This is a genomic window from Gordonia malaquae NBRC 108250, from assembly GCF_000344135.1.
Taxonomy (GTDB): Bacteria; Actinomycetota; Actinomycetes; order Mycobacteriales; family Mycobacteriaceae; genus Gordonia; species Gordonia malaquae.
The window spans coordinates 1-56,527 of sequence record NZ_BAOP01000032.1; the positions used below are offsets into that span (position 1 = coordinate 1).

58 protein-coding genes and 1 pseudogene (1 of these 59 cut by a window edge) are annotated in these 56,527 nt (G+C 66.3%); 26 read left to right on the forward strand and 33 right to left on the reverse strand.

Features of this window, described 5'->3' with window-relative positions; translation table 11 throughout:
- Window positions 1-228, reverse strand: a pseudogene (locus tag GM1_RS17225) (hypothetical protein); the annotation flags it as partial.
- Window positions 229-640: 412 nt separating this feature from the next.
- Here GM1_RS17225 and GM1_RS17230 point away from each other — a divergent pair.
- Window positions 641-1,975: an HNH endonuclease signature motif containing protein gene (locus GM1_RS17230; RefSeq protein ID WP_008380959.1), complete on the forward strand. Its 1,335-nt coding sequence runs from the start codon at window positions 641-643 to the stop codon at window positions 1,973-1,975.
- A gap of 48 nt (window positions 1,976-2,023) precedes the next feature.
- On the opposite strand, the gene efeB is transcribed toward GM1_RS17230, so the two are convergent.
- From efeB to GM1_RS17260, 6 genes are all read right to left on the reverse strand, one after another.
- Window positions 2,024-3,319 (reverse strand): iron uptake transporter deferrochelatase/peroxidase subunit, encoded by a 1,296-nt coding sequence (efeB, locus tag GM1_RS17235; protein WP_008380960.1) that lies wholly within the window; start codon window positions 3,317-3,319, stop codon window positions 2,024-2,026.
- Entirely contained in the window at window positions 3,319-4,545 is a 1,227-nt protein-coding gene (efeO, locus tag GM1_RS17240; protein ID WP_008380961.1) for an iron uptake system protein EfeO, read from the reverse strand. Before efeO ends, efeB begins: the two co-directional genes overlap by 1 nt.
- A gap of 41 nt (window positions 4,546-4,586) precedes the next feature.
- Complete coding sequence (gene efeU, locus GM1_RS17245) at window positions 4,587-5,507, reverse strand: iron uptake transporter permease EfeU (RefSeq protein WP_008380962.1); 921 nt, start codon at window positions 5,505-5,507, stop codon at window positions 4,587-4,589.
- Between the two features lie 94 nt (window positions 5,508-5,601).
- Window positions 5,602-6,711, reverse strand: coding sequence for a DUF5995 family protein (locus GM1_RS17250; RefSeq protein WP_040520567.1), 1,110 nt, complete (start codon window positions 6,709-6,711; stop codon window positions 5,602-5,604).
- Window positions 6,708-7,931 (reverse strand): oxygenase MpaB family protein, encoded by a 1,224-nt coding sequence (locus tag GM1_RS17255; RefSeq protein ID WP_008380964.1) that lies wholly within the window; start codon window positions 7,929-7,931, stop codon window positions 6,708-6,710. Before GM1_RS17255 ends, GM1_RS17250 begins: the two co-directional genes overlap by 4 nt.
- Window positions 7,932-7,995: 64 nt before the next feature.
- On the reverse strand, window positions 7,996-8,589 hold the full coding sequence (locus tag GM1_RS17260; RefSeq protein ID WP_040520569.1) for a TetR/AcrR family transcriptional regulator: 594 nt from the start codon (window positions 8,587-8,589) through the stop codon (window positions 7,996-7,998).
- Between the two features lie 113 nt (window positions 8,590-8,702).
- Between GM1_RS17260 and GM1_RS17265 the strand changes: the two genes are divergently transcribed.
- From GM1_RS17265 to GM1_RS17285, 5 genes are all read left to right on the forward strand, one after another.
- Window positions 8,703-9,452, forward strand: coding sequence for a lytic transglycosylase domain-containing protein (locus GM1_RS17265; RefSeq protein ID WP_008380966.1), 750 nt, complete (start codon window positions 8,703-8,705; stop codon window positions 9,450-9,452).
- Window positions 9,453-9,551: 99 nt separating this feature from the next.
- Window positions 9,552-10,829 (forward strand): phosphopyruvate hydratase, encoded by a 1,278-nt coding sequence (gene eno / locus GM1_RS17270; RefSeq protein WP_040520570.1) that lies wholly within the window; start codon window positions 9,552-9,554, stop codon window positions 10,827-10,829.
- A 238-nt stretch (window positions 10,830-11,067) separates the two neighbouring features.
- Window positions 11,068-11,436: an FtsB family cell division protein gene (locus GM1_RS23010; protein ID WP_008380968.1), complete on the forward strand. Its 369-nt coding sequence runs from the start codon at window positions 11,068-11,070 to the stop codon at window positions 11,434-11,436.
- On the forward strand, window positions 11,433-11,963 hold the full coding sequence (locus GM1_RS17280; protein ID WP_008380969.1) for a DUF501 domain-containing protein: 531 nt from the start codon (window positions 11,433-11,435) through the stop codon (window positions 11,961-11,963). Before GM1_RS23010 ends, GM1_RS17280 begins: the two co-directional genes overlap by 4 nt.
- Window positions 11,960-12,910, forward strand: a complete 951-nt coding sequence (locus GM1_RS17285) for a Ppx/GppA phosphatase family protein (RefSeq protein ID WP_008380970.1) — start codon at window positions 11,960-11,962, stop codon at window positions 12,908-12,910. The genes GM1_RS17280 and GM1_RS17285 overlap by 4 nt, the downstream gene beginning before the upstream one ends.
- A gap of 8 nt (window positions 12,911-12,918) precedes the next feature.
- Here GM1_RS17285 and GM1_RS17290 read toward each other — a convergent pair whose 3' ends face one another.
- Window positions 12,919-13,356 (reverse strand): MarR family winged helix-turn-helix transcriptional regulator, encoded by a 438-nt coding sequence (locus GM1_RS17290; RefSeq protein ID WP_008380971.1) that lies wholly within the window; start codon window positions 13,354-13,356, stop codon window positions 12,919-12,921.
- A gap of 186 nt (window positions 13,357-13,542) precedes the next feature.
- Here GM1_RS17290 and GM1_RS17295 point away from each other — a divergent pair, with 186 nt between their 5' ends.
- Complete coding sequence (locus GM1_RS17295; RefSeq protein ID WP_008380972.1) at window positions 13,543-14,298, forward strand: alpha/beta fold hydrolase; 756 nt, start codon at window positions 13,543-13,545, stop codon at window positions 14,296-14,298.
- A 14-nt stretch (window positions 14,299-14,312) separates the two neighbouring features.
- On the opposite strand, the gene GM1_RS17300 is transcribed toward GM1_RS17295, so the two are convergent.
- Complete coding sequence (locus tag GM1_RS17300) at window positions 14,313-14,882, reverse strand: TetR/AcrR family transcriptional regulator (protein WP_008380973.1); 570 nt, start codon at window positions 14,880-14,882, stop codon at window positions 14,313-14,315.
- Window positions 14,883-14,940: 58 nt separating this feature from the next.
- On the opposite strand from GM1_RS17300, the gene GM1_RS17305 reads away from it, so the two are divergent.
- Both GM1_RS17305 and GM1_RS17310 read left to right on the forward strand, forming a co-directional pair.
- On the forward strand, window positions 14,941-15,375 hold the full coding sequence (locus tag GM1_RS17305) for a PaaI family thioesterase (protein WP_008380975.1): 435 nt from the start codon (window positions 14,941-14,943) through the stop codon (window positions 15,373-15,375).
- Window positions 15,372-15,851, forward strand: a complete 480-nt coding sequence (locus GM1_RS17310) for a hypothetical protein (RefSeq protein WP_008380977.1) — start codon at window positions 15,372-15,374, stop codon at window positions 15,849-15,851. Before GM1_RS17305 ends, GM1_RS17310 begins: the two co-directional genes overlap by 4 nt.
- 21 nt (window positions 15,852-15,872) lie before the next feature.
- Here GM1_RS17310 and GM1_RS17315 read toward each other — a convergent pair whose 3' ends face one another.
- The 4 genes from GM1_RS17315 to GM1_RS23015 form a co-directional block, all read right to left on the reverse strand.
- Window positions 15,873-16,409 (reverse strand): DUF4395 domain-containing protein, encoded by a 537-nt coding sequence (locus GM1_RS17315; RefSeq protein WP_081604322.1) that lies wholly within the window; start codon window positions 16,407-16,409, stop codon window positions 15,873-15,875.
- Window positions 16,410-16,515: 106 nt separating this feature from the next.
- On the reverse strand, window positions 16,516-18,348 hold the full coding sequence (recQ, locus tag GM1_RS17320; RefSeq protein WP_008380981.1) for a DNA helicase RecQ: 1,833 nt from the start codon (window positions 18,346-18,348) through the stop codon (window positions 16,516-16,518).
- Window positions 18,349-18,351: 3 nt separating this feature from the next.
- Window positions 18,352-18,609: a hypothetical protein gene (locus GM1_RS17325; protein ID WP_008380983.1), complete on the reverse strand. Its 258-nt coding sequence runs from the start codon at window positions 18,607-18,609 to the stop codon at window positions 18,352-18,354.
- Between the two features lie 49 nt (window positions 18,610-18,658).
- Window positions 18,659-19,102: a nuclear transport factor 2 family protein gene (locus tag GM1_RS23015; RefSeq protein ID WP_223291326.1), complete on the reverse strand. Its 444-nt coding sequence runs from the start codon at window positions 19,100-19,102 to the stop codon at window positions 18,659-18,661.
- Between the two features lie 102 nt (window positions 19,103-19,204).
- Between GM1_RS23015 and GM1_RS22460 the strand changes: the two genes are divergently transcribed.
- Window positions 19,205-20,068 carry a helix-turn-helix domain-containing protein gene (locus GM1_RS22460; RefSeq protein ID WP_008380986.1) on the forward strand — a complete coding sequence of 288 codons (864 nt, stop codon included), beginning with the start codon at window positions 19,205-19,207 and terminating at the stop codon, window positions 20,066-20,068.
- Between the two features lie 7 nt (window positions 20,069-20,075).
- On the opposite strand, the gene GM1_RS17340 is transcribed toward GM1_RS22460, so the two are convergent.
- Genes GM1_RS17340 through GM1_RS17350 form a run of 3 tightly spaced genes read right to left on the reverse strand, consistent with a single transcriptional unit; the run spans window position 20,076 to window position 23,314 of the window.
- The gene (locus GM1_RS17340) at window positions 20,076-21,008 is read right to left on the reverse strand and encodes an alpha/beta fold hydrolase (protein WP_008380987.1); all 933 of its coding nucleotides are present in this window, start codon (window positions 21,006-21,008) and stop codon (window positions 20,076-20,078) included.
- A gap of 31 nt (window positions 21,009-21,039) precedes the next feature.
- On the reverse strand, window positions 21,040-22,194 hold the full coding sequence (locus GM1_RS17345) for a fatty acid desaturase family protein (protein ID WP_008380989.1): 1,155 nt from the start codon (window positions 22,192-22,194) through the stop codon (window positions 21,040-21,042).
- Window positions 22,195-22,240: 46 nt separating this feature from the next.
- Complete coding sequence (locus tag GM1_RS17350; protein WP_008380991.1) at window positions 22,241-23,314, reverse strand: ferredoxin reductase; 1,074 nt, start codon at window positions 23,312-23,314, stop codon at window positions 22,241-22,243.
- Between the two features lie 172 nt (window positions 23,315-23,486).
- On the opposite strand from GM1_RS17350, the gene GM1_RS17355 reads away from it, so the two are divergent.
- From GM1_RS17355 to GM1_RS17380, 6 genes are all read left to right on the forward strand, one after another.
- Complete coding sequence (locus GM1_RS17355; protein ID WP_008380993.1) at window positions 23,487-24,110, forward strand: TetR family transcriptional regulator; 624 nt, start codon at window positions 23,487-23,489, stop codon at window positions 24,108-24,110.
- A gap of 54 nt (window positions 24,111-24,164) precedes the next feature.
- Complete coding sequence (locus GM1_RS17360; RefSeq protein ID WP_040520579.1) at window positions 24,165-25,595, forward strand: serine/threonine-protein kinase; 1,431 nt, start codon at window positions 24,165-24,167, stop codon at window positions 25,593-25,595.
- Between the two features lie 66 nt (window positions 25,596-25,661).
- A complete protein-coding gene (locus GM1_RS17365; RefSeq protein WP_052005461.1) occupies window positions 25,662-26,510 on the forward strand; it encodes a serine hydrolase in 849 nt (282 codons plus the stop codon).
- A 103-nt stretch (window positions 26,511-26,613) separates the two neighbouring features.
- Complete coding sequence (locus GM1_RS17370) at window positions 26,614-27,465, forward strand: serine hydrolase (RefSeq protein ID WP_008380996.1); 852 nt, start codon at window positions 26,614-26,616, stop codon at window positions 27,463-27,465.
- Window positions 27,466-27,576: 111 nt separating this feature from the next.
- Window positions 27,577-29,133, forward strand: a complete 1,557-nt coding sequence (locus GM1_RS17375; RefSeq protein ID WP_008380998.1) for a serine/threonine-protein kinase — start codon at window positions 27,577-27,579, stop codon at window positions 29,131-29,133.
- 10 nt (window positions 29,134-29,143) lie between these two features.
- The gene (locus tag GM1_RS17380; protein ID WP_223291327.1) at window positions 29,144-30,037 is read left to right on the forward strand and encodes a serine hydrolase; all 894 of its coding nucleotides are present in this window, start codon (window positions 29,144-29,146) and stop codon (window positions 30,035-30,037) included.
- A gap of 18 nt (window positions 30,038-30,055) precedes the next feature.
- Here the strand turns inward: GM1_RS17380 and GM1_RS17385 are convergent, their stop codons facing one another.
- From GM1_RS17385 to GM1_RS17400, 4 genes are read right to left on the reverse strand one after another with little or no spacing between them, the layout of a single operon-like run.
- Entirely contained in the window at window positions 30,056-31,408 is a 1,353-nt protein-coding gene (locus tag GM1_RS17385; RefSeq protein WP_008381001.1) for a dipeptidase, read from the reverse strand.
- 5 nt (window positions 31,409-31,413) lie between these two features.
- Window positions 31,414-32,172 (reverse strand): pirin family protein, encoded by a 759-nt coding sequence (locus GM1_RS17390; protein WP_008381003.1) that lies wholly within the window; start codon window positions 32,170-32,172, stop codon window positions 31,414-31,416.
- Window positions 32,169-32,606 carry a MarR family winged helix-turn-helix transcriptional regulator gene (locus tag GM1_RS17395; RefSeq protein WP_008381004.1) on the reverse strand — a complete coding sequence of 146 codons (438 nt, stop codon included), beginning with the start codon at window positions 32,604-32,606 and terminating at the stop codon, window positions 32,169-32,171. Before GM1_RS17395 ends, GM1_RS17390 begins: the two co-directional genes overlap by 4 nt.
- Window positions 32,603-33,574 carry a pirin family protein gene (locus GM1_RS17400; protein WP_008381006.1) on the reverse strand — a complete coding sequence of 324 codons (972 nt, stop codon included), beginning with the start codon at window positions 33,572-33,574 and terminating at the stop codon, window positions 32,603-32,605. Before GM1_RS17400 ends, GM1_RS17395 begins: the two co-directional genes overlap by 4 nt.
- A 135-nt stretch (window positions 33,575-33,709) precedes the next feature.
- On the opposite strand from GM1_RS17400, the gene GM1_RS17405 reads away from it, so the two are divergent.
- Genes GM1_RS17405 through GM1_RS17415 form a run of 3 tightly spaced genes read left to right on the forward strand, consistent with a single transcriptional unit; the run spans window position 33,710 to window position 35,788 of the window.
- Window positions 33,710-34,111: a hypothetical protein gene (locus tag GM1_RS17405; protein ID WP_008381008.1), complete on the forward strand. Its 402-nt coding sequence runs from the start codon at window positions 33,710-33,712 to the stop codon at window positions 34,109-34,111.
- A 39-nt stretch (window positions 34,112-34,150) separates the two neighbouring features.
- Complete coding sequence (aqpZ, locus tag GM1_RS17410) at window positions 34,151-34,918, forward strand: aquaporin Z (RefSeq protein ID WP_008381009.1); 768 nt, start codon at window positions 34,151-34,153, stop codon at window positions 34,916-34,918.
- A gap of 42 nt (window positions 34,919-34,960) precedes the next feature.
- Window positions 34,961-35,788 carry an alpha/beta hydrolase gene (locus GM1_RS17415; RefSeq protein WP_008381010.1) on the forward strand — a complete coding sequence of 276 codons (828 nt, stop codon included), beginning with the start codon at window positions 34,961-34,963 and terminating at the stop codon, window positions 35,786-35,788.
- Between the two features lie 7 nt (window positions 35,789-35,795).
- On the opposite strand, the gene GM1_RS17420 is transcribed toward GM1_RS17415, so the two are convergent.
- From GM1_RS17420 to GM1_RS17425, 3 genes are all read right to left on the reverse strand, one after another.
- Entirely contained in the window at window positions 35,796-36,668 is an 873-nt protein-coding gene (locus GM1_RS17420; protein ID WP_008381012.1) for an SDR family NAD(P)-dependent oxidoreductase, read from the reverse strand.
- A 1-nt stretch (window position 36,669) separates the two neighbouring features.
- Window positions 36,670-36,831 carry a hypothetical protein gene (locus tag GM1_RS22650; RefSeq protein WP_169332796.1) on the reverse strand — a complete coding sequence of 54 codons (162 nt, stop codon included), beginning with the start codon at window positions 36,829-36,831 and terminating at the stop codon, window positions 36,670-36,672.
- Between the two features lie 82 nt (window positions 36,832-36,913).
- On the reverse strand, window positions 36,914-38,320 hold the full coding sequence (locus tag GM1_RS17425) for an endoglycoceramidase I (protein ID WP_008381015.1): 1,407 nt from the start codon (window positions 38,318-38,320) through the stop codon (window positions 36,914-36,916).
- A gap of 85 nt (window positions 38,321-38,405) precedes the next feature.
- Here GM1_RS17425 and GM1_RS17430 point away from each other — a divergent pair, with 85 nt between their 5' ends.
- Window positions 38,406-39,557 (forward strand): DUF3089 domain-containing protein, encoded by a 1,152-nt coding sequence (locus tag GM1_RS17430; protein WP_008381017.1) that lies wholly within the window; start codon window positions 38,406-38,408, stop codon window positions 39,555-39,557.
- A gap of 17 nt (window positions 39,558-39,574) precedes the next feature.
- On the opposite strand, the gene GM1_RS17435 is transcribed toward GM1_RS17430, so the two are convergent.
- Genes GM1_RS17435 through GM1_RS17465 form a run of 7 tightly spaced genes read right to left on the reverse strand, consistent with a single transcriptional unit; the run spans window position 39,575 to window position 47,917 of the window.
- Window positions 39,575-40,273 (reverse strand): hypothetical protein, encoded by a 699-nt coding sequence (locus tag GM1_RS17435; RefSeq protein WP_040520573.1) that lies wholly within the window; start codon window positions 40,271-40,273, stop codon window positions 39,575-39,577.
- Window positions 40,274-40,284: 11 nt separating this feature from the next.
- Complete coding sequence (locus GM1_RS17440; protein ID WP_008381019.1) at window positions 40,285-41,748, reverse strand: serine/threonine-protein kinase; 1,464 nt, start codon at window positions 41,746-41,748, stop codon at window positions 40,285-40,287.
- A gap of 19 nt (window positions 41,749-41,767) precedes the next feature.
- Entirely contained in the window at window positions 41,768-42,400 is a 633-nt protein-coding gene (locus tag GM1_RS17445; protein WP_008381021.1) for a TetR family transcriptional regulator, read from the reverse strand.
- Window positions 42,401-42,402: 2 nt separating this feature from the next.
- Window positions 42,403-44,646 (reverse strand): MMPL family transporter, encoded by a 2,244-nt coding sequence (locus GM1_RS17450; RefSeq protein ID WP_008381023.1) that lies wholly within the window; start codon window positions 44,644-44,646, stop codon window positions 42,403-42,405.
- A gap of 38 nt (window positions 44,647-44,684) precedes the next feature.
- Window positions 44,685-46,079, reverse strand: a complete 1,395-nt coding sequence (locus GM1_RS17455; protein ID WP_008381025.1) for a YibE/F family protein — start codon at window positions 46,077-46,079, stop codon at window positions 44,685-44,687.
- 58 nt (window positions 46,080-46,137) lie between these two features.
- Entirely contained in the window at window positions 46,138-47,295 is a 1,158-nt protein-coding gene (locus tag GM1_RS17460; RefSeq protein WP_008381027.1) for an acyl-CoA dehydrogenase family protein, read from the reverse strand.
- A 40-nt stretch (window positions 47,296-47,335) separates the two neighbouring features.
- Entirely contained in the window at window positions 47,336-47,917 is a 582-nt protein-coding gene (locus GM1_RS17465) for a TetR/AcrR family transcriptional regulator (protein WP_008381029.1), read from the reverse strand.
- Between the two features lie 93 nt (window positions 47,918-48,010).
- Between GM1_RS17465 and GM1_RS17470 the strand changes: the two genes are divergently transcribed.
- Window positions 48,011-48,547, forward strand: coding sequence for an SDR family oxidoreductase (locus GM1_RS17470; protein ID WP_157436156.1), 537 nt, complete (start codon window positions 48,011-48,013; stop codon window positions 48,545-48,547).
- A 23-nt stretch (window positions 48,548-48,570) separates the two neighbouring features.
- On the opposite strand, the gene GM1_RS17475 is transcribed toward GM1_RS17470, so the two are convergent.
- Together GM1_RS17475 and nagE are read right to left on the reverse strand one after the other, a co-directional pair.
- On the reverse strand, window positions 48,571-49,176 hold the full coding sequence (locus GM1_RS17475; RefSeq protein WP_008381032.1) for a phosphoribosylanthranilate isomerase: 606 nt from the start codon (window positions 49,174-49,176) through the stop codon (window positions 48,571-48,573).
- 18 nt (window positions 49,177-49,194) lie between these two features.
- A complete protein-coding gene (gene nagE / locus GM1_RS17480; protein WP_008381034.1) occupies window positions 49,195-51,225 on the reverse strand; it encodes an N-acetylglucosamine-specific PTS transporter subunit IIBC in 2,031 nt (676 codons plus the stop codon).
- Window positions 51,226-51,404: 179 nt separating this feature from the next.
- Here nagE and GM1_RS17485 point away from each other — a divergent pair, with 179 nt between their 5' ends.
- The 5 genes from GM1_RS17485 to GM1_RS17505 are packed head-to-tail and all read left to right on the forward strand — an operon-like array spanning window position 51,405 to window position 56,172.
- On the forward strand, window positions 51,405-52,412 hold the full coding sequence (locus GM1_RS17485; protein ID WP_008381036.1) for an iron-siderophore ABC transporter substrate-binding protein: 1,008 nt from the start codon (window positions 51,405-51,407) through the stop codon (window positions 52,410-52,412).
- Window positions 52,409-53,413, forward strand: coding sequence for a FecCD family ABC transporter permease (locus GM1_RS17490; protein WP_008381037.1), 1,005 nt, complete (start codon window positions 52,409-52,411; stop codon window positions 53,411-53,413). The genes GM1_RS17485 and GM1_RS17490 overlap by 4 nt, the downstream gene beginning before the upstream one ends.
- Window positions 53,410-54,444, forward strand: coding sequence for a FecCD family ABC transporter permease (locus tag GM1_RS22785; RefSeq protein ID WP_008381038.1), 1,035 nt, complete (start codon window positions 53,410-53,412; stop codon window positions 54,442-54,444). The genes GM1_RS17490 and GM1_RS22785 overlap by 4 nt, the downstream gene beginning before the upstream one ends.
- Complete coding sequence (locus GM1_RS22790) at window positions 54,441-55,241, forward strand: ABC transporter ATP-binding protein (RefSeq protein WP_008381040.1); 801 nt, start codon at window positions 54,441-54,443, stop codon at window positions 55,239-55,241. Before GM1_RS22785 ends, GM1_RS22790 begins: the two co-directional genes overlap by 4 nt.
- Window positions 55,231-56,172: a siderophore-interacting protein gene (locus GM1_RS17505; protein ID WP_008381041.1), complete on the forward strand. Its 942-nt coding sequence runs from the start codon at window positions 55,231-55,233 to the stop codon at window positions 56,170-56,172. The genes GM1_RS22790 and GM1_RS17505 overlap by 11 nt, the downstream gene beginning before the upstream one ends.
- 63 nt (window positions 56,173-56,235) lie before the next feature.
- On the opposite strand, the gene GM1_RS17510 is transcribed toward GM1_RS17505, so the two are convergent.
- Window positions 56,236-56,527, reverse strand: partial view of a Uma2 family endonuclease gene (locus GM1_RS17510; RefSeq protein ID WP_008381042.1) — the 3' portion only. It continues 245 nt past the right edge of the window; 292 of the gene's 537 nt are visible here — the last part of the coding sequence; its start codon lies beyond the right edge, outside the window — the gene reads right to left on this strand; the stop codon is at window positions 56,236-56,238.

Genomic DNA, 56,527 nt, shown 5'->3' on the forward strand with positions numbered 1-56,527 from the left:
ACTCTCCACTTGGGCGACTATCTGGTCCGCCACGAAGTCTTGGACCGCGACGTCGTCGGCCAGCGGGGCGAAAGTCGACACAAAATGATCCGTGTCGACCAGATGTGAGTGCGCCCAGGACCCGATCGTCGCGACCGGAGCCAGGATCAGCCCGGCGGCGATCAATACGAACGCCAGAGCGGCACGGATGCGGGACGGGCTGGGCCGTGCCTCGGTGGGAGTCGTCACCGAGTAATCATCGAGTAGCGCGGGTGGAAAGACTACTGGGATCGTCGAAATAGATTCCAGTGCAACGTGTTTGGTCATCCAATCGAGGATGGGAAAATCGAACGTACGTTTTTGTCAGAGGTGATCTATATCATTTAGCTAGTTTCCGGTTGATGCTGGCGACAGAGGTTCTTTGACAAGTCGATAGCGCGCTGCAGTCAGGCGAACCCGTTACAGGCTGCTCGTTCCTCGGGTGAGAGTGCGGGCCGCGGGAGACTCGCAGCGGCATTGGCCGGGCTGGTGACCCGGCACTTCGTGACAGCCGACGGGCACCACCCGCTTGTGGGTGGGTGGTGCTGTCGGAGGTCGCTGCCGAACCGCTGGTCGGTTCACGTTTGTTGCCACGCACCTTTGGTTTAGAAGGGGGTTTGTCATGTTCACGTCTATTGTGCGCGAGCTCACCGACAGAATCGTCGACGAACTCGCACCACCCACCGCCACCGAGACCGACTCGGGCGAGTTGACCAGGTTGGCGTGCCGTCTGGCGTCGGCGAGCAAGGTCGGCGCCGATGACACCGAGATTCTGTCGGCGATTGTCGAAGTCGCGCGGGCCCGCAATGTTCTCGACGCGGCCCAAGTGCAACTGGTTCGTGCCGCTGAGCGGGCGGGGATCCCGTTCCGCAAACACCTCCGGTCGGCGAAGATGCTGCTGACCGAGATCGGTGTCCCACCCGCGGTGGCGGATCGAACTGTTCGCAATGGTCATCACGCCGAGCGGTTCGCCAACGTCGGGCGCGGGATGCGCGACGGGTCGATGTCGGCGGAAATCGCCGATGCGATCGGAGTCGGTGTTGCGACCGTTGCGAAGCGGGTTCCGCTCGATCCCGACGAGCGGCAGCGGTTGGCCCGCAAGTTGGCGTTGAACACCACGCCGGCCGAGGTGAAGGCCGCGGCGAAGCGGGAGGCGATCGCGTTGGCTGCGGAGTCCGATGATCCGGATCTGGTTCCGGCGTCGGAGAATCCGGAACTCAATGAGATGTCCCTGTACGTCAACGACGAAGGACGTGTCGAGGCCACTGTTGATCTCGACGTCGTGACCGGTGAAGAGTTGAACGCGGCTCTAGATCCGCTGTGCAGGCCGGTGCCGTTGCCGGACGGCACGGCTGATCCGCGGTCCGCGAGGCAGCGCAGGGCTGATGCGCTCGGGCAGATCATCCGGACGTACCTGTCCGGATCGGACAGGCCTACCAGCGGCGGTGTCCTACCGCACGCGTCGATCGTCATACCTACAGTCGGTTCACCTGGTGATGGGGTCGCCAGGCTCGGGTTCACCGGGCCCGTGTCACCGACCACGGTCGCGTTGAGCTTGTGCACCTCGGCCGTCACCAGGATCACCGTCGACGGTGAAGGCGTCCCACTCGATGTCGGACGCGAGCAGCGATTGATGACACCCGGCATCCGTAAGGCCCTCGCGGCGAGGGACTGCGGATGTGCCTTCCCCGGCTGCGGACGACCAGTCACGTGGACTGACGCGCATCACTGCACGCCGTGGTCAGAAGGCGGGGCGACGAGCCTGGGCAACGGGGTGCTGTTGTGCCGGATGCACCACACCCTGATTCATCAGAGCGGGTGGGAGGTGTTCATCGGCCACGACGGCCATCCTTGGTTCCTCGAACCGGCCGACCCGGCACGGCCGGATCGGCCTCGGGTGCCGATCAGATCGCATGCCAGGCGGTCGATGACGAGTCACGCTGACGCTGCGGCGTGACTCGTCGACGCCTCGACTTCGTTCGACCGGCAGAAGCGGCGGTTCAGGTCAGGAGAACAGGTGCTGACCCCACCACTCGCCGTCCTTGAGACCCGGCGGGATCGCGAACAACGCGGAGCCGTTCGGGATCAAGTACTCGGTCATCGCGTCCTTGCGTGACAGCTGGTGCTGCATGGGAACGAACTGCTTGAACGAGTCACGGTTGAACGCGATGAAGAACAAGCCTGCATCCAAGTGGCCGAAGCCGTCCGAGCCGTCGGTGAAGTTGTAGCCGCGGCGGAGGATCTCCACGCCGTTGTTCGCAGTCGGGTGTGCGAGCCGGACGTGGGCGGTCTTCGCGATCAGCGGAGCACCGGACGAGGTGATCTGGAAGTCGGGTTCGTCGAACTCGCCGTCCTGACCGATCGGAGCGCCCTCGCCCTTGGTACGGCCGATGATCGTCTCCTGCTCCTGCAGGTTCGCCCGGTCCCACGGCTCGATGTCCATGCGGATTCGCCGCGCGACGAGATACGTCCCGCCGGTCATCCACTGCGCGGCAGGCGGATTGTCACTGTCGCCGACCCACACCCACTTGTCGAGGGTGGCGGTGTCTTCAGCGCGGATGTTCGCCGTGCCGTCCTTGAACCCGAACATGTTGCGGGGCGTGTCCTGCGAACGGGTCGTCGCCGAGGTGCGGCCGAACCCGAGCTGCGACCAGCGGACGGAGACCACGCCCACGCCGATGCGGGCGAGGTTGCGGATCGCATGCACCGCCACCTGCGGGTCGTCGGCACAGGCTTGGATGCAGATGTCGCCGTACGAGCGCGACGGTTCGATCTTCTCCGTCGCGAACGCGGGGAGATCGGCCAGAGCGGCGGGTTTGCGCCCGGCGATGCCGAAGCGGTCCTTACGGTTCGGATCCGATGCGCTAGGTCCGAACAGGCCGGGGCCGAAGCCGATCGTGAGAGTGAGATGGGCAGGGGAGAGCCCAAGAGCCTCGCCGGTGTCCGCGGGCGGCGTGTACTCGCCGAGCCCGAGAGCCCCGTCTTCGACAGTCTCTTGTCCGCGCGTCATCCGCTCGGCGGCTGATGTCCACTTCTTCAGCATGTCGATCAGATCGTCACGCGAATCGGTGATGACGTCGAACGCGGCGAAATGCAGACGGTCCTGAGCGGCGGTGACGATGCCGGCCTGGCGGTCGCCGCGGAACGGCACCGTACGGTCGACTTCGCCCTCGGCGGCGTCCGACGACGCCGAGTATCCGCCGAACGCACCGACTGCACCGCCCACGACGATGCCGGCACCGGCCGCGCCGAGAACCGCGCGTCGCGAGAATTGGCTCTGTGAGCCCTCCCTGTCAGCCATTACTTCTGCAGAACGATGCCGGGGACCTGCGACAGGCTCGCCGACAGCGCGTCGATCTTGTCCGACAGGTCGCGACGCGTTGCGGCGTCGACCTTGTCGTACGAGCGGTAGCCGTCGCCCTCGCGGAGCGCGTTGATCGCCGAGCGGATGGCCTCGAACTGCTGGGTGATCTTGTCCATCAGCTCGGGGCTCGACTTGGAGATCATCGGCTGCATCTCGGCGATGAGGGTCTCAGCGCCGTCGATGTTGGCGGCGAAGTCCCACAGGTCGGTGTGGCTGTAGCGGTCCTCTTCGCCGCCGACCTTGGTGGCGGCGATCTCGTCGACCAGCGCCTGCGGTCCCTTGACGAAGCTCTGCGTCTCGAAGACGAAGTCGGACTTGTTGATCTCGGTCTGCAGCACCTTCACGTTGGCGAGCAGGCCGTCGGCGATCTTCGCGATCTGGTCCTTGGTGTCCTTGACCTTCGCGTCTGCGGCATCTGCGGGCGAGATCTGTCCCTCGGCCTCACCGATCTGGGAGGCCTGCGGCGGGAACAGGAAACGTTCGATGCGGTGGAAGCCGGTGAACTCGACCTTGCCGTCCTCGGTGTCGTCCCAGCGCATGTCGATCAGCGGATCGAGGTCGGGGAAGCTCTCAGCGACCGGCTCCACGCGCTCCCACGAGGTGCGGACCTGACCGAAGGTGTTGCGTGCGGTGTCGAGGTCGCCCGACTTCACCGCGTCGACGAAGGTCGCTGTCTGGGCTACGAGGGCGTCGACCTGGCCACGGACGTACTCGAGGTAGCGCGCCTTGGCGGCCTCGACGTCGGCGGGAGCCTCACTCTTCGTCTTCTTCTCGCCGGTGACCTTCAGATCCTGACGGATGCCGCTGCCGACCATGCCGGGCTTGCACGCGACGGTGTACGTGCCGGGCTCGACGATCTCCACGCCGAGCTTGCCGGTGAGGCCGGGGCCGATGTTCTCCACTTCGCCCAGCACACGATTGTTCTGCGCGTAGATGTAGAACTCGGTGACCTTGGCGCCGGAGTTCTTGACCTCGAAGTTCACCTGGCCGGTCTGGGCCTCACTGGTCGACAGGGTGCAGCCGTCGTCCGTCGAGGTGACGGTGATGGCGCCTTCGCTGCCCGACTTCGCCTCACAGGCGGCCAGTGCGATCGGTGTCGCGGCGGCGAGCCCGACGATCGTCGCGGTGCGGAGACCGCGAGAGAACGTTGACGAGATAACCATGGGGTGTTTCCTTTCGGGGGTCGAACTCGGGGAGCGGAACGTCAGGAGGAGGCGACGGTCTCGTCGTCAGCCTCGGATGGCGCATCCGACGGCGGAGCTGCCGTCTTCGCGGGGGCGGGTGTGCGGCCACGCAGGACGAACGCGGTGCCGACGATGACGATGTAGCCGACCCACACGATCACCTGCAGCCAGGACGGCTCGGGCCGGAAGTTGAAGATGCCCTGCAGCACTTCGCCGTACCACGAGCTCTGGTCGTACACGGAGGTGATGTCGAAGGCAGTGTGGTGCAGGCCCGGCAGCCAGCCGTACACCTGCAATGCGTGGACGCCGTACGACGCGATGCCCGCGGCGACGATGATCAGGAACAGTCCCGTGTAGAAGAAGAATCGGTTGAAGTCGATCCGGATCGCGCCGCGGTAGAGCAGGAACGTCAGACCGACCGCGACCAGAACACCGAGGAGCAGGCCGATCAGCGGCCACGGCCCGCTGTCGCCGCTCTCCGCGTAACCGACCATGAGCAACGCCGTCTCGAACCCTTCGCGCCCGACAGCGAGGAACGCCAGGCCGGTGACGGCTGCGCCGCCCGCGCCCATCGCGTTCTCCAGTCCCGACTTGAGTTCACCGGAGATGCTCGCCGAGGCCTTGCGCATCCACAGGACCATGAATGTCACGATCACCACGGCGACCAGCGAGGCGAGGCCCGCGATCAGCTCGGCCGCCAATGACGACATCGTCGATGTGCCGAACTGGATGATGAGGAAGGTGCCGATCATCAGGGCGAGCGCGCCTGCGACACCGAGCCAGATCCACTTGAGGGCGTCCCGCCGGTCGGACTTCACAGCGAACGCGACGAGGATCATCACGACGATGCCCGCCTCCAGGCCCTCGCGGACGCCGATCAGCCCACTGCCGAACATCTGCGTGGCGACGGACGGTCCAGTGGAGTCGGCGAGCGTGATCATCGGTGTTCGGCTTTCCTGAGGCTAGGCGTGCCTTATGGCAGCGACTCAGAATAGCGCAGCCTCAGCTATGTGAAAACAGTCGACAGGACGAAAGTCAGGACGCAGTTTTCAAGGCCCTGGCGAATGCCTCGAAACGGTGTCGTCCGACGTCATAGCCTTTTCGGGCGAGAAGTGAGTCCCTCAACTGCGGATGAACTCTCGTGGCCAACCCCGTCCACCACGGCTTGTGGGAACGGGGGAGATCGGCGAGTAGCAGATCGGATGCCGCCGTGAAGACGGGCGATAGTCGGAGATAGTCGGGACGAAATGCCCGTAGGTCGGTGTCTGCATATTGCGTCTGGTGAACGTCGGCGAGAGCCCTGGGCAGGTCGGCGTCGATGTGCGCGGCAACGCCGGCGAGCAACCCCGACATCACGGGAATGTGCGGCCGACGCTCATCCCTCCGCTCGCACGTCGACCACGCCCGCTGCCACATCGGCTCGCACGCCCGTCCGGCCTCGAAGTCGGAGAGGTTCTTCGTGTAGTACTCGTCAAACACTGGAATGAGGTCGAGAACCCAGTCCGGATTGTCGACGTCGCCGCGGTCGCAGGCATTGATCATCTCCTCGGTGACGTAGGAGTAGACCCGTGCGAACCACTGTTTGGGGTCGTCGTCGGCGGCCAGACGTTGCGCCGTGGCCCGCTGGGTACCGAGAACGTCGAGCGCCCGCGCACGGAGTCGAGTCACGTCGTGCCGGGTCCTCGCCACAGGGGCCGGGGCGCCGACGGCTTCGGGTGGATCGAGCAGAGCGAGGTGGTCGAGGGACTCGCCGAGCTGTCGCCTGATCGTTCGTGCGACTGCAGCTGTGGCGACTGCCGACACCAGCCGCATCTGAACTGTCCACACGACATGGCATCCGTCAGCGGTGGCGACGAATGATAGGTCGCCGCGGTGGTCGAGTAGCGCCGGTCCACCGTCATGCACTCGATACGCGAAGCGTGATGGGAACTCGGACCTCTCGACGACCTCCTTGAGTCGGGCACGACCGCCGGGAAGCGTCACGGTGCGCAGTGTCCCGACTCCGTCCGGTCGATCCCCGACTCCGTCCTCAAAGAGGTCGATGCGAGCCGTGGACCAGCGGTTCATCTGCTCCGGGACGGTCAGCATCGTCCACGCCTGTTCGCGTGAACACCGCAACGCCCGCGTGACGGTGAACGTCGTCATGCGACGCCCCGGTACCGATCGGCGTCGGGCGAGGTGAGGTCCAGGCCCAACTGTGAGGTGACGATCCTCAGTTCGCGTTGCGCGACGGCCACGTCGGACCCGAGCACTCCCAGTGTTCGGAGGACCTCACGGGACCGGACGAACGGCCGGGCGAGGACGACGACGTTGCGAAGCGGCGTCGCCCGCAATCCCATCGCGGTCGCGATCTCCGGTTCCACCCAACGGGTCGAGACGCCGGCGAAGAGGGGCCGGAGGATCGGCCGCGTCACCGCGTGGACCGCGCCGTTGATCGTGGCGGACATCGGACGGAGGAGCCGCGGGAGCGGGACCTCGGTGCGGTAGCCGTCGGCCAGCAGCGCGGTGACCAGGGTCTGTGCGTGTTCGTCCGGCTCCATCCGGAACTCACGGGCGACGACATCGATCTCACGAGCGTCGGCGAAGCTTCTCGGCAGCAACTCGTCGTCGACGCCCATCGTCCATCCGATCCACCGCCAGAGATGGGTGATCGCTTCCTTGTCCGCCTGCGAATAGTGGAGTCCGAAGTCGCCGGCGATTCGAAGCGGCAATGCGAGGAAACCTGCGGTGATCGTGAACTGGCAGTACGTCTGATTGATGGGCACACCCCACCGCTCGACGTCCCAGCCCTGCCGTGCGATGAGATGGTGGCGCACCAACGCGTGGACGAGGCGGATCCGCAACGTCTGGATCCACCCGGGGCCGCCGACGTCCATGAGTCCGGGCGCGGTGGCCAGGGCCACCCAGCGGGCGGTGCTCTGCACACGGTCCCAGGTTCCCTCGGTGAGACGGCCGGTCTCCGTGAGCGGTCGGGTGAAACCTCGTGCCTGGTAGCCGTAGATCAGCGACTGGTAGAGCGTCGACGACTGCAGTGAACCGAATCGCCACCACGCGGTGGCCCCCGCATGTGCGAGTGCGGGGTCGAACCAGGACGGAGGCCGGGATGTGTGCTCGATGAACTGGGTGAGGGCGGCCGGCATCGGAGACGTCGGTTCATCGAGGGCACCGACGACGTCGCTCCAGGTCAGAGCGCCCGGCTTTCCCTGTGCGGCGACGTACTCTGCGACCACTGCGTCGGCGAGGGGGTCGCCGCGCATCAGCCCGTCGGCCATCGCCGACGCTCGTTCGGGATGAGCCTCGGCGACGGCGTGCCAGTTCTGTGCGCCGGTGATCTCCGCTGCCTGGTCGGATGTGATCGTCCCCATAAAAGACAGTGTGTCCTTTAGTGAGACGGACGTCAAGAAGTGACTCTGTTCGGCGTCGTGCCGGTCACGGATTGGCGGCGGACAGTCCTGACCACAAGAGTTCTGTCACGTGGTCCACGAGCTCGTCTCGGGAGATGTCGCGGGTGATCGACCACCATTCGACACTCGCCGACACCGCGCCGACCATCGCCCGTGCCCACACCGGCGCGGGTGTGGGATCGAGGGATCTCGCCACGAATCCCGCGGCCAAGACGTCGGCGAGCATGGACTCTACGAACGAGCGCCCGTCGGTCCGCCACCGAGCGGCGAGTGCACCCGCGAGGTCGGGAGACGATTCGAACCAGGCGGCGAGCAGGTCGACCGACGCCCGCGTCTGATCCCGCGGGGTGGCGGAGCTGTCCGCGACGTCGCGCATCGATTCGACAAGCCGTGCCGCGTGGCGAGATGCGAGAGCGTCCAGAAGTGCGTCCCGGTCGGCGAACGCCGCGTACACGGCTGAACGGGTCAGCCCCGCCCGGCGTGCCACCTCGGCGAGCGACACATCCGGTCCCGACGACGCGATCGCATCTTCTGCCGCGTCGAGGAGCGCTTCACGCCTGGCGTCGCGGTCCAGGGGAGGGCCAGGCGGTCTGCCGCGCCTGCGATTGATGTCGCTCACAACTGAGACGGTACGGGGAACCTCGGCGGGTCGGCTGGCGTTGTCTGACTGATGTGGCACGCTTGTGCCCGGCCCGGTAGTGGCTCGATATCCCTCGGAAGGACTGATCAGCTGTGTCGACGGCTCGACTCGTGCGACGCCTCGCGCTCCCGGCGGTTGCCGCTGCAGTCGCGGTGACGGTGAGTGCGTGCAACGTCGAGATGCCGTGGGACGGACCGGAGATCCCCGACGGCGTACCCCCCGGTCCCGGGGTGCAGCAGCCGTTCATCAACATCCACTCGCCGGGTCGGACCGCCGATCTGATGCGGGACTGGGCGTCGCCGATCTCAGAGGAGACGCACATCCCGTTGACGTCACTGGAGGCGTACGGCAATGCGGCCGAGATCCAACGGCAGCAGTACCCCGAATGCGGCATCACGTGGACGACGATCGCCGGAATCGGCGGCGTCGAGAGCAAACACGGAACGCACAAGGGGGCGGATGTCGAGCCCAACGGTGACGTCACTCCTCACATCCGAGGACCTCAGCTCGATGGGACCAACGGAAACTGGGAGATCCTCGACACCGACAACGGGGTGATCGACGGCGACAAGAAGTACGACCGCGCGGTCGGCCCGTTCCAGTTCATCCCCGAGACGTGGAAGCGGTTCGGCGTCGACGCCAACGGCGACGGCAAGGCCGATCCCGACAACATCGACGACGCCGCGCTGTCTGCGGCTCGCTACCTCTGCGTCTCGTCCGGAGGCGACATGACCACGCCGGAGGGCTGGGAGAAAGCCGTCCTGACGTACAACAACTCGATGGACTACGTGCTGCGCGTGCGCAATCACGCCAACGCGTACTCGGTCAACGTCAGGTACTGAGTGTTGCCCGTCGCGGCAGCCATTACGCTAGAGCCTGTACCCGCCGACAATGCTCCCAGCAGCGGAGCCGGCACGACCATCTGAATGGGGTTGGAACAAGTGGCAATTATCGAGCAGGTCGGCGCGCGCGAGATCCTCGACTCCCGAGGCAATCCGACGGTCGAGGTGGAAGTGGTCCTCGACGACGGCACGTTCGCACGTGCCGCAGTTCCGTCGGGTGCGTCCACCGGTGAGCACGAGGCAGTGGAACTTCGTGACGGCGGCGATCGCTACCTGGGCAAGGGCGTCACCAAGGCTGTCGAGGCAGTCCTCGGCGACATCGCTCCCGAGGTGATCGGCATCGAGGCAGACGACCAGCGTGTCCTCGACCAGACCCTGGTCGACCTGGACGGCACTCCCGGCAAGTCTCGTCTCGGAGCCAACGCGCTGCTCGGCGTCTCGCTGGCGGTCGCTCGCGCCGCAGCCGAGTCGGCAGGCCTGCCGCTGTTCCGTTACGTCGGCGGCCCGAACGCCCACATCCTGCCCGTTCCGATGATGAACATCATCAACGGCGGCGCACACGCCGACAACGGCATCGACTTCCAGGAGTTCATGATCGCGCCGATCGGCGCTCCGACCTTCAAGGAGTCGCTGCGCTGGGGCGCCGAGGTGTACCATGCGCTCAAGTCGGTGCTGCACAAGCAGGGCATGAGCACGGCGCTCGGCGACGAGGGCGGCTTCGCCCCCGACCTGCCCAACACCGAGGCCGCCCTGAACGTGATCGCCGAGGCCGTCGGCAACGCCGGTCTGAAGTTCGGCAGCGACGTCGTCGTCGCCCTCGACTCGGCGTCCACCGAGTTCTACCGTGACGGCGCCTACCAGTTCGGCGGCAAGGCTCTGGACGCGCAGCAGATGATCGACTTCTACGGCAAGCTGATCACCGACTACCCGATCGTGTCGATCGAGGACGGCCTCGCCGAGGACGACTGGGCCGGCTGGGCAGCACTCACCGAAGCCGTCGGCGACAAGGTTCAGCTCGTCGGCGACGACCTGTTCGTGACCAACCCGGAGCGCCTCGAGCGCGGCATCAACGAGGGCATCGCCAACGCCCTCCTGGTGAAGGTCAATCAGATCGGCACCCTGACCGAGACTCTCGACGCCGTCGCCCTCGCGCACAACAACGGCTACAAGTCGATGATGAGCCACCGCAGCGGCGAGACCGAGGACACCACGATCGCCGACCTCGCCGTCGCATGCGGTTCGGGACAGATCAAGACCGGTGCACCCGCTCGTTCGGAGCGCGTCGCGAAGTACAACCAGCTCCTCCGCATCGAAGAGGGCCTGGGCGACGCCGCTCGCTACGCCGGTGACCTGGCGTTCCCGCGTTTCACCGTCTGATCGTGCTTAGCTGAAACACATGGGAGGATCGTCGTCCGGGCGCAGCAGTCGGGACCGGAGTGACCGTCGGACACCAGAGTCCGCACGGTCACGTCCGCGCACCCGACGCGCCCGGACACGATCCGACGACGACCTCGATGTCCTGGTCGAGGCCGTCGCGGAGAAGAAACCGTCGACCTCACGAGGGTGGGCGTCGCGTGAGACCTCGCGGCCGTCGCGCGTGACAAGGTGGGCCCGCGTGGACCCGAAGCGGGCCGCGATTATCGGGCTCGTCGTCGTCTTCCTCGCGTTGACGCTGGCTGTGCCGCTGCGGACCTACCTCGCTCAGCGGTCTGAGTTCAATCGACTGCAGGAGTCGAACGCGGCACTGTCCGCGGAGGTGGCCGACCTGCAGAAGAAGGTCACCGAGCAGAACGACCCGGCGTACATCGAGGCGCAGGCGCGCGCCCGACTGCAGTACGTCAAGCGCGGTGAGAAGCAGGTCGTCGTCATCGCGCCGAACAGAGAACAACAAGAAGCCGCGGACGAGGCGGAGCGTGTACGCGCCGCCAACCCGTGGTACCAGAACATGTGGGATGCGGTGTCTACACCGCCGGAGGGCAAGTGAGCGTTTCGGACAACGACCTGGCAGCCGTCGAGAAGCAACTCGGCCGGACTCCGCGAGGCGTGCTCGACATCAGTTATCGAACACCGGACGGGCAGCCCGCGGTGGTGAAGACCGCGCCGCGACTGCCGGACGGCACACCGTTCCCGACCCTCTACTACTTGACCGACCAACGGCTCACTGCGGCTTGCAGCCGACTCGAATCGGGCGGCGTGATGCGAGGGATGCAGGCGAGGCTCGCCGACGACGCCGACCTCGCCGCAGCGTACAAAGCGGCGGGGGAGTGCTACCTCGCTGAACGCGACGCCATCGAGTCGCTCGGCACGGACTTCACCGGCGGCGGCATGCCGGACCGGGTGAAGTGTCTGCACGTTCTTGTCGCTCATGCGCTGGCGAAGGGTCCGGGCGTCAATCCGTTCGGCGACGAGGCCGTCGCGATGATCGCCGACGAGGACAAGCTGCGCGGCATCGCGGTCCCTGCCGACTGGCCGACGTTCAGCGACGATTCATCGGCAGTCGAGACGCCGTGACTCGAGTCGCCGCCGTCGACTGCGGAACCAACTCGCTGCGTCTGTTGATCGCCGAGCCTGCGTCGGACGGGTCGCTTGTCGACGTCGCTCGCGACATGAAGGTGGTTCGTCTCGGGCAGGGCGTCGACGCGACCGGAGAGTTCGCGCCGGAGGCCATCGAACGTGTCCGCGTGGAACTCGACGGCTACGTGCAGCGGATGCTGGACGCCGGAGTCGAGCGGGTCCGGATGGTCGCGACATCGGCGACGCGTGACGCGGGGAATCGTGATGAGTTCTTCGCGATGACCGCCGACCTGCTGGGCCGTGTTCAGCCCGGTGCCGTCGCCGAAGTGATCTCCGGCGACGAGGAGGCCAGACTGTCGTTCCGAGGCGCCGTCGGAGGGCTCGACGCGGCCGACGGTCCGTTCGTCGTCACCGACCTCGGCGGCGGCAGCACGGAAGTGGTCGTCGGCGACCTGTCGACCGGTGTGCACGGTGCGTACTCGTCGAACATCGGTTGCGTCCGCCTCACTGAGCGGACTCTGAAGTCTGATCCGCCGACGCTCGACGAGCGCAATGCCGCGGTCGGCTACGCGCATGACGAGCTCGCCAAGGCGTTCGACGCGGTCGACGTCTCCTATGCGCGGACGTGGGTGGGCGTCGCGGGCACGTTGACGACGTTCGCGGCGGTGCACGCGGGCTTGGACCACTACGATCCCGAGGTGATCCACCATTCGCGGATCGGTCTCGCCGACCTGCACGCATTGTGTTCACGAATCGTCGCGATGACCCGCGACGAGCGGATGGGCCTCGGCCCGATGCATCCCGGGCGCGCCGACGTGATCGGCGGCGGTGCACTCGTCACGCAGGAGTTGGCCCGCAATTTCGCCGATCGTGCGGGCATCAGCGAGATGGTGGTCTCCGAGCACGACATCCTCGACGGCATCGCACTCGGTCTCCTGGACTGACTCGGAGTTCAGCGCAGGGCCGAGGCGACGTCAACGAGAAAGCGGTCGACGATGTCCATCTCATCAGCGCTGTAGGCGTTGGCAGCGTCACTGATCCGGTTGAAGACAGGCTCGAAGAATGATTCGCCTAGATCACGAGCTGCCGGCGTGACAACTAGTACGACCCTACGTCGATCGACGTGGTCTCGGCTGCGTGTGACGAGTCCGCGACGGACGAGCCGGTCGACCAACGCTGTCGTTGATGCAGAGTTGACGGCGAGGTGCTCTGCGAGCCAACCGGGGGTGGCTTGAAGACCGGATCGTTCGCGGTCGAGGAGCCCGATCAGGGCGTGCACATCTGTGGTGTTCAGCGCGTTCGCTCGTGCGAAATCGGCCGCCAGCATGTTCGTCTGCAATGTCACTGCCCGCAGGAGGTGGATGGTTCTCATCGCGGTGTCTGACGTCATGTCTCGATGCTAGACAATATTCACTCGACAAACTAGTCTCTCGATTATCGAGAGAAATTGGAGTCTGCGGTGAGAGTTTCCCGATCGACTGGCGTCGAGTTTCGGCGGCGGTACGAGGCGGTTCTGGCGAAGTGGCCGTCAGGCGTCTCAAGTCTTGTTGTGTCCAGCCGCTTCGGAAGCACTCGGGTGAACGTCTGTGGCGCCGCGGACGGACGCCCGACGGTTCTGCTGTCGGGTGCCGGTGCGACGTCGACGGTGTGGTTTGCCAACGTTTCGGCCCTCGTTGACGATGGGCATCGTGTGTATGTGATCGACATGATCGGTGACGTCGGCGCCAGTGTCGCCACGAATGCGCCGTCGACGACGGGTGAACTGGTCGACTGGCTGTCGAACACGCTCGACGGACTGGGGGTCAGGGCTGCATCGTTCGTAGGCCATTCGTACGGCGCGATGGTCGGGCTCGCCTTTGCCCTGGCCTCACCGGGGAGGGTGCGCAACCTCGTACTACTCGACCCGACCTCGTGTTTTGCAGGGATGGCGATTCGGTACCTGCTGCATGCGCTGCCGGTGTTGATCCGGCCCTCCGCCGAACGCCAATCCGCGCTCCTGGCCTGGGAGTCGGGCGTGGGCCTCGACCCGGAATGGATCGCGCTGACTTCCTATGGCACGGAGCACTGCCCGACCGCGAAGAAGGTGGTCCCCAGACGGCCGTCGCGCGAAGCGCTCGCGGCGCTGTCCATGCCGACAACGGTTGTTCTGGCACCGGACAGTCGTGTGCACGATGTCCGAGCCGTGGAACAAGGAGTGCGCCGCAGTCTGCCGGAGGCATCTGTGACAATCCTGCCGTCGGGGAGCCACCACGGCTTGCCGATCGATCCGGCGGACGACGTGAACGCCGCGATCATTGCAGGCCTGAGTGTCGGGCCCGGCCTCGTTGACTGACGGTGCTCATCCGGTCACCTGCCGACGAGGACGGCCGTTGCAAGACCGCGGACGAGGTCGATTTCACGGTCGCCGGGTGGCGTGCCCGCCTGAAGACGTCGCCGGACGACCGCCAGCGGCAGCTCGATCATCACAAATGCGATCTCGTCCGCCGTGGCGGCGGTCTTGCCGGTCAGTGATGTGACGATGGTCCGCAGCTCGGCCTCGGTCGCGGTTTCGTCGGACCGCTGAGCGGGTTCGCCGTCGGCGTCGAAGGTTCGTGGCCCGGACTGGAGGATCTGAGCCTTCTCCAGATTGTCGCGACACCACTCGACCACCCACGCGGAAGCGTCGACGGCGGCGTGGACTGTCGGGTGTTCACCGACGACCTCCAGATAGTTCCGGCGGAACTCTGCTGTGGTGCGCAGCCAGACGGCCTGCAGCAGGCTCGTCCGGTCGGGGAAGCGGTAGTAGATCGAGCCGTTCGTCGCCCCGAGTCGATCTGCCACGGCCGCGAGCGTCACTGCCCGGACGCCGCGTGCGGCGAACACTGCGACGGCTGCGTCGATGAAGTCGTCGGCATCGTGCTTGGCAGGCCTTCCCATAGTTGTGGAGTATATGCTCTACTAATTCTAGAGTGTTCACTCTATTAGGAGGTTCGGCATGTCATCAACGAACATCGGTCTCACATCGGCGGCGCAGGTCCTCGCATCGCAACCGTTCAACAACCTGGTCGGCGCCACGATCGAGCGATTCGAGGGAGGCGAGGCGATCCTCGAACTGGAGATCCGAGACTGTCACCGCCAGCAGTACGGCGTCGTCCACGGCGGTGTGCTCGCCTACCTGGTCGACAACGCCCTCACCTTTGCATGCGGCACAGTTCTGGGTGCCGACATCATCACCGAGGGCATGTCCGTCACCTACTCGACGACGGCCAGGGTCGGCCGCCTTCGAGCGACGGCCACCGTCGTGGAGCAAGGACGCTCGGGGGCGTCGGCGACTGTCGTGATCCACAACGTGATGCCGGACGGCACCGAGCGGCAGTGCGCCGTCGGACAGGGGAGCGCTGTGGTGACCCGTGGCGGTCGGTCGTCATGATCAACGAACGCGAGTGGACGCAGGCGCGACTCGTGACGCGTCGCGCCGTGCGGTCTTGCCTGCACTGCAGCATCGCGAGCGTCAACGCCGACGGCTCGGCGCATGTCACGCCGATCGGTTCCCTTCTGCTCGGTTCGCTCGGCCGAGGGATCTACTTCGACGTGTTCAACGCCCGTCTCTCCGCCAACGTCGACAGATGCCCAGACGTGACGATCCTCGCGGTCGACAGCGGGCCGATGCTCTGGAGCCGAGCTCTGATGCGCGGGCGGTTCTCGCGACCGCCGGGGATTCGGCTGGTCGGCGCCGTCGGGCCGCAACGGTCGAGCTCGCCCGACGAGATCGCGCGGTTCCACCGCACGGTCGGCCCACTTCTGCGAACGAAGGGCGGAGCCGCGGCGTGGGCATCACTCACACGTGTTCGTGATGTGCGCGTCGATCGGATCGAGACGATCCGGATGGGCTCGTTGACTCCGTGATTTGAGCCGAGGGGCGTCGGACTACGAACGTCCGAACAGCGTGACGTCGTTGCAGGCTTCGCAGACGTCGTCGGGGATGACGCCCGCACGCTGCAGGTAACCGAAGGCGATGCATCCGAGGCAGATGCCGAACGCGAACTCGAGGAACGCCGCGACGATGAGCGCGCCGACGACGATCTGGGCGGCGAGCCCGAACCCGACCAGGGACAGCACAAAGGCGGTGCCGGAGAACACGAGTCCGACGGTCTGGGCGAACCGCTTCGGCGGACCCGGGACGGTCTTCTCCTTGCGCCACACCTTGGGTGCGATCACGTGGACGGCGAGACGCCCGAACGGTGAATACCGAGGGCCGCCCGCCACGCGCAGAACGAATCCGAGCGCGAGGACGCCGTACAGCCACGGCTGATTCACCACGATCGACACCGCGGCGAGCGCGATCACCAGACCTGCGGTGGAGCGGGCGGCGTAGTCGTTCACCGGGTTCGGGAAGTCGAAGACGCCGCGATGCCACGACGGCGTCGACTCGACTGCGATCGACGAGTCGACCTGCGTGAACAGGGGCGACGTAGCGGATTCAGTGCTGGACACGGGCGGCTCCTTCGATCGAGACGGCCCCACAGTACGGATGTACTGATGCCGCGTCGAGGGTTTAGCGCACCGCGGGTCAAGCCCCGCTGTCGTACGCGCTGATCACTTCGAGGACCGCGTCGCCGTATCGCTCGAGCTTCGCTTCGCCGATCCCGTTGATCGCCAGGAGTTGCCCGCGCGTGGACGGCCGGATGTGCGCGATCGCTTCGAGAGTCTTGTTGCCGAGGACCGTGTATGCGGGAAGCTCGGCCTCCTTGGCCACAGCCGCCCGCCACTTCCTCAGCGACTCGAACAGAGCGGCGTCGTCCTCGGACAGATCGGCGGCCACGGAGGCGGCTCGGGTCGGCCGAGACGAGCGGCCCGCCTTCTTCGCGTCCTCGCGGAACTCGAGCGGAACCTTGCCGTGCATGACGGGCACCCCGGCCTCGGTGAGAAAGTACTGGCCGTACTCGCCGCGCGTCTCCAGATAGCCGGACGCGAGGAGTTGTCGGACGACACTGCTCCATCCGGCGGCATCGAGTTCGGTGCCGATGCCGTATGTCGACAGGTTCGTGTGGCCGAGTTGCTCGATCCGCTTGTTGGAGACACCCCGCAGGATGTCGATGAGATGACCGGCACCGTAGTGCTGGCGGTACTCGCGGTCGAGCCGCCAGATGGTCGCCATCAGCTTTTGGGCGGCGACGGTGCCGTCCCACGTCTTGGGCGGCGTCAGGCAGGTGTCACAGTTTCCGCAGGGGCCGCTGTCCTGGTCGAAGTACCGCAGCAGCTGCTGGCGGCGGCACGATGCCGTCTCGCACAGGGCGAGCATCGCATTCAGGTGCGCCGACTGCGATCTGCGGTGAGCCGCGTCGCCGTCGGACATCTGAATCAACCGCTGCTGTTGAACCACATCGGCCAGGCCGTAGGCCATCCACGCCACCGACGGTAGGCCGTCACGGCCGGCGCGACCGGTCTCCTGGTAGTAGCCCTCCACGCTCTTCGGCAGGTCGATGTGCGCGACGAACCGCACGTCGGGTTTGTCGATGCCCATGCCGAATGCGATGGTCGCGACGACGACGATCCCGTCCTCCCGAAGGAACCGGTGCAGAGTCTCGTCACGGAGACGTTTGTCCAGGCCCGCGTGGTACGGCAGGGCATTGATGCCGTTCTTGACCAGGTACGCAGCCGTCGACTCGACCGATTTGCGGCTGAGCGCGTAGACGATGCCGGTGGCCTGTTCACCGTCGACGACGCCCTCGGTGCGGATGAAGTCGAGAAGCTGTTTGGTGGGCTGGTTCTTCGGCTCGATGCGGTACGTGATGTTGGGGCGATCGAAGCTCGAGACGAAATGTCGCGCGTTCTGCAGGTGCAGCCGTTCGGTGATCTCCTCGTGCGTCCGACGCGTCGCGGTGGCGGTGAGCGCGATGCGTGGGACGTCCGGCCAGAGTTCGGCGAGATCGCCGAGGGCGAGATAGTCGGGCCGGAAGTCGTGGCCCCACTGCGACACGCAGTGCGCCTCGTCGATGGCGATCAACGACAGCTTGCCCCGCGACAGGAAGTCGCGCGTGTACGGCCGGCTGAGGCCTTCCGGCGCGACGTAGATCAGGTCCAGTTCACCGGCGAGGTACGCGCGCTCGGTCGCCGATCGTTCCTCGGACGACTGGGTGGAGTTCAGGTAGGCGGCGCGGACACCGAGCTGACGCAGCGCTCCGACCTGATCGGACATCAACGCGATGAGTGGTGAGACGACCACCGCGCACCCGTCGCGGATGAGCGCAGGCACCTGGTAGCAGAGGCTCTTTCCTCCGCCGGTCGGCATCAGGACGACGGCGTCGCCGCCTGAGACGACCTGCGAGACGATCTGCTCCTGGTCGCCGCGGAACTGTTCGTATCCGAAGACGGTGCGGAGCACCTCGTGCGGAGTCGACACAGATCAGACGTCCTCGTCGTCGGCGTCGTAGCCGTTGACGGAGTCGAGTTCCATGGCGGGTTTGCGCGCGGGCGAATCGTCGGCGCTCGCCGCCTTCGCCGCCTCACGCATCTCGAAACCGTCGGTGACGAGCTCGCCGATCTCATGGGCGACGGCCGCGACCGCCGTCGTGATGATCGACGCGATGTTCCCGACCCGGCGGGCGGTGCTCTCCACCACTTCCTGCGCAAGGTCCTTGTTCCGTTCGAGTCGACCGACCACGACTGCTCCTCCCGATGTAGCTGCTCCCGCGAGGATAGTTGGTCGGGCGTCAGAACATCGAGTTGCCGTTGGCGGATTCAGCGGGCACGTCTTGGATCACGTCCCAGTGTTCGACGATCTTGCCGTCGGCGACCCGGAAGATGTCGACGACGGCCTGTCCGCGGTCGCCCGGACCGGATGCCGAATGCACGTGGAGGTACACGAGGTCGGCGTCGGTGGCACTGCGGACGATCCGGTTGCTCGCCTGCGGGTTGGCCCGGAAGTAGTCGGCGAAGTAGGAGACGAACGGCGCCTTGCCGTCCGGGACCTGCGGGTTGTGCTGCTTGTAGTCGTCGGCGACCACCGAGGCGGCGTTGATGTCGTGACTGTTGAAGAAGCCGTTGTAGAAGTCGACGACGAGAGTGCGGTTCGCCTCCTGAGATGTGCGGTCTCCTTCGGAAGCCTGACCGGAGTCGGATGATCCGCAGGCTGCAAGCGCGACTGCAACGATCACCGCGGAGACTGTGGAGAGGAGGGTTCTGACCAGCGTCGATGTTTTCACCTCTGCCACGCTATGTTTGGCGACGCCTGTCCACCAGGTTCTATGATGACAAGGATGGGTGATTTTCAGACATCGATCCGCGACGTCGGGTACTCGCCCGACCCGGGAGTCGGAACAGTCGACGTCACTGCGATCGCCGACATCCGCGACGCTGCGGCCGACGGTGAGTTCAGCGGGTCGCAACGACTCGGCTTTGAACTCGTCGTCGCGGTCGAGTCCGGCGCCACTGAGCACAGCGTCGACTTCGCGACGTACTCGTTGACCGCAGGCGATGTCCTCTGGGTCCACGCCGGTCAGGTTCAGGAGTGGGGCGACATCCATGCCGTCGACGGCGTGATGTGCATGTTTCCGACGAGCATGATCAGTCCGGGCGACTCGGAGGTCATCGGTGTGCGTGGCGGCTGGCGCCGATCCCACTGGCCGTCGAGCGGAGACCGGTTCACGAGAGACTTCCGGACGCTGCTCGACATGCAGTCACGGGTGGCGGGCTCCGCGTTCGCCGACACGATTCTGGCCCACGCCTTGTCGGCGGCGGTGCTCGCAATGGTGACCACTGCTGACGGCCAGTCGTCTGGACTGGTCGGCGACGACAGGGTGAGGCAGTTCCGCAGCGACGTCGACGCCCATTTCCTGACAGACAGGTCCGTCGGCTCCTATGCCAGACGGCTCGCGTGCTCCGAGCGATCGCTGTACCGGATGGTGACCGCGGGCACCGGGCAGTCGCCCCGTCAGCTGATCGAGCAGCGGGTCGTCCTCGAGGCGCAGCGCATGTTGGTGCACGAGGACGCACCCGTCGCATCCATCGCCAGAGCGCTCGGCTACGACGATCAGTCGAACTTCGCGACGATGTTCAAACGTGCCGTGGGGGAGACGCCGTCGAGCTTCCGCGGGCAGCACCGTATCGCCGACACTCGGTGACCGCCGGTCACGCGCCGATCGCCCGCTCCACGAAGTCGATCACCTCGGACTCGACGTCGTCGCGAATCTCGGGTTCGTTGTGCACCTCGTGGCGGAACCCGGAGTAGACGCGGGTCCGGACACTCGGGTGGCCGCTCGCGACCAGTTTGTTGGCGACGTGGTAGGCGCCTTCGCCGTAGTTGGTGACCGGATCCTGGTCGCCGGCGAGAATGAGAACGGGCAGGTCAGCGCGGACGGATGTGTACCAGTCGTCACTGTTGGCCTGGTCGTACACCTCCACGAAGCCCTGCAGGAAGCGGACGCTCATCGGAGCTCCGAAGTTGTTGAGCGGGTCGATCGCATGGTCGGCCACGACCTCGTGGCTGCGGGCCACCCAGTCGGTCGGTCCCGCGCCGTCGCCATAACGCGACACGAACCCGTCGAAGAGGGCCCCGACGTACGCGAGGTCGGCGGCGCCCGCACGGTCCGGCTCGGCGGCGAGAGCGGCACGGTCGAATGCGTCGGCTCCGGGGATCTGAGCTGCGATGCCGCAGAGAATCAGGCCGTCGAGGTCGTCCCCGAGGCGGGACGCGAGCGGCCGAGCGATCATCGATCCCCACGAGTGTCCGAACACGACGTATGGCAGATCCGGATGCAACTCGCGGACCTTGGCCCGGAGCGCTTCTTCATCGGCGATCGCCGTCTCCGCGCCGTCGTCGCCGGAATCGGCCCAGACCCCGGAGACCGCAGCGGTCTTGCCGTGGCCTGCGTGATCGTCCGCAGCAACGACGAACCCGGCGTCGAGCAGTCGCGTGATCAGATGCAGGTAGCGGCGAGAATGCTCACCGAGACCGTGAATCAGATGCACGACTGCTCGCGCCGGGCGCGTCGGCTGGTAGATCCAGCCGTGGATCGTGTCGGAACCGTTGTGTGAGGGGAATGTGATCTCGTGGAGCGCCATGGCCCGCACCTTATCCCCGCAGGCGCGACGATCAGGCCGCTTCGACGGCCTTGGTGCGCTCGATGTTGACGACGACGTTGTTGTCGTCGCGCGTCATCCAGTTGGGGAGCGACAGCTTCGCGATCTTCTTCCACGTCGATCCGAGCTGGGCGCTGAGCGAGCCCGTGTTGTACGGCAGCCCGTACTTCTCGCAGATCGCCTTGACCTCGGGAGACATCTCCGGGTAGCGGTTGGCGGGCACGTCGGGGAAGAGGTGGTGCTCGATCTGGTGCGACAGGTTGCCGCTCATGATGTGGAACAGTCGGCCGCCGTTGATGTTGGCCGAGCCGAGCATCTGACGGATGTACCACTGGCCCTTGGTCTCATCGATGCAGTCCTCGGCCTTGAACGTCTGCGCGCCGCTGGGGAAGTGGCCGCAGAAGATGATCGAGTACGTCCAGACGTTGCGGATGAGGTTGGCCGCCGCATTGCCGACGACGGTCGTCAGGAAGAACGGGCCGGTCAGCGCCGGGTAGATGATGTAGTCCTTGGCGACCTGCTTGCTCGCCTTGCGCCACATGCCCTTCAGGAGCCCCTTGACGTCGCTCCACTTCCGCTTGCCCTGGATGATGTTCTCGACCTCGAGGTCGTGGAGCATGACACCCCACTCGAACAGCAGCATCAGAGCGGTCGCGTAGCCGAGGTTGCCCAGGTAGTAGGGGTTCCACTTCTGGTCGCGGTCCATGCGGAGGATGCCGTAGCCCACGTCGCGGTCCTCGCCGAGCACATTGGTGTACGTGTGGTGCATGTAGTTGTGGCTGTGCTTCCACTGCTCACCCGGGCAGACGGTGTCCCAGTCGAACTCGCGTGAGTTGTAGGTGTCTTCACGCATCCAGTCGTACTGGCCGTGCATGACGTTGTGGCCGATCTCCATGTTGTCGAGGATCTTGGAGACGCCGAGTGCGGCGACACCGGCGAGCCAGACCGGCGGCAGGAACGGCACGTACATGGCGGCGCGACCTGCGAACTCCAGCTTCCGCTGGATGCCGATGATCTTGTAGATGTAGTCGCGGTCGCTTTCGCCGACGTCGGCCATGATGCGGGCCCGAAGTGCTTCGAGTTCGGCGCCGATCGCTTCCACCTGGTCGAAGGTGAGGTCGATCTCGGTGGGCTGCTTCTTGCGGAGTGCGAGGGGTGCGATGGTCATGTGCGTGATCCTTCGTTGTCTCGGGTGAGTGGGCGGCCGGCGCTGGTCAGACGTCGATCTCGACGTCGCCGCACGGCGCCGTGACACAGATCTGGATGTGCTTGTCGGGTTCGGAGTCCAGGTCGCCGGTGACCACGTTGCGGGTGGTTCCGGTCTTGCGGACCTTGGTGCAGCTGAAGCAGATGCCCATGCGGCATCCGAACTCCGGCGTCAGGCCGGCGGCTTCGGCTTGTTCGAGGATGGTGCGGCCGTCGTTCTCAGCGGTCACATTCGACTTGGCGAACACCAGGTCGCCGCCCAGTTGATCGGCGGAGGCCGGAGTCGGCGCCTCGATGGTGAATGCTTCGGAGTGGATGCGGTCGGAGATGCCCACGGTGTCGGCGTACTCACGGACGGCGCTCATCAGTGCGGCCGGGCCGCACATGTACACCTGTGCACCGTCGCGCTCGGCGACGTCGTTGATGTGGTCGGCGGCGAAGTGTTCGGGCGACGCGGTGCGGGTGTAGTGCAGGCGGACTTCGACGCCGGGCACCGAGCGGGCGATCGCGTCGAGTTCAACGCTGTACGGCACGTCCTGCGGGCTGCGGGCGTAGTGCACGAAGGTGATCGGTCCGGTGTGGCCTTCGGAGACCAACGTGCGCAACATTGAGAGGACAGGTGTGATGCCGCTGCCGCCGCTGATGAGGACGATCTCTGCCGGACGCTGAGCGGGAAGTGCGAACGTTCCGCCTGCGGTCTCGAGGCTGAGGACGTCGCCGACGCGGACGTTGCTGCGGAGGTGATTCGAGACCAGGCCGTTCTCGTGGACGGCGACGGTCAGCTCGATGTCGCCGCGCTGTGCCTCGGCGTTGGCCGGAGAGTAGAAGCGGCGATGGCGAGTGCCGTTGATGACCACTCCGACCTCGACATACTGACCTGCGGTATGGCCCTTCCACTGGTGTGTGGGGCGCAGCGTCAGCGTGGTCGAGCGGTCGGTCTGGCGGCGGATGTCGACGACCTTGGCGCGAGTGTCGCGCCAGGTGAGCATGGGGTCGATGAACTCCAGGTAGCGATCGACCGGGTACGGGGTCGCTGTGGCTTCGATGAGTGATCCGACGAGAGTCGCGATGCGGTTTGCCATGCCGGGTCTCCTTCAGTTCGTTTAAGATTTCAGTGAACATCTGTACACAAAGAAGAATGGCTGCTGTACGGATGTGTGTCAAGCGGCGTTCGATGTGTCGGTCATCACCGGTCCGGGTGTCCTCATCGGCGGTGCCGACGTGCGTGAATGCCGGGTGAACTAGACTGCTCTGGTGGCCGGAAGCCGAGCGGAGAAGAAGGAACAGACTCGGCAGGCGCTGCTCGACACCACCATCGAATTGGTGGACGACCGTTCATTCGGAAGCATCAGCCTGCGGGAAGTCGCGCGCGGAGCGGGCATTGTGCCCACCGCGTTCTATCGCCATTTCGCCTCCATGGAGGACCTCGGCGTCACTCTTGTCGAGGACGCCATGCGGGTACTGCGCGGCGCCTTGCGCGAGGCTCGACGCGATCTGGCCGGCCGCGGGATGCCGACGGCGAGGGACTCGCTGGCGATCCTGCTCAAGAAGGTGAAGTCCGACGAGAAGCAGTTCCGCTTCCTCGTCCGTGAACAGCACGGTGGGGTCACCGAGGTGCGCCGGGCGATCGGCACCGAGCTCCGGCTTCTGTCGCGTGAGCTCGCGATCGACCTGGCCCGCACGCCTGCGCTCGTCGCATGGGAGGCCGAAGACCTCGAAGTCGCCGCGGATCTGATCGTCACGATCATGATGACCGCCGTCGCCGAACTCCTCGACGGTGACGGTCGGGAGTCGTCTGAGCGCAGCCTCGTCGCGCGAGCCGAGAAGCAACTCGTCATGGTCTTCCTCGGCATGGCGCAGTGGCGTACGAACGGATGACAGTCGTCTAGACGAGTGTCGAAACTGTCGGACTCATGAGGAATGATCGTCGACATGAACGAAGACTCCGATTTCGGTCCGTACCGCCTCGGCGCCGTCATTGGCAGAGGCGGAATGGGACAGGTGTACCGCGCGTTCGACACCGCCCGCGACCGTGAAGTGGCGTTGAAGCTGCTCAAGACCGAACTCGCTGAGGACGAGACGTACAAGGAGCGTTTTCGGCGTGAGTCACAGGCAGTCGCCAAGCTCGGCGAGCCGCACATCATCCCGATCCACGACTACGGCGAGATCGACGGCGTGCTCTTCCTCGACATGCGACTCGTCGACGGTCGAGACCTGCGCGCCGGACTCCGTACGGACGGGGCGATGGCGCCCGAGGACGCTGTCGCCATCATCGAGCAGGTGGCGGCCGCGCTCGACGCGGCGCACTCCGCCGGACTCGTCCACCGGGACGTGAAGCCGGAGAACGTCCTGGTGACGTCGGCCGGCTTCGCGTACCTCGTCGATTTCGGCATCGCTCATCACGAGGGCGACGCCCACCTGACCCGGACCGGGACGGCGGTCGGCTCGATCGCCTACATGGCGCCCGAGCAGCTCGACAACGTGCCGGTCGGACCCGCGTCCGACGTGTACTCGCTCGCTGCGGTGCTCTTCGAACTCCTGACCGCGCGACAGCCCTACCCCGGCGACTCGGTGAGCGCAGTCGTCAAGGCGACAGTGTTGAACGCGGTCCCCGCACCGAGCGCCTTCAGCCCGAACGTCCCGCCCGCGCTCGACGCCGTCGTCCGGCGGGGTCTCGCGAAGGAGCCCGGTCAACGATTCGGGTCGGCCGGTGAACTCGCGGCCGCAGCACGTGCTGCACTGTCCGGTGCACCGGCGGACCCCGCGTTCAATCGCACGATGGTTGGACCGTCCCTGGTCAAGCGGCAGGCTACGGAATCGCACGCGCCGACCGAACACATCTCGTACTCGGGTCCCCACGGCTACCCGGGGCAGCAGGTTTTCACGGGACCGCAGGGGTACCCGAGTGGTCCGGGGTATCCCGTGCAATACGGCGAACCCGGACGGAATCGTGCACTCCACATCGTTCTCGCGGTGCTCATCGGTCTGCTCATCGCCTCGCTCATCGGTCTCGGCGTCTATTGGGTCGGTTTCCGTGACTCATCGGACTCGAACGCGTCGCCGTCGTCGACGACGACCGTTGTTCAGACCGTGCAGCCTGCACCCACCACCACGGTGATTCCGACTCCGCCGCCCGGGACGTCGTCGTGCGGTGGTGGTGTCGGTGTGGCCGGCGGCGTGACGACGTGTGCCTTCGCTGCGAACGTCGGTGCGGCGTACCTGAGTTCGGGCGTGAAGGGGGATGCGCGCACCGTCGTGGCCTCGAGCCCGGTAACGGGTATGAGCTATACGATGTCGTGCACGCCGGAGACCGGTGTCGTCGTGTGCCGCGGCGGCAACAACGCCGTGGTCGTCATTTACTGAGGGGAGCGGCGCGTGGCGTCGAAGGGTGTGAAGATCGGGTCTTTGGTCGCTGCGGCGGCTCTGGTGATGCCGCTGGCGGCGTGCGGCAGCGACTCGTCGTCGGACACGGTCGCGACCGTGACCCAGACTGTGACGGCCGGCGCGACGTCGACGTCCACCGGGGCCCCTCCGTCGTCGACGTCGGGCCCGAAGTCGTCGGCGAAGCTCGCCGCGAGTTTCGACGCGTTGACGTTGTCTCAGCCGGTCGGGCTGGCCGTCGTTCCGGTCGGTGGCGGCGACCCGCTCCTGTTCGGTGATCAGACGCCGCAAGTCGCCTGGTCGACGATCAAGGTTCCCCTGGCGCTCGCCGCGGAGCGGAAGAACGGTCCGAGTTCCGCAGAGTCCGCGGCCATCACCGCGTCCGACAACGCCTCAGCAGAGGCGCTGTGGGCGTCGCTCGGCGGTGGTGAGCAGGCAGCGCAGGCGGTCACGGCGGTCCTTCGAGAAGGTGGCGACACCGAGAGCACCGTCCCGTCGCAGAAACTGCGCGGTGAGTTCACGATCTTCGGGCAGACCACATGGCCGCTCAAGAATGCGGCGACGTTCACTTCCAACCTGCCCTGCCTGCCGGGTAGCAGGCGCTTGATCTCCCTGATGGGCCAGGTCGCCGGCAATCAGCAGTGGGGCGTCGAGACGATCCGCGCGAAGTCGACGGCCGTCAAGGGCGGCTGGGGACCCAGCGTGACGGGCGGCTACGTCGTCCGGCAGATCGGGCTGATCACCAAGCGTGACGGGTCGCGGATCGCCGTCGCGATGAGCACCTACTCGGCAGGCGCGTCGATGGAATCCGGAATCGCCGCTCTGAACCAGGCGGGCTCATGGGTTGCGTCGCACCTGGCCTCCCTTCCGTCGGGGAAGTGTTCATCCGGCCGATAACGGTCCCGCAACGCCCGCGTTGCGGGTGGGGCACGCGCCTTGGTCGCTTCGCCTCCAGTTGACTAGCGTTACGCGTGTTGCGCATGTTGTTGAAGGGGTTTGTGTGATTCGTCGCGGTCTGGTGTCGTCGTGTGTCGCTGTTGTACTCGCCGGCGGTTTTGCGCTGGGCGCCGGTGCTGCGGGCGCCTTGCCGGTGCTGCCGAACGTCAACGTCACTCCGCCTGCGTCGAAGGCGAAGCTCTCGAAGAGTTTCACTCGCGCGACCAGGGGGTTGTCGGGTTCGGTCGGGCTGGCCATCACTCCGGTCGGCGGCGACTCGACGATGTCGTTCGGTCCGGTCCGCACAGCTCGTGCGTGGTCGACGCTCAAGGTGCCGGTGTCGATCGCGGCCGAGCGGGTGAACGGCCCGCGAGTCGCGGGTGACGTCCGCGCGGCCATCCGTCGTTCAGACAACACCGCGGCAGAGAACCTCTGGGATTCGATGCGATCGAACAGCCGCGCTGTCGATGAGGTGACTGCGGTCCTGCGCGAAGGGCATGACCCGCGCACGCACGTCGCGTCGCAGATCGACAGGCCCGCGAGCTACCCGGGCGCCACCCAGTGGACGTTGGCGCGTCAGTCTCGTTTCGGAGCGCACCTGCCGTGCCTGCCCGACTCGAATCGTGTGCTCGGGCACATGGCGGCTGTGGAATCGAATCAGCAATGGGGAGTGAAGATCTTGCGCCAGCGCGGAGTGTCGACCGCGGTGAAGGGCGGCTGGGGGCCGGTGTCCGACGCAACGGGGAAGTATGTCGTGCGCCAGCTCGGAGTCGTCACCACCCCGCGTGGCGCATTTGCGGTGAGCATGGCGGCCCTGCCGTCGAGCGGTTCGTTCGACGACGGGATCGCCATGCTCAACCGTGTCGGTCGATGGGTCGGTTCCAACATCGGTTCCATGCCGGTCGGTACCTGTTAGTTCGTTTGCACTAAATCAAACAGTTGAATTCGCCGGTGAACGGCAGTTTCGAGTGAGTGTCCGCCTTCTTCGCGGCCTAGCCTGGCAAGGCTGCGAAGAAGGAGACAATCGATGGGCGAGAACACGCCGAGCCGCGTCGGCGAGACGTTCGGCCAGTACCGACTCGAGGAACTGCTCGGCCGCGGCGGCATGGGCGAGGTGTATCGAGCCCACGACACGACGCGAGATCGTGACGTCGCACTGAAGCTGCTCAATGCGCAGGTCGCGCAGGACCCGACGTTCCAGGAGCGGTTCCGCCGGGAGTGCCAGACACTCGCTCGCCTGGGCGAGCCGCACATCATCCCGATCCACGACTTCGGCGAGATCTCGTCGACACTGTTCCTCGACATGCGGCTGGTGGACGGCCGCGACATGCGGGCCGTCCTACGGGACCGCGGCGCGCTCGATCAGGAAGAGGCGGTGTCGCTGATCGAGCAGGTCGCCGCGGCGCTCGACTCGGCGCACGAAGCCGGTCTCGTCCACCGCGACGTGAAGCCGGAGAACGTGCTCGTCACCGACGCCGACTTCGCGTACCTCGTGGACTTCGGCGTGGCGCACGCCGCTGACGACACCCACCTCACTCACACGGGCACGGCCATCGGGTCGGTCGCCTACATGTCGCCCGAGCAGTTCGAAGACGGCGAGGTGGGTTCTGCGTCGGACGTGTACTCACTCGCCGCACTGTTCTTCGAGCTCCTCACCGGACGCCAGCCGTACCCCGGCGAGTCGGTGTCGACGGTCATGCGGGGAGTCCTGCTCGGCGACATCCCGAAGGCGTCGACAGTGAACCCGGCGGTGTCCGAGCCGATGGACGCCGTCCTCGCGTGGGGCCTGACAAAGGATCCCGCGGACCGCTGCCCCTCCGCAGGCGACCTCGCCCGCGCCGCCCGACGCGCCCTGTCTGGTGAAGCTCCGGACGTGGCGCAAGCACAGACGACGATCGTGCCCGTCGATGATGCGGCGCTGACGCTTGTCAAGAAGGCTCCGAGCGCACCCGCGGACAGTGCGCACGGCCACACCGTCGTCGCGGGCCCGAACTACCCCGCAGCAGTCGCCAGTGGACCGCACCGGGTACCCAGCGGACCGGTCCCGATGCAGAGTGGACCGGTGCCCGTCGGGGCTTTCCCCGGCCAGCCCTACCCGTACGCGACAGGTCCGGTGCCGACCGGGCGGAGCACGATGAACACCGCGTTGATGGTGGTCATCGGGATCCTCGTCGCGGCGCTGATCGGCGGCGGCGCCTGGCTGGCGGCCGACTCGCTCGGCTCGAAGGATTCGTCGACGACGCAGGCCGGCGGCTCGCCGACCGACGTGGCCGACGTCGACAGTCAAGGCGAACAGACGGTCACCGAGACGGCCACCCCGACGCCGACGTACACGCCGGGCCCACCGCCCGCGGACAACCAGGAGTGTTACGACGGCGTCGGCACCGGGTACCCGCAGTGGACCGGGTGCGAGTTCGCCCGCAACGTGCGCGACTCGTATGTCGCGAGCGGACCGCTCGGTGAATCAAGAACGGTCAACGGGTGGGCGCCTCAACAGGCCCGCAACTACGTGATGCAGTGCGGACCGTACGCGGGAATCGTCGCGTGCCGTGGTGGCAATCAAGCTGTCGTCTACATCTACTAAGCGGACAAAAGTGAATATTCTGCGATCTGCGTCCGCCCGCCGGGCGGCCGTACTGGCCGTCGTATCGGTCACCGCCGTCGCGAGCCTGTCGGCGTGCTCGAACGGTGGCTCCGACCAGGACGGTGTCCTCGCTGCCGACCGTGTCACCGTGTCGACGTCGCCCAGTGCGGTGTCGAGTTCGTCGAGCGCTCCGTCAGGGGCGGAGGCCGCGCTCGCCGCTAGCTTCGCGCGACAAGACCTGCCCGCCGACGTCGGCGTCGCCCTCGCGCCGGTCGGAGGTGACGAGGTCTACACGTTCGGCGACCAGAGCGAACGTGTCGCGTGGTCGACGATCAAAGTCCCGCTGGCGCTCGCCGCGCAGCGCAAGAACGGCCGGACTCCTGAGATCCGAACGGCGATCATCGACTCCGACAACGATGCGGCGCTCGCCCTCCGCAGGTCCCTCGGCACGCAGTCTGAGGGCCGCAAGTTGGTGGAGGCGGTCATCCGGGACGGTGGCGACACCGACACCGAGGTCGTCGAGATCAAAGCGGACGACGAGACATTCGGTCTCACCGTGTGGCCGCTCCGCGGTGCGGCGACCTTTGCGGCGAACCTGCCGTGCCTGCCCGACAGCAAGTACATCGTGGGGCTGATGGGCAATGTCGCGTCCGTGCAGAGCTGGGGCATCGAAGTGATGAAGTCGCCCGCAGACACCGCGGTGAAAGGCGGCTGGGGTCCAGGCGACAAGGGCGGCTACGAAGTCCGCCAACTCGGTCTCATCACCCACAAGGACGGTTCGCAGACAGCCGTCGCCATGAGCACCTACTCGGGTGAACCCATGGACGACGGCGTCGCTGTGCTCAACAAGGTCGGGACGTGGCTCAACGCCAACCTCCGCCGACTGCCCAAGGGACGCTGCTGACCGGCCGCCCGCGCGCGGTCAGCGAGCGAACGAGGTCAGGAGCAGTGCCTCGGTCAGCGCGGTCCGGGTGATCTCGGCGGGATCGACGGACTCGTCGGGCGCATGGATGTGGCACAGCGGCTCTTCAACACCGAGGAGAGCGATCTCCGCATCCGGGTGAGCCTCAGCGAGGACGGTGCACAGCGGGATCGAACCGCCCTGACCTGCATAGAAGATGCCGTCGACACCGTATGCGGTCTTCATCGCGTCGGTGAGCGCCTGATACCCGGGGCCGTCGGTGTGGGCTCGGAACGGACGGCCGAACGCGTCCGGCTCCACGTCTACCCGCACACCCCATGGGATGTGTGACTTCAAATGGGCCACGAGGGCGTCGTAGACGGGCTGCGGCTCCATCCCCGGCGGGATGCGCAGGTTCAGCATGGCCGACGCCTGCGGGATGATCGCCGCGGCGCAGTCGGCGGTGGACGGCGCGTCCACCCCGATGACGGTGACGGCGGGCCTCGCCCACGCCATCTCGGCGGGCGTTCCGCTGCCGAGGATCTCGGTGCCGGGCAGGGCGCCGACGTCCTTGCGGAACTGCTCGTCGGAGTAGACGACGCCTTCCCACGTCTGATCGTTCGGGACACCGTCGATGGTGGTGTCGCCGCGGTCGTTGCGCAACGACGCGAGACCCGCGACGAGTGCCGCCATCGCGTCCGGCGTCGGACCGCCCGCAGCACCCGAGTGAATCGCCGTCTCCAACGCCGACACCGTGAGTTTCACGTTGACGACACCTCGGAGGCTGGTCGTGAGCGTCGGGAGTCCGGCGGCGACGTTGCCCGCGTCGCCGATGAGGATCAGGTCGGCGGCGAACAGTTCCGGGCGAGTCTTGACGAGGTCGTCGAGGCCCTCGCCGCCTGCCTCTTCTGAGCCCTCGATGATGATCCGCACGTTGCAGGCGAGGTCGTCGCCGGCTGCACGCAGCGCTGTCAGATGCGCGACGACGTTGCCTTTGCAGTCGGCCGAGCCGCGGCCGTACCAGCGACCGTCGCGTTCGGTGAGTTCGAACGGCGGCGACGACCACAGCGCATCGTCACCGGCGGGCTGCACGTCGTGATGACTGTAGAGCGCCACCGTCGGTGATCCCTCAGGGCCCGGCCGGTGGCCGACGACCGCGGGGGAGCCGTCGCTGGTCACGATGACCTCGGCGCTGAAGCCGAGTTCGGCGAACGCTGCGGCCACCCATTCGGCACTGGCACGGCTGGCGTCGGCCTTCGACGAATCGAGGTGTACGGACGGGAACCCGACGAGGGTGCTGAGATCCTCGCGGGCACGGCCCATGAGGTCGGTGACGGATTTGGTCAGACGGTCGGCGATGCCGTTGGGACTCATGCCTTCTAGGGTCGCACGAGATCGAAGGTCGTGTGCATCTCCCAGTACAGGATCTCCGGGCGGTCGCCCGGACCCGAGCGGACGACGACGTCTCCCGAGTCGACGAGACGAGCGGCGTCGCCTTCGGTGAGCTCACGGGTCTCGCCGTCCACCTCGACGGTTGCGGTGCCGCGAGCGACGAACAGGTGGCCGTAGGGCGCACCCGGAAGGGTCACGACGGAGTCGGGGAGTGGTCGCGCGATCCACAGTGCGGCGTATCGGTTGTTGATCCGCGCCACATCGAGGTCCGTGTGGGAGGGACGGCCGGACGCGACCAGAACGGGGTTCCCGGCGTCGACGGCAGCGGCCACGTCGTGCTCGGAATGGCTCGGTTCCAGTCCGTCGGTGTCCGGTGCCACCCACATCTGGATCACCCGCAGCGATTCGCGCTGCGCACGTGACGACGCATTCCTCTCGGAGTGCGTGATGCCGGTTCCGGCAGTCATCCGTCCCAGTACCCCCGGACCCAGGGTGACCTCGTGGCCGAGCGAGTCGCGGTGCGTGACACCGCCGTCGAGCACCCAGGTGAGAATCTCCATGTTCTGGTGGTGATGGGCGTCCAACCCTTCGCCCGGGTCGACGACGTCGTCGTTGTGCATCACGAGCACTCCGTGCGCGTTGCCGAAGAGGTCGTAGTTTCCGGTGCCGGGGAACGACTGTCGGGACGTGAGCCACTCGTTGGCCCAGTGCAGGCGGTCGGCCGCGTTGATGACGGTCATGCTCATGTCGGGTCGTCTTTCGTCGATGCGTCGGCGACGAGCCGCATCACTCGAGCGAGTGCGGCTTCGTCGTCGTCGGAGAGTGCGGAGTGGAAGAGCTCGTCGACGTCGGCGGAATGACGGCGGGCCGCCGCAGTGAAGGCGGCGACTCCCGCATCGGTGAGGCAGGCATAACTGCCTCGTCGATCGCCCGGGACGGGCTCGCGGCACAGCCAGCCGCGGTCGGCGAGGACCCGGACCTGGTACGACAGGCGCGACGCGGAGAAGACCATGCGCTGGGAGAGGTCACGCATCCGGAGTCTGCTCTCCGGCGCCTCCGACAACAGGAGAAGCACGTGATAGTCGCTCAGCGTCATGTCGTCGGATGCGCGGAGCCGCTCGTCGAGCTCGGTCTGCAGCCGCGCACTGTTCTCGATGAACAGCCGCCAGGCGTCGCTCATCGGACGCGGTGGGGGCGCAGAGCGTTCGGCGGAACCACACCGAGTCGGCCGGCCTGGAAGTCTTCCATGGCCTCGATGACCTGTTGTCGGGTGTTCATGACGAACGGTCCGTACTGTGCGACGGGCTCGCGGATGGGCTGTCCGCCGAGCAGCAGCACCTCCAGAGCGGGTCGGTTGGAGTCCTGGCCCGCGTCGGCGGAGACGGTGATCCGGTCGCCGGCGCCGAGGACCACGAGCTGGCCGCCCTCGACCGGGCGACGCTCGGCGCCGACGGCGCCACGACCGGACAGGACGTACACCAGAGCATTGAAGTCGGGCTGCCACGGAGTGGACAGTTCGGCCCCGGGGGCGATGGTCGCGTGCGCGAAGGTGATCGGTGTGTGGGTGGCTCCGGGACCGACATGACCGTCGAGGTCGCCTGCGATCACGCGGACGAGGCTGCCTCCGTCGGGTGACGACAGCAGGAGCACCTGGCCGCCTTCGAGGCTCTGATAGCGAGGCGCGATGAACTTGTCGGTCGCCGGGAGGTTCACCCACAGCTGGATGCCGTGGAACGTTCCGCCGGACTCGACGAGCTCAACCGGTGGGGTCTCGATGTGCAGGACACCTGAACCGGCCGTCATCCATTGAGTCGCACCGTTCTCGATCAGTCCGCCGCCTCCCGCTGAGTCCTGGTGCTGGAACCGACCGTCGATCATGTAGGTGACGGTCTCGAATCCGCGGTGCGGATGCCAGTCGGTGCCACGGGGCTCGCCGGGCTGATACTCGACCTCGCCCATCTGATCCATGTGGATGAACGGGTCGAGCGCGGCCTGTGAGACGCCTGCGAATGCGCGGACGACGGGGAAGCCTTCCCCCTCGTGTCCGCGCGGGCCGGTGGTGACCGATCGCACCGGGCGCTCGGTCTGCTCGACGGTGGCAGCAGAGATGCGGGGCAGAGTCAGGGTGTCTGCGGTGACGGCGGGCATGACGTTCTCCATTTCCTTAAAATTTGAACGATCTAGCGGGATCAACCACCGCAGTGAGGGATTCATTCCCGAGTGATGCGGACTTGTGTCCGAACCGAGTCGGCGATCGCTGAAGAACCGGTCATACTGATTGCCATGGCCATCAAGTCCGCAGCGGACGGCGAACGCACCGGCGCCGACCGGCAACGTCTTCGCAAGCTCGCGCAGGCGGCGCTCAACGCAGACCAGACCGTCAATCAGGTGGAAGATCTCCTCAGCGAGATGGGCCCGGTGCTGACGGGCCTGGGCAAGACCACCGCCGAACTCGACGGAACCCTCGAGAAGCTCGAGGTGACCCTCGACAAGTTCGGGACCACCCTGGTTCGCGTCGACGAGACGGTCACTCGGATGGCGAGCGTCGTCGCACGTCTCGAAGCGGTCGTGGGCCGTGTCGAGAGCGTCGTCGTGATCGCCGAGACCGCATTGCGTCCCATCGGGATGGTGGAGTCCGCAGGTCGGGCTGTCGCCGAACGGCTGGGAATCATTCACACCGACTGAGCACGGGGCCGGTCGGTGGACACGAGAGAAGGAGCACGTATGAGTGACACCATCTCGACGCCGGCTAAATGGCTGGCGGAACTGTTCGGAACGTTCTGGCTGGTCTTCGGCGGCTGTGGCAGCGCGATCTTCGCCGCCAAAGTCGTCGCCGCCGATGAGGCGACGAGTTCGAGCATTCAGCTCGGCATCGGATTCCTCGGTGTGGCACTGGCGTTCGGTCTCACCGTGGTGACGATGGCATACGCCGTCGGGCACATCTCGGGTGGCCATTTCAATCCCGCCGTCACGCTCGGCGCCGCGGTCAGCGGTCGCCTGCCGTGGCGTGATCTGCCGGGATACTGGGTCTCGCAGGTGGTCGGCGGTCTGCTCGCCGGCCTGGCGCTGCTCGTGATCGCCAAGGGGCAGGACGGCTTCACCGCCGAAGGCAACATGGCCGCGAACGGCTACGGGGAGCACTCGCCCAACGGCTACGCCCTCGGCGCGGTGATCCTCGCCGAAGTCATTCTCACAGCGTTCTTCCTGATCGTGATCCTCGGCGCCACCGACGGTCGGGCGCCGAAGGGCTTCGGGCCGCTGGCGATCGGCCTGTCGCTGACCCTCATCCACCTCATCTCGATCCCGATCTCCAACACCTCGGTGAACCCTGCTCGATCGACCGCCGTCGCGTTCTTCAACGGAAACGGCGCACCCGGGCAGTTGTGGGTGTTCTGGGTCGCACCGCTGATCGGCGGACTGATCGGTGGCCTGCTGTATCCGCTGCTGTTCGAGAACGGAAAACTCGCCATCGGCGCAGCCAAGGAGGAATGACCCCGAGAAGACCAGGAGTGTGATCGGCGCTACTCTGCTCTGATGCAGACTTCGACAGCGTCGATCACCGGTCGCCACGGCAACACCATCGTCTACGACGTCCACCGGCCCGACATCGAGCCGGTGGGCGTCGTCGTCGTTGCACACGGACTCGGTGAACATGCAGGTCGGTATCACCACGTCGCGCGGGCGATCACCGACCGCGGTTACACCGCGGTGATCCCCGATCATGCCGGACACGGACGCTCCACCGGAAAACGCTTGGGCGTCACCGATTTCGGCGACTTCGTCGCCGACCTGCACAGTGTGATCGGCGTGGCGGCCTCCGAGTGCAGACCACGTTTCCTCATCGGCCACAGCATGGGCGGCGCCATCGCGTTGTCGTACGCTCTCGATCACCCCGACATGCTCGACGGACTGATCCTGTCCGGACCGGCGATCGTCCCCGGAGCGGATCTGCCCGCGCCGCTGGTCAAGATCGCGCCGATCCTCGGCAAGCTCGTGCCGTGGCTGCCGTCGGCGGCCTTGTCGGCGTCAGCGGTCAGCCGCGATCCGGACGTCGTCGCCGCCTACGAATCCGATCCGCTCGTCTGGCACGGCAAGATCCCGGCCGGGCTCGGTGGAGCGCTCATCGGTGCCATGGCGACGTTCCCCGGCCGCCTTCCGACACTCACCATGCCCGCCCTCGTCCTGCACGGAGGGGCCGACGTCCTGGCCAACCCGGAAGGCAGCCGGATCGTCGAACGCCACGCCGGGAGCAGCGACCTCACCGTCACGATCCTGCCCGGGCTCTACCACGAGATCTTCAACGAACCGGAACGCGACGAGGTGATCAGCACGGTCACCGACTGGATCGTCGCGCATTCGTAAGGGTGCTTCAGATGCCGGAGCGGCCGATCAGTCGGTGGACAGCGCGCGGGGAGAACGCACCGACGGTCCGCAACGCCACCGCATAGCGCGGGTACAACTCGGCCGGACGCTGCTCGACAGCACGCAGCAACCACTGGGCGGCCTGTTCGGACGTGAGCGCGGGGGCGTCGTCGTATGACGCGGTCGGAGCGATCATCGGCGTCCGCACCAACGGGAAACCCGCATTGGTCACGACGACGCCGGTGCCCTCGCATTCGCCGTCCAACGACCGTCCGAACGCCGCCAGGGCTGCCTTGGAGGCGTGATAGGCCGCGAACTTGGGCATCGCGCCCGCAGTGACGCCCCACGTGACGACGTTGACGATCTGGCCGCGGCCTGCGTAGACCATCGCCGGGAGAAGCCCGAGGATGAGGGCGACGGGTCCGAAGTAGTTGAGCGCCATGGTGCGCTCGTAATCGTGGAACCGGTCGACGGTGTCCAGTGTGCTGCGCCGGATGGACCGACCGGCGTTGTTGATCAACACGTTCGGCGGACCGAACCGATCGAGCACATCGGACGCGAGCCTGCGGGCGTCGTCCGGGTCGGAGAGGTCGGCCGTCATCGGGTGCGCCGTACCGCCGGCCGCCTCGATCGCATCGCATGTGGCCTGGAGTGCATCGAGATTACGGGCGACAGCGATGATCGTCGCGCCGCGGGAAGCCAGGAGATGCGCTGCGGATTCACCGATGCCCGACGACGCGCCGGTCACGACGATCGCCTTCCCGGTCAGGTCGGCAGGACCGTCCATGATGCGTCGAACGTCGGAGAGACTGCGCGGCGGATTCAGCATGGTGTCGACCGCGGTGTGCAACACGGACGAGACCAGACGGGGCGCAGACACGCTACTTGTAATTCTTGATGATCTGCAGAACCTCGTCGGTGTCGATGTTCTTCGCGATGAGCTTGCCGTTCTTCACCTTCCGAATGCTGTACAGGTCAGCCTTCTTCGCGACGGCCACGTGGAGTCCGGCCTTCTTCGCCTTCTTGTTCAGATCTTCCAGCACCAGTGGATGGTAACTGGTGAAAGTGAACGACAACGCACTGTCCCGCGTGACGGCCCGAACTGGCCGCAGAAAGGGATTTGCATCACTTCGCGGTGACCGACACGGTGACCGGTCCGGCGCCCTCTGCGGACACGTGGAGTCGGCCGTCGGACGCCGTCACGTACTGCCCGCCGGTCACCTGAACGGTGTAGCCGTTCGGGTAGTGCACCGACGACGGGTAGATGACGGTCGGAGTGCTGATCGCCGGGTTGGGGCGGTAGGTGAACGAGAATGCGCCGGTGGCCGTGTCGAAGGTCATCGCGCCGGGACGTCCCGCGGTGGCCTGCGGGTACGTGCGGACGAGCTGGCGGGCGACCCCGGACAGCGACTGGCCGCTCGTGTAGTGCCAGTACATCCAGCCGACGAATCGCTTGTCCGCCCGATCGAGCGTCTGACTCAGAACCGTGGCGTCGACGTCGCCGAACTCGGTGATCACCACCGGTTTGCCGGTGCGGCGGAACACCTCGTCGACGTGCGTCCACGTGAGGCCCTGCTGCGCCGAGCACAGCGACCGCAGACTCTCGGGGAGTCCGAGGTAGATCGCGAGCTGCGACGGGATGCAGTAGTCGTGCGGCGCGATCACGACGTTGCGGTCCTTGATTCGCTTGAGGCCCATGTACGACGGCATCATCTGGTTCCAGGTGACGTTCGGCTCCCAGTAGACGGGGACCGTGGGGTCGCCCTGGCGGACGTAGCGGGTGAGCTTCGACATCGTGTTCTGGTACTGCACGTCGAACAGTGGGCAGCCGATCGGGAAGCAGGTCAGGGCTGCGGTGCCCGGCCATGGTTCGTTGAGCAGCTCGATGCCCATCACGCCCGCATGGCCCTTGAGTCCTGCGGCGAGCGCCTTGAGCGCGGTGCCCAGATGGTCGACGATGCCGTTGCGGTTGGTCCACACCTCGTCCCAGGCCGCGTTCATGCTCGGCATGAGGTAGTACAGCGGGAACCCGGGGTTCGGCTCACCGGGCAGGGGGCGCGACTTGACCGCCCATGCGGGGAATCCGTTGCCGCCCCACGGGGATGACATCCCGTCCTGATGATTGTCGAGGAGAGTTCGGATGCCGTGGTCGGCGAGCATGTCGACCACCGCCGTCACGCGTCCGATGTAGTCCTCGTCGACGTCGCCTTTCGTGGGCATCAGCGCGTCGAATGAGACGCCGAGGCGCACGGAGTTGAATCCGTACCCCGCGAGTTTCGCGGCGTCGGCCGCGGTGACGGTGAATCCGTCGCCCGCCTTGATGTACGGCGCCTCCTTGTCGACGTTGTTCACGCCGTGATTCAGCACCACGCGACCGGCCGCGTCGACGATCGACGTGCCGCGTGTGTGCAGCGCGCTCACCGCCAGCGGATCGGCAGGAGCGGCGGACGCCTGCGGTGCGACGAGCATGGTGGACGACACGACGGCGCCGATGGTGACGATGAGCGCGACGATGCTGCGGGGCAGAGACATGGCCGTACCCTACTCATGAGTCAGGTCACTGTGGCAGGGTCTAGTAGTCGAACGTCACAGATCGCATGCCTGGAGAGGGATATTCATGCCATTTCGTCGTAACGGACCATTGTTCGCGCTCGTGGCGGCGGTGGCCGTCGTAGCCGGTCTGTTCGTGGCCCCGCCGCCTCCGGCCGCCGCTGAGCCCGCCGTGCAGTGGCTGTGCCGTCCCGGCAGTCTTGACCCCTGCGACCTGAAGAACGACCGCACCGACCTTCTTACCGGGAAGACTCATCCGGCCACGGTGACGCCGGACTCGGCGAAGAAGGCCGACTGCTTCTACGTCTACCCGACAGTCACCGATCAACCGTCCCTGCTGGCCGACAAGAAGCCCGTCCCGTCGGTGCAGTCGATCGCTCGTTTCCAAGCGGCGTCGTTCAACGACCTGTGCCGCGTGTACGCGCCGGTCTACCGCCAGATGACTCTGTGGGGCCTCAGCCCGGCGATGATGGCGTCGTGGGTCGGCAACCGCGACATCCCGAACACGTCGTACGGCGATGTGAAGCGCGCGTGGCAGAAGTACCTCCGCGACGACAACAAAGGGCGGCCGGTGATCTTCATCGGGCATTCGCAGGGGACCATGATGCTGCGCAAGCTGATCCGCGAGGAGATCGACCCGAAGCCGGAGCTGCGTCGTAAGATGGTCGGCGCCTTCCTGATGGGCGGCAACGTGATGACGGCGCGCGGGAAGACCACCGGCGGCGACTTCCGGAACACTCCCATCTGCACCCGCCGTGCACAGACCGGATGTGTGGTGGCCTATTCGACCGAACTCGTCGGCCTGCCGTCGTTGTTCGGCAACAGCAGCCTCGATGCGCTCAGCACTCCGATGAACCTGCCCACCGGTCCGGCCTTCCAGGTCGCGTGCACCGACCCCGACAGGCTCAGCGGCGACTACAGTCCGGCTGCCGCGACCGTGCCCAGCCGCCCGTACGCGGCGAGCATGATCGCCTTCCTGATGAAGGTGTCGACGTTCCCGGGTGATCTCCCGACGTCGAAGTCCACGTGGACCACCGGGCCCGGTCGGTGGAAGGTGAACTGTGTGAACCCGAGCGGGTTCCACCGGTTGCACGGAACGCCTGTGGTCCCGCAGCACTTCAACGAACTGCCGCTCTTCGATTCACATCTTGTGGACCTGAACCTCGGCATCGAGAAACTGCACTCGATCGCAGCGCAGCAGCTGGCCGCCTACCGCTGACTGACGTACCGAGTGGCCTACTCGGCCGTGCCCGACTCCAATGCGGCGCGAACTCTGGTCTCCAACGCTGTGGTCCCCGCGGCAGGAAGATGGATGAGGCCGTCCAACTCGGTACGGGCCCGCTCGTACGCTTGGCAGCGTTCCTGCGGTGACGCGCCGTCGTCCATCGCCAGGGCGAGCAGTCGTTGGGCGCGGGCCAGCCGTTCCTGCTCGACAGGGCTGAAATCCGACCGTCGACGGCGTTTCGCCTCCTGTTCGGCCAGATCGAGAGACGTCGTGTAGTCGTGCACGGCGTCGCGGTAGGCGCGGACCGCTGCCGGGTCGGCGGAGTCGTCCGCAGGCGGCCGGAGGAGTTCGGCGCGGCTCCGCGCGCGATGGAACTTCTCCGTCAGCGGTTCGCGGAGGTCGACGAGCATCGGATAGTCGAGCAGGGTCGCGAGATCGGTCTCATGGGCGAACCACCGTTCGTCGGTGGCATTGTGATCGGCGACCGCCGATGCGAGCTCCCGTTGCACCGAGGCGGCGTCGATCCGCCCTCGACTCTCCGCCTCCGCGCGGGCGACGCTCGTCTCCTGCTTGATGCGGTATCGCTCGAGACTGCGTTCGGCACGCCGTTCGTTCCAGGCTGAGACGGCGCGCATCGCACCGCCGATCGATCCGCCGAACACGAAAACGAGCCACCAGTACTGGCCGATGAAGCCCCACATGGGCTCCATTGTGCCGTGGTTCAGCAGATCTCGGTGCCGACCGGAGTCGTGTCGTCGAGGAAGCGGGCATACGACGCGCCGCCGAACGACGCCTTCTTCGCGCAGGTGGCGGCGACGGAGGAGCCCTCGAAGTAGACGGCGTAGATCGGGCTTCCGTCGTCGTACGCCTGGCGCATCGATGAGCAGGAGTTGTCCGTGCGCAGGTACTTCGCGCCAGGGTTCGCGGCGAGCGCGGCGCCGATCTCCTGTTCGTACTGGCCGGGAGTGGTCGCGTTGTACACGATCAGAATGCTCTGTCCGTCGCATGCGGGGACGGTGATCGGCGTCGACAGTCCGAGGTCGCCCGAACCCCGCGTCGGTGCCGGACGGGTGGTGGTCTCGGTGACCGTGGTGGCGGTCGCGGTCGCGGTGGATGCCGAGATGGTGGTGGTGGACACGGTGACGCTCGTCGGCGAGGCGGCGACCGGGTCGGTGTCGGAGGTCTTCATCGCCATCCAGACGGCTCCGGCGCCCGCGATCAGGGCGACTACTGCGACGGCAGTGGCGATCAGAGCCACACGAGCGCCGTTCGACGCCGGTGCGGGCGGGGGCGTCGGATGCATGACCTGGTGATACGGCATAGCGGGGGAGGGCTGCGGTGCGTGAACCGGGGCGACGAGGGTCGGCGTGTGGCGGCCGTCGAGTGCGGCTTTCGCGGCGGCGGCGAACTCCCCGCATGAGGCGATCCGCTGGGTCGGGTCCTTTGCGGTTCCCGCCGCGATCACCGGGTCGAGGACGGTGCCGGTCGGCGGAATGGGCCTGGTCAAGTGGCCGGTGATGATCTTCTCGTAGCTGGTCGACGGGTACGGTGGCGCCCCGGTGACCGCCTCGAACAGCACACAGGCCAGCGAGTAGACGTCGCTGGCAGGGGTGAGCGCGATGTCGTCACTGAACCGTTCCGGGGCCATGTACGCGAACGACCCGATCGCCGATCCGGTCGCGGTGAAGCGTGTGGCGCCGGCCGACTGTGCGATCCCGAAGTCGACCAGGTAGGCGAAGTCGTTGCTGTCGACGAGGATGTTCTCCGGCTTCACATCGCGGTGCAGGAGCCCGGACGCGTGCGCCGCGTCGAGTGCGCCTGCGATCTGCGCGATGAGAGCGACCGCCCGTTCGGCGGGCAGCGGTGTGTCTTTGATGAGACTGCGCAGGTCACGGCCGTGGACGATGCGCATGTCGAGGTACAGCAGTCCGTCGATCTCACCGAAGTCGTGGATCGGGATGACGTGCGGGTCGTTGAGCCTGGCGACCGTCTGTGATTCGCGAAGGAACCGGGCACGGAACTGGTCGTCGTCCGCGAGATGGGGCGGCAGCAGTTTCAGAGCGACGGTGCGGTCCTTGACCGAGTCGACGGCCTCGTACACCTCGCCCATCCCGCCTCGCCCGATGAGTCGGACGAGGCGGTAGGGACCGAGTTCGGTGCCGGAACGATCGGCTGAGCTGCTCATGTGGAACAGACTAATCGGATCAGACTGGCAGGCTCGCCTCGAGCAGGTCGATCGCCTCGATGCACTCCTCGAGCGTCGGGATCTCGCCGTTGCCGCTGTTGTCGACGACATGGAAGAGGACGCCCGTCACTGCGGCGATGAAAACCCGCAGTCGAAGGTCGTCTGGGCGGACACCGAGATACTCGGCGATGAATCCAGTCGTCTCGGAGATGACGGCGTCCGACTCGGTCTGATGCGCTGCGAACAGTGTCGGCTCCGTTTGGATCAGACGATAACGAGCCATGTTCGACGCCCATTCGTCCTCCGCGGCGATCGCGAACATGTCCGACACCATGCGCCGAAGGAGGTCGAAGCGACTGAGACCCGGCTCGATCCCGGAGAACATCGCAGTCCGGCGCTCGTCGTCGAGGTCGTCTTTCAGGACCACCTGTTCTTTGCTCTGGAAGTACCGGAAGAAGGTCGTGTGCGAGACGTCCGCGGCGTCGGCGATCTGGGCCACCGTGGTCGCGGTGTATCCCTGCCGCTCGAACAGGTCCATCGCGGCGGTGCGGATCGCGTTCCGGGTGCGCGCTTTGTTGCGTTCCCGCAGACCGGGCCGCGGCCCCGGGGGAGTCCCCGGGGCCGCGGTCTGGGTGGAGCTCTCGGTCGACATGGCTACTTCGCCTCGAGCGCCTCTGCGTCGGCCACCAGCGTCTCGGTGGTCTCGTCGATGCCACGATCGCGCACCTTGCTGCCTTCGATGTCGAAGTCGACGACAAGCTTGTCGAGCCACTTCGGCAGACCCCATGCACGGTCGCCGAGGAGGGAGATCACGGCCGGGACGACGATCATGCGGATGATGAAGGCGTCGAAGAACACTGCGATCGCGAGGGCGAAGCCCATCATCTTCGCGGTGGTGTCCGGTGCCAGCATGAACGCGGCGAACACGCTGATCATGATGATCGCGGCCGAGGTGACGACGCGGGAACCGTGACGGTAACCGGCGACGATGGCCTCCTTCGCGGACATCCCGTGCATGTACTCCTCACGCATGCGGGTCACCAGGAACACCTGGTAATCCATCGCGAGACCGAAGACCACACCGATCAGGAAGATCGGCAGGAACGCGATGATCGGCTTGGTGTGATCGATCATGCCGAGAGCGCCGTCGGTGAAGATCCACGTGGTGATGCCGAAGGTGGCGAGCACCGAGAAGAGGAAGCCGACGGTGCCGATCAACGGCACCCACAGGGAACGGAACACGCCGATCATGATCAGGAACGCGAGTCCGACCACCACCACGAGGTACGGGATGAGGGCCTTGTCGAGCTTGGCCGACAGATCGGACATGATGGCCGTCTGACCGCCGACGTGGATCGACGCGCCCTGCTTCTCGATGTCTCCGGCGATGCCGCGGATGTCCTCCACCAGGTCGTGGGTCTCCGGGGCCGACGGTGCGGTCTTCGGAACGATCTGGATGATCGCCGAGTTCGCGCCGACATTCGGGTTCTTCGGATCGGTGGTGCCGTTGCCCATCCACATCAGGGCGTCGGGCGATGCGACGCCGGGCAGTTTCGCGATCTGGGTGACGGCGGCGTTCGCTGCGGCGTCGATGGTGCCGTTGTCGGTGTGCATGACAGCAACGAGCGGTCCGGCGACGCCTTCACCGAAGCCCTTGGCGACGAGTTCCTGAGCGGCCACCTCGTCGTCGGTGGTGGTGTCCATGCCGATCTGCATGCCCTTGATTGGCAGGGCGGCGGCGATCAGGATCGCGAGGCCGGCGACGATGAACACGACGGGACGCTTGACGACCATCGAACCGAACTTGACGCCGAACGTCTCGGTCGACTCGTCGGCGTCGCCGTGACGCAGCCACGGGATGCGCGGACTGAAGGCGAAGCGACCGAAGGCTCCGAGCAGGGCCGGGATGAACGTCAGGGCGGCCAGAACGGCGACGATGATCGCGAGGGCGGCGCCGAGACCCATCTGGGTGATGAACGGCAGGCCGATCACCATGAGCGCAGCGACCGCGATGACGACCGTCAGTCCGGCGAAGACGACCGCGGTGCCGGCCGTGCCGACCGCTCTGCCTGCCGCGTCTTCACGAGAGCCGCCGCGATTGATCTCCGATCGGTAGCGGGACACGATGAACAGCGCGTAGTCGATGGAGACTGCGATGCCGAGCATCGTGATGATGCCGGTCGCGGACTGATTCACCGAGATCCACTCGGCCGACAGGGTCACCAGCATCATCGTGAGGCCGACTCCGACGATGCCGGTGACGAGCGGAATGAACGCGGCGATCAGCGCGCCGAATGCGACGATCATGATGACGAAGGCGATGGCGAAGCCGATCATCTCGGCCGCCCCACCCCGTTCCTTTGCGCTCATGACGCCGCCGGTGGCCTCGACCTGCAGGCCGTTCACCCGGTGTTTCTCGAGGACGTCGAGGAGTTCTGTCTTCGATTCGAGTTTGACGTCCATCAGGTCGATGGCCTGCGGGACGGTGATTAGGCCGACGCGGCCCTCGTCACCGAGAACCGCCGACGCCATCTGCGGGGCCGCGGCCGCGGCGGTCACCGGGTTGACGATGGCGTCCTTGGTGGCCTTGGGGAGTCCCTGCAGGCCGGTGACGAGCTTGTCGATCTCGGCGGTGTGGGCGGCGAGGCCGTCCTCGGCGCCGATCACGACCGTCGTCGACGCCTGGGACTGCGCCTTGTTGGCAGCGGGGAAGTACTCCTCCAACTGCGTCATGGCGGTGCCGCCGTCGGTGCCGGGCAATTCGAAGTCCTTGGAGAACTTCGGCTGCATGGCGTTGACCAGCGATCCGGTGATCACGAGCGCGGCGATCCACGCGACGATCACCCACCACTTGTGCCGGAAGGAGAACCGCCCGAGGCGGAAGAGAATCGATGACATGCTAACGATTGTTAGTCAGTAACAGTTTCGCCGCAACCTCAGGCGGACGTGACGTCCGTCGCCTTGCCGCCCGGGACCACCAAGGCCGCGGCGACCGCGGTGGTCAACGGCACCGACAGGGCGAGGGCGATGCCGCCGACGAATGCGCGTGCGAGTTCGATGGCGACCTCCTCCGAGCTCAGCAGCGACGACACCGGTTGTCCCGCCACGGAGAACAGCAGGAGCAGGGGGAGTGCGCTGCCCGCGTAGGCGAACACCAGCGTGTACACGGTGCTCGCGATGTGGTCGCGGCCGACGCGCATCGCTGCACGGAATGCGCCCAGCCGCGTCTGATTCGGCATCGCCGCCAACTCGAAGGTGGCCGATGCCTGGGTGATCGTCACGTCGTTCAGCACACCCAGGGTGCCGATCACAAAGCCCGCGAGCAGAAGGCCCTGGAGGGAGATCGTGCCCTGGTACATCTGCAGACTCGTCGTCGACGACGCCGACAGTCCGGTGAGCGACAGGGTCGAGATCGCGGCATTGCTCAGCAGGCCCGCGACCACCAGCGACAACAGAGTTCCGACAAGTGCCGCACTGGTCCGCAGGTTGACGCCGTGAGCGAGATAGAGGACGGCGAACAGGATGGCCGCGGCGGACACGATCGCGACGATCACCACGTCGTTGCCGTCCAAGATCGACGGCAGGGTGAAGAAGCCGAGAACCGCGAAGGCGATGGCCAAGCCGAGGATGGCGCGCAGGCCGCGCCAGGTGGCCACCACCACGACTGCGAGGACGAAGGCGATCGCCCAGAAGATCAGCGGGGTGCCGCGAGCGAAGTCGTAGAACGCGTAGCGCAGCGAAGCCGTCGACGACTCGGCGCTCTGGTCGGGCATTGCGCTGACCTTGATCGAGTCGTCGACGACGAGGCGGGGCTGACCGGGCTGCGGGTCGTCGGGCGCGCCGACGGACATGTCCGCGGAGTCGGGGCCGGTGCCGGACTGGGCCTTGTTCGTCGGGATCGACAAGACCGTGTACCGGCCTTCGTCTGGACCCGATTTCAATGCCAGCACGGTCGCGATGCACGGACCTCCCGTGGTCGGGATCTGCGGGAAGTCGGCCGTCGGGACACCGGCGTCGATCATCGAGCAGTCGGTGCGGGTTGTCGCGACGACGGTGGCCTCGTACACCTGGAGTGCTCCGCCGTCCGACGATTTGTACTGCATCGGTATCGGATGAGCGGCGTTCGACGGCCACGTCAAGAACACTCCGACGGCCACGAACACGGCCGCTGCGGCGAGGACCACGATGACGGCGGGTTTGGCGAACCGTGTGAGGGTGCCGGGGATGTCTCCGCCGTGCGAATGATGGTGATGATGACCGTGGTCGACGGGCGCATGAGGAGGGTGTGAGACCTCCGGCTGCGGATCTGGGTCCGGTAGTCGGTGGCTCACGCCCTCCAAGTCTGCCCGAAAGCGGTCTGCGCCGCTCTCTCAGGCTGGTGACCTGTGGTTACAAGCCCATGTTCTTGGCGATGATCGAGCGCATGACCTCGCTCGTTCCGCCGTAGATGCGGTTGACGCGGTTGTCCGCGTACAGGCGCGCGATCGGGTACTCGTTCATGTAGCCGTAGCCGCCGTGCAGCTGGAGGCAACGATCGATGATGTCGGCGGCGGCCTCGGTGCAGAACAGCTTGGCCGACGCGGCGTCCGCTGCAGACAGTTCCTTGCGGTCGTACGCCTCGAGAGCGCGGTCGACGACAGCCTCCATCGCGTCCGCCTGCGCCTGGCATGCGGCGAGCTCGAACTTGGTGTTCTGGAACGCCGCGACCGGCTTGCCGAACACGTTGCGCTCGAGTGTGTAGTCCTTCGCGAAACGGATCGCCGCCACTGCCTGCGCGTACGCGCCGACGGCGATCGAGAGGCGCTCGCGGGGGAGGTGCTGTCCCAGGTAGTAGAAGCCCTGGTTCTCCTCGCCGAGGAGGTCCTCGACCGGAACCAGCACGTCTGTGAAGGCGAGTTCGGCGGTGTCCGAGGTGCGCAGGCCCAGCTTGTCGAGCTTGCGGCCGATCTCGAAGCCCTTGGTCTTGGTGTCGACCACGAGCAGGGTGATGCCGAAGCGGCGGTCCGACTCGCTCGGCGCCGAGGTGCGGGCACACACGATCACGCGATCGGCGTTGACGCCGCCGGTGATGAAGGTCTTCGCGCCGTTGAGGACGTAGTGGGTGCCGTCGTCGGTGAGCTTGGCGGTGGTGCGCATGCCTGCGAGGTCCGAACCGGTGCCCGGCTCGGTCATGGCGATGGCGAACATCGTCTCACCGGACGCCATGCCGGGGAGCCAACGCTGCTTCTGCTCCTCGTTCGCGTGCTTGAGCAGGTAGGGGAGGCACAGCGGGATGTGCGCTGCACTGCCGCCGAGGCTGACGCCCGCGCGCGCCATCTCCTCGGTGACGACGGCCTCGAACTTGTACGAGTCGATGCCTGCGCCGCCGTACTCCTCCGGGACCTCGATGCCGAAGAGGCCGAGCTCGCCCACCTTGAGGTAGAAGTCGCGCGGGACGATGCCGTTCTCGAGCCACTCGTCGTACACGGGCACGATCTGGGTCTCGATGAAAGCGCGAACGGTCTCGCGGAACGCTTCGTGGTCTTCGTTGTAGATCTCGCGGCGCATCGCCGCCTCCTTCATTGTGTCGACTGGAACTGATGTCGGGTCAGGCTGCGCCCACCATGCGCAGGGAGAGGTCGGCGAAGTAGTCGCCGACCGCTTGCGGGCTCCAGGATCGACCGTCGCGGAACCACCGCGACACGTCGACGGCCAGGGAGGCGACCGCGGTGGTGGTCATGGGAATGTCGCCGATCGTGAACGCGCCTTCGGCGACGCCTGCGTCGAGGACCGCTGTGATGGCGACGTCGATGCCGACGCGCATCTCGACGATCTCGGCGAGATGGTCGGGTTCGAGACGGGTGAACTCGTAGTTCACGACGCGTGAGCTCGCGTGGTTCTGAGCGTGGTAGACGATGAAATCCCGGACCAGGGTCCGCAGTCGTGTCGTCGCATCGGCGTCGAGAGCGGCCGCGGCCTGCACGATCTCGAGGAGTTCGCGGTGGCCCTTTCGGCTGATCTCGTAGAGCAGTTCCTCCTTGGAGGAGTAGTGCACGTACACCGCGGCCGGACTCATGCCCGCGGCCGCCGCGATGTGTCGGGTGCTCGTGCCGTGGAAGCCGTGGTCGGCGAACGATGCCATCGCGCCGTCGAGGAGGCGCTGACGCGTCAGGTCAGATTTGGATGACATATCCGCTCCCTTCTGGCACAGTGGAAATAAGCGATCGCTTATTTCTAGAAGATGATACCTCAGAAGGGATGAAAGACATGACTGCAGACCGCGGTGAGCGACGGATCGTCGTCACCGGAGCGGCATCGGAGATCGGCCGAGACATTGCGACGCGGGATGGCCGCAGACGGGCACCGCGTGCTCATCAACGACCTCGATCCGGTGGCGCTCCACGAACTCGCGCACCAGATCGGGGCCATCGCGGCGCCGGGCGACGCCGACCTCGTCGACATCGCAGTGGAGTGGCTCGGTGGGGTCGACGTGTGGATCGGGACCTCCGGATCCGCCGCAGGTCAGGGACTTGAAACGTCCGACGACGCGTGGAGCGACATGTGGGCGGACGCCGTGATGGCGCACGTTCGTGCGGCTCGTGACCTGGCGCCTCGATGGGCGGCCGACGGCAGCGACGGGCTTCTTGTCGTGGTCCCGCCCGCGGGCGACCTGCCGGCCGAGGTCGCCGCCGGGGCCGTGGGCGCCTTCACCCGCTGGCTCGACGACGCGCACCGCGACTCGGGTGTGAGCGCGCACACGATTCGGCCGATTGGCGGACGGTCGGTCGCCGACGACGTGGCAGCACTCGTCGCGCCCTAAGCGGACTCGAAGCGGGCCGGATCTTACGAAGCGGCCTTCGCCGCGGCGATGAAAGCGCGGACCTTGGCGTGGTCTTTGACGCCGGGCGAGGCCTCGACGCCGCTCGAGGTGTCGACTCCCCACGGGTGAGACCGCTTGATCGCGGCGGCGACGTTGTCGCCGGTCAACCCGCCGGCGAGGAGCCAGGTTCCGGACACTGCGCGGTCGGTGAGAACAGTCAGGTCCCAGGTCTCGCCCGAGCCCGGCTTCGGTGCGTCCAGCAGCAGAGCATCCTCGCCGTACGCCCCGACCTCCAACGGCGGGTCGTCGGCGAGCGACGTCGCCCGCCAGAGGCGAGGAAAGATCGCGGCGGCGGCGTCGAAGTCGGCCCGGGTGTAGGCGCCGTGCAACTGCAGGACGGTGAACCCGAGGTCGGAGGCGATGCGTGCGGCGTCGGCCGCGGGCATGTCGTTGACCACGAGCACCGTGTCCAGCAGACTGCCCGCTCGATCGACGATCGAGCGGGCAGTCTCTGCGTCCACGGCACGTGAACTCGTCCGGTTCATCACCACTCCGACAGCGTCGGCGCCGGCCTCGACGGCGACGTCGACGGTGTCGGGATCGGTGAGTCCGCAGACCTTCACGTACATGAGGTCAACGGTAGTGGATCAGAGGAGTTCGACAACCGCCGACTTGTCGTTCATCACCACGACGGGCGTCACCGTCGGGTAACCGGCGGCTTCGATCTTCGCGAGATCGACATTGAGCAGCGCCTGGCCCTCGGTGACGGTGTCGCCCGCCTTGACGAGCGGCTCGAAGCCGTCGCCCTTCATCTTCACGGTGTCCAGGCCGACGTGGATGAGGACTTCGGTGCCGTCGGTCAGCTTGAGGCCGATGGCGTGTCCGGTCGGGAAGACCGTGACGACGGTGGCGTCCGCGGGGGCTGTGACCTCTCCCGACGTCGGGACGATCGCCGCGCCCGGGCCCATCATTCCCGATGAGAACGTCTTGTCGGGGACCTCCGACAGTGCGATCGCGTAGCCCTGCAGCGGACGCTTCAGGGTGACGGTCGCGGTCTTCTCGAGGGTGGCGACCGGGCCGGAGTCGACAGTCGCGTCCGGAACGGCGTCAGGGACGTCCGCGGCGTCCGGAGCGTCGATCTGACCGGCCATGATCTTCTCCATCGCGTCCTTCACGAACTGGACGTTGAGACCGTAGATCACTTGGACGGAGTTGCCGCCGGGCTTGATGGTTCCGGCCGCGCCGGCGCGCTTGAGCGCTGGTTCGTCGATGACCGAGGTGTCGGCGATCTCCATCCGGAGGCGGGTCGCGCAGTTGTCGAGCTCGGTGATGTTGGCCTTGCCGCCGAGCGCGTCGATGAACTTGGCCGCAGTGCCGACGAATCCTGCGGACGAGTCGCCGTCCTCGCCCTCCACCTCGTCGTCGTCTTCACGACCGGGGGTCTTGAGCTGGAACTTCAGGATCACCCAGCGGAAGACGAAGAAGTAGATCAGGAACCAGATCGGGCCCATGATCAGGATGATCCACGGGTTCTCGGCCATGGGGTTGGTCCAGTTGAGCACCAGGTCGACGAAGCCGCCCGAGAAGCCGAAGCCCATGCGGACCGGCAACAGCTGGCTGATCGCCATCGAGATGCCCATGAACACCGCGTGGATCAGGAACAGGAACGGTGCGAGGAACATGAATGCGAACTCGAGCGGTTCGGTCACGCCGACGAAGAACGACGCCACCGCACCCGACAGCAGGATGCCGTAGGCGATCTTCTTGCGCTTGGTCTTCGCCGTCACGTACATGGCGAGTGCGGCGCCGGGCAGACCGAACATCATGATCGGGAAGAAGCCGGTCATGTACTGGCCGGTGACGCCGAAGACGCCCTCGCCCTTGTCGCCCGCCGCGAAGTTCGACAGATCGTTGATGCCCGCGACGTCGAACCAGAACACCGAGTTCAGGGCGTGGTGCAGGCCGAACGGGATGAGCAGTCGGTTGAAGAAGCCGTAGACGCCCGAGCCGAACGCGCCGAGTCCAACGATCCACTCGCCGAAGTTGACCAGGCCGGTGTACACGAACGGCCAGACGAACAGCAGGATCAGTCCGACGATCAGGGAGACGCCAGCGGTGACGATCGCGACCGAGCGGCGGCCCGAGAAGAACGACAATGCGTCGGGGAGTTTGGTGTCCTTGAAGCGGTTGTAGCAGAGCGCGCCGATCACGCCGCACAGGATGCCGATGAAGGCGTTCTGGAACGACCCGGGCGCAAACGCCGCGTTGACGTCGGGCGACTGCAGGACCAGCTTCCCGCCGACTTCGGCCACCTGCTGGCCTGCGCCGAGCTTCGAATCGGGGTTGAGTTCGGAGTCCGCGAATCCCGTGTTCAACAGGGTCATCACCGAGGTCGGGGCGAGCAGGCTGGTGATGATCAGCCATGACACCAGGCCGGCGAGCGCGGACGTGCCGTCCGACTTCTTCGCCATGCCGATGGACACACCGACGGCGAACAGAATCGGCATGTTGGCGATGATCGCCAACCCGGCCGTCTGCAGGAACGATGTGACGACGTTCGCCTGCCCGTCGTTCGCGCCGATTATCCAGTTGGATATACCGACGAGGATCGCGGCAACCGGCAGTACTGCAACTGGCAGCATGATTGATTTGCCGAGGTTCTGTAGGAATTTCATCATGCGGATCTCGCCCGTTCCTCACCTGTGACGTAGTGAACACTTGGTGTGTGTCCGGCTAGACAATACAGCGGGCGGGGCGTTCGATACCGGCGTTCTGCGGGGAGTATCTGGGCGGCTGATATGTTAGGGCAGGCTACCCAAGATTCTTGTACGGCTCCATTTGTGAAAGGCCCCCGATCATGCGCAAGACCCGACTCTTGGCGCTGCTCACCGCAGCTGCGCTCGCGGTGACTGTCACCGCTTGTTCCTCGTCGTCCGACGACACGACCGCCGGACCGTCCGGTGAAGGCTTCCCGATCACCGTCTCCCACGCTCTCGGCTCGACGACCATCGAGTCGGCAGACCGCATCGCGACCGTCGGCTGGTCGAACCAGGAGGTTCCCCTGGCGCTCGGCGTGGTTCCGGTCGGCATGGCGAAGGCCACCTGGGGAGACGACAACAACAACGGCGTTCTGCCGTGGGTCGAAGACAAGCTCAAAGAACTCGGTGCTGAGACTCCGACGATGTACGACGAGACAGATGGCCCCGACTTCGAGGCTGTCGCAGCGACCGAACCGGACGTGATCCTCGCCGCGTACTCCGGAATCACCAAAGACCAGTACGACAAGCTCAGCAAGATCGCACCGGTCGTCGCCTACCCGAAGATCCCGTGGGGCACCACGTGGGAGGAGACAATCGCGCTCAACTCGAAGGCGATGGGTCGTGAGGGCGACGGCCAGAAGCTGATCGCGGACCTCACCGCACAGGTGAACGCTGCCGTCTCTGCGCATCCCCAGCTGAAGACGACCAAGACCATGTTCGCGTACCTGGAGCCGACTGACCTGAGCAAGATCGGCTACTACACGCTGAACGATCCGCGCGCCGAGTTCCTCAAGACTGCGGGCCTGCCCGTTCCGTCGGTTGTCGAGCGTTCGTCGTCGGAGACCGACAAGTTCTACGTCGACGTCAGCGCTGAGCAGGCCGACCAGTTCAACGACGTCGGTCTGATCATCACCTACGGTGACGACAGCACCCTCGCTCGGCTGCAGGCCGACCCGCTGCTCGGCAAGATCCCGGCGATCAAGGCCGGTCATGTCGCAATCCTGCAGGACTCCACCCCGTTGGCCGCAGCGTCGAACCCCTCGCCGCTGTCGATTCCGTGGGGCGCCGCGAAGTACTTCGATCTGATGGCGGCGTCACTCAAGTGACACGCACCCGGGTGACCGGGCGGATCGCGTTCCTGCTCATAGCGCTCGCCGTCCTGGCGGTCCTGTTCTGCGTGTCGATCGCGTTCGGCAACCGAGAGGTGTCGCTCGACGAGATCGGCAATGCGCTGTTCGGGTCCGCCGACTCGTTCGGCGAGGCGGCGATCGTCAAGCGAGTGCCGCGGACTGTGCTGGCGATCCTGGTCGGCGCGGCGCTCGCGCTGTCGGGCGCCGGCATGCAAGCGGTGACTCGTAACCCGGTCGCCGACCCGGCGATCCTCGGGATCTCCGGTGGCGCGTCGCTCGCAGTGGTGGTCGGGTTGGTCTTCTTCGGACTCACCGACCCGTACTCGTTCATCGGAGCCGCGATCATCGGTGCAGCCCTGACCGCGCTGTTCGTGTACGCGGTCGGTTCGATGGGTCGCGGCGGTCCGACGCCGTTGAAGCTCGCACTGTCCGGTGCGGCGACGGCCGCTGCGATCACCTGCTTGATCAGCGCCGTGCTGCTCCCGCGTGTGGACGTGATGTCGAAGTTCCAGCGCTGGCAGGTCGGCGGTGTCGGCGGTGCCGAGTGGGACCGCATAGCTGCCCTCGCCCCGGTGCTGGGTGTCGGAGTGCTCATCACGTTCGCGTGTGCGCGAGGCATGAACTCGCTCGCCCTCGGTGACGATGTGGCGACCGGGCTCGGTGAGAACGTTGCTCGCACTCGACTGCTCACGGGCGTCGCCGCCGTTGTCCTTGCGGGCGCGGCGACCGCGATCGCGGGGCCGATCGGCTTCGTGGGTCTGCTGGTGCCGCACGCGTGCCGTGCGATCATCGGCACCGATCATCGGTGGCTGCTGCCGTTCACCGCTCTCGTCGGCGCATCGCTTCTCGTCCTGTCCGACGTGGTGGGACGCGTGATCGCACGGCCAGAAGAAGTCGACGTCGGCGTCGTCACGGCGATCATCGGCGCGCCGTTCTTCATCTGGATCGTCCGTCGACAGAAGGTGCGTGAACTATGACGACGACGATCCAGTCCGTTCTCGCCGGACGTCGGTCGCGCGGGCGCCGTCGGATCACGATCCTGGCAGTGCTCGCAGCCCTGTGCGTCGTTCTCTTCTTCGTGTCGCTCATGGTGGGCTTGAAGTTCTATCCCTTGGACACGGTGATCCGCGTGATGTTCGGGGAAAATGTGCGCGGCGCGACGTTCACCGTCGGCGAGCTCCGGCTGCCGCGCGCGTGCCTCGCTGCCTTGTCTGGTTTCGCGTTCGGTTTCGCCGGCGTGACGTTCCAGACTCTGCTCCGCAATCCACTCGCCTCACCGGACATCATCGGCATTTCGTGGGGCGCGTCGGCGGCGGCAGTCGTCGGCATCGTCGTCTTCGGTCTCACCGGTACCTCGGTGTCCATGGTGGCGTTAATCGGAGCGGTCGCAGCCGCGGCGGCGGTCTACGGACTGTCGATGAACGGCGGTTTCGCAGCCACGCGACTCATCCTGATCGGCATCGGCCTCGCTTCGATGCTCACCAGCATCGTGTCGTACACCTTGGCGCGCGCGTCCGAGTGGGACATCGCGGTGGCGTTGCGCTGGCTCACCGGCAGCCTCGGTGAGCCGTCATGGGACCGAGTCGTTCCGCTCGCCGTCATCGTCGCCGTCGTCACGCCGCTGATGCTCTACCGGTCGCGAGACATGAACTCCCTCGCGCTCGGCGACGACACCTCGGCGGGGCTCGGCGTTCACGTCGAACGCACCCGGCTCCTGTACATCCTCGGTGCGGTGATCCTGCTCGCGTTCGCCACGGCCGGAGCCGGACCGATCTCGTTCGTCGCATTCATGTCGGGGCCGATCGCCGGGCGATTGATGACTCGCGCCGGCGGATCGATGCTCGTCCCGTCCGGGCTCGTCGGTGCGATCCTCGTGATGTCCGCCGACCTCATCGGTCAGTTCGCGCTGCCGCACCGTTACCCGGTCGGCGTCGTGACGGGTGTGCTCGGCGCCCCGTTCCTGATCTATCTGCTCATCCGTGTCAACCGGTCGGGAGGAACTCTGTGACCGCTCACCACTCATTGCACGCCGAGAAGATCCGGCTGTCGTACGGCGATCGGGTGATCGTCGACGCCTTGGACCTCGAAGTGCCGCCCGGCCTGATCACGTCGATCGTCGGGGCCAACGGTTGCGGGAAGTCGACGCTGCTGCGGGCACTCGCACGACTGCTCGGCCCGACGTCGGGCCAGGTGATTCTGGACGGCAAGGACATCTCGTCGCAGCGCTCGCGCGACGTCGCTCGGGTGCTCGGTCTGCTGCCGCAGAGTCCCGTCGCGCCCGAGGGCATCACGGTCGCCGACCTGGTCGGACGTGGCAGGCACCCGCACCAGCGGGCACTCGCCCGGTGGACGGCTCACGACTACGAGGCGGTCGCCGACGCCCTCGACGCGACGGGAATCGCCGACCTCGCCGACCGGTCGGTCGACGAACTGTCCGGTGGACAGCGCCAGCGCGTGTGGATCGCGATGGCGCTCGCACAGGAGACCGACATCCTGTTGCTCGACGAGCCCACGACATTCCTCGACGTCGCCCACCAGGTGGAGGTCCTCGACCTCCTCACCGACCTGCGCGAGGCGCGTGGCACCACGATCGTGATGGTGCTGCACGACCTGAACCTCGCGGCTCGTTACTCGGATCGGCTGATCGCAATGCAGTCCGGCCGGATCCACTCCAATGGAACACCCGAAGACGTCGTCACGTCCGAACTGGTCAGCGACGTCTTCGGGCTCAAGAGTCAGATCCTCACCGACCCCGTCTCGGGGAAACCCGCCGTCATGCCGATCGGAAGGCACCATGTCCGCTGACACCACCAGCCCGTTCGTTCTAGCTCGCGCCGACGTCGACGTCGTCGAACCGGTATCGCCGAACTTCGTACGCATCACCTTCACGGGGGCGGACGTCGATCAGATGGCGACCCCGGGCAACACGTTCGACCAGCGGATGAAGATCATCTTCCCGCCCGCGTCCGGAGTCCTGCCCGACTTGGCAGGCGGCGACGACTGGTATCAGCAGTGGCTCGACGTCCCCGAAGACCAGCGCGGTTCGATGCGCACGTACTCGATCCGCGACGTGGTGGTCGACGACAACGGAACTACGAAGCTCGTCGTAGATTTCGTCCTGCACCTCGAGCCCGGCCTGACCGGTCCGGCGGCGACGTGGGCGTCCCGTGCGCAGCGCGGCGACACGGTGCTCCTGATGGGTCCGCGCCGCGGACGCACCGACGGCGGCGGAATCGAGTACGCCCCGGGTGGCGCCGAATCGGTTCTCCTCGCGGGTGATGAGACAGCCGCACCCGCGATCGCCAGGATCCTCGAAGACGCACCGTCCGACCTGCGTGGCGACGCGTTCATCGAAGTGCCCACCGAAGCCGACATCCTGCCCTTCGCCGCACCCTCAGGTGTGGCCGTTCATTGGCTGCCGCGCGATGGCGCGGTCCACGGGGAACGTCTGCGTCCCGCCGTCCTCGAACACCTCGACGCGAGCACCGCCGGTTCGACCGCGGATTCGGTCGACGCTCCCGACGAGGAGTCGCTGGTCTGGGAGACGCCGGACTTCTCCGGACTGGGCGAGGAGATCGCTGACGTCGCAGAACCGTCCGATCGCTACTTCTGGATCGCGGGGGAGAGCAAGGTCGTCACCGGAATCCGTCGGCACCTCGTGAAAGAACTCGGTGTCCACCGTTCCCAGGTCGCCTTCATGGGCTACTGGCGCCACGGCGTCGCGATGAAGGGCTGACCCCCGGGGACGCCTTTGTTCCCCGCGCGCGCACCTCCGTTCCCCGAGCGCAGTCGAGGCGGGTCACCTGAGCGCGTCGAGGTCGACCGTCACCGCGAACGGGACGTCGGACGTGTGGACGCCAGTGACCCACTCGCCGACGTAGCTGCCGTCGACCAGGGTGAGCGCCTCCAGGCGAGGTGTCCCCTCGAGGTCGACGATCCAGTAGTTCGCGATCCCGGCCTTCGCGTATTCATGCCGTTTGGCGACCAGGTCTGTGGTCCGGCTGCCGGGGGAGAGGACCTCGACGACGAGGACGACATCGGCTGCGCGAAGCTCCGCATCGCCCTCGACGGCGACGACGATGTCCGGTGCC

Coding starts and splice junctions, on each gene's coding strand:
- GM1_RS17230 (WP_008380959.1), top strand. CDS start 641: ATGTTCACGTCTATTGTGCGCGAGCTCACCGACAGAATCGTCGACGAA.
- efeB (WP_008380960.1), bottom strand. CDS start 3,319: ATGGCTGACAGGGAGGGCTCACAGAGCCAATTCTCGCGACGCGCGGTT.
- efeO (WP_008380961.1), bottom strand. CDS start 4,545: ATGGTTATCTCGTCAACGTTCTCTCGCGGTCTCCGCACCGCGACGATC.
- efeU (WP_008380962.1), bottom strand. CDS start 5,507: ATGATCACGCTCGCCGACTCCACTGGACCGTCCGTCGCCACGCAGATG.
- GM1_RS17250 (WP_040520567.1), bottom strand. CDS start 6,711: ATGACGACGTTCACCGTCACGCGGGCGTTGCGGTGTTCACGCGAACAG.
- GM1_RS17255 (WP_008380964.1), bottom strand. CDS start 7,931: ATGGGGACGATCACATCCGACCAGGCAGCGGAGATCACCGGCGCACAG.
- GM1_RS17290 (WP_008380971.1), bottom strand. CDS start 13,356: ATGACGTCAGACACCGCGATGAGAACCATCCACCTCCTGCGGGCAGTG.
- GM1_RS17300 (WP_008380973.1), bottom strand. CDS start 14,882: ATGGGAAGGCCTGCCAAGCACGATGCCGACGACTTCATCGACGCAGCC.
- GM1_RS17305 (WP_008380975.1), top strand. CDS start 14,941: ATGTCATCAACGAACATCGGTCTCACATCGGCGGCGCAGGTCCTCGCA.
- GM1_RS17310 (WP_008380977.1), top strand. CDS start 15,372: ATGATCAACGAACGCGAGTGGACGCAGGCGCGACTCGTGACGCGTCGC.
- GM1_RS22460 (WP_008380986.1), top strand. CDS start 19,205: ATGGGTGATTTTCAGACATCGATCCGCGACGTCGGGTACTCGCCCGAC.
- GM1_RS17340 (WP_008380987.1), bottom strand. CDS start 21,008: ATGGCGCTCCACGAGATCACATTCCCCTCACACAACGGTTCCGACACG.
- GM1_RS17345 (WP_008380989.1), bottom strand. CDS start 22,194: ATGACCATCGCACCCCTCGCACTCCGCAAGAAGCAGCCCACCGAGATC.
- GM1_RS17350 (WP_008380991.1), bottom strand. CDS start 23,314: ATGGCAAACCGCATCGCGACTCTCGTCGGATCACTCATCGAAGCCACA.
- GM1_RS17360 (WP_040520579.1), top strand. CDS start 24,165: ATGAACGAAGACTCCGATTTCGGTCCGTACCGCCTCGGCGCCGTCATT.
- GM1_RS17365 (WP_052005461.1), top strand. CDS start 25,662: ATGCCGCTGGCGGCGTGCGGCAGCGACTCGTCGTCGGACACGGTCGCG.
- GM1_RS17375 (WP_008380998.1), top strand. CDS start 27,577: ATGGGCGAGAACACGCCGAGCCGCGTCGGCGAGACGTTCGGCCAGTAC.
- GM1_RS17385 (WP_008381001.1), bottom strand. CDS start 31,408: ATGAGTCCCAACGGCATCGCCGACCGTCTGACCAAATCCGTCACCGAC.
- GM1_RS17390 (WP_008381003.1), bottom strand. CDS start 32,172: ATGAGCATGACCGTCATCAACGCGGCCGACCGCCTGCACTGGGCCAAC.
- GM1_RS17395 (WP_008381004.1), bottom strand. CDS start 32,606: ATGAGCGACGCCTGGCGGCTGTTCATCGAGAACAGTGCGCGGCTGCAG.
- GM1_RS17400 (WP_008381006.1), bottom strand. CDS start 33,574: ATGCCCGCCGTCACCGCAGACACCCTGACTCTGCCCCGCATCTCTGCT.
- GM1_RS17405 (WP_008381008.1), top strand. CDS start 33,710: ATGGCCATCAAGTCCGCAGCGGACGGCGAACGCACCGGCGCCGACCGG.
- aqpZ (WP_008381009.1), top strand. CDS start 34,151: ATGAGTGACACCATCTCGACGCCGGCTAAATGGCTGGCGGAACTGTTC.
- GM1_RS17415 (WP_008381010.1), top strand. CDS start 34,961: ATGCAGACTTCGACAGCGTCGATCACCGGTCGCCACGGCAACACCATC.
- GM1_RS17425 (WP_008381015.1), bottom strand. CDS start 38,320: ATGTCTCTGCCCCGCAGCATCGTCGCGCTCATCGTCACCATCGGCGCC.
- GM1_RS17430 (WP_008381017.1), top strand. CDS start 38,406: ATGCCATTTCGTCGTAACGGACCATTGTTCGCGCTCGTGGCGGCGGTG.
- GM1_RS17435 (WP_040520573.1), bottom strand. CDS start 40,273: ATGGAGCCCATGTGGGGCTTCATCGGCCAGTACTGGTGGCTCGTTTTC.
- GM1_RS17440 (WP_008381019.1), bottom strand. CDS start 41,748: ATGAGCAGCTCAGCCGATCGTTCCGGCACCGAACTCGGTCCCTACCGC.
- GM1_RS17445 (WP_008381021.1), bottom strand. CDS start 42,400: ATGTCGACCGAGAGCTCCACCCAGACCGCGGCCCCGGGGACTCCCCCG.
- GM1_RS17450 (WP_008381023.1), bottom strand. CDS start 44,646: ATGTCATCGATTCTCTTCCGCCTCGGGCGGTTCTCCTTCCGGCACAAG.
- GM1_RS17460 (WP_008381027.1), bottom strand. CDS start 47,295: ATGCGCCGCGAGATCTACAACGAAGACCACGAAGCGTTCCGCGAGACC.
- GM1_RS17465 (WP_008381029.1), bottom strand. CDS start 47,917: ATGTCATCCAAATCTGACCTGACGCGTCAGCGCCTCCTCGACGGCGCG.
- GM1_RS17475 (WP_008381032.1), bottom strand. CDS start 49,176: ATGTACGTGAAGGTCTGCGGACTCACCGATCCCGACACCGTCGACGTC.
- nagE (WP_008381034.1), bottom strand. CDS start 51,225: ATGATGAAATTCCTACAGAACCTCGGCAAATCAATCATGCTGCCAGTT.
- GM1_RS17485 (WP_008381036.1), top strand. CDS start 51,405: ATGCGCAAGACCCGACTCTTGGCGCTGCTCACCGCAGCTGCGCTCGCG.
- GM1_RS22785 (WP_008381038.1), top strand. CDS start 53,410: ATGACGACGACGATCCAGTCCGTTCTCGCCGGACGTCGGTCGCGCGGG.
- GM1_RS17505 (WP_008381041.1), top strand. CDS start 55,231: ATGTCCGCTGACACCACCAGCCCGTTCGTTCTAGCTCGCGCCGACGTC.